This is a genomic window from Mesorhizobium sp. M0621 (assembly GCF_040320745.1).
In the GTDB taxonomy this organism is placed as follows: Bacteria; Pseudomonadota; Alphaproteobacteria; order Rhizobiales; family Rhizobiaceae; genus Mesorhizobium.
This window is the reverse complement of the sequence record NZ_JAMYQF010000003.1, coordinates 112,985-170,655: the sequence shown is the minus strand read 5'-3', so window position 1 is coordinate 170,655 and position 57,671 is coordinate 112,985. Positions and strand designations below refer to the sequence as shown.

Annotated in this window: 46 protein-coding genes and 1 tRNA gene (2 of these 47 running past the window's edge); 23 read left to right on the top strand and 24 right to left on the bottom strand. The window is 62.8% G+C overall.

Annotated elements, in window-relative coordinates:
• Together NKI38_RS03515 and NKI38_RS03510 are read left to right on the top strand one after the other, a co-directional pair.
• Positions 1-437: the 3' portion of a ChbG/HpnK family deacetylase gene (locus NKI38_RS03515; protein ID WP_352654810.1), read on the top strand. 373 nt of this gene lie to the left of the window's left edge; only the last 437 of its 810 coding nucleotides appear in the window; the start codon falls outside the window, past its left edge; the stop codon is at positions 435-437.
• Positions 434-844 (top strand): GtrA family protein, encoded by a 411-nt coding sequence (locus NKI38_RS03510; RefSeq protein WP_352654808.1) that lies wholly within the window; start codon positions 434-436, stop codon positions 842-844. The genes NKI38_RS03515 and NKI38_RS03510 overlap by 4 nt, the downstream gene beginning before the upstream one ends.
• Before the next feature lie 35 nt (positions 845-879).
• Here NKI38_RS03510 and NKI38_RS03505 read toward each other — a convergent pair whose 3' ends face one another.
• The 3 genes from NKI38_RS03505 to NKI38_RS03495 form a co-directional block, all read right to left on the bottom strand.
• Positions 880-4,011, bottom strand: a complete 3,132-nt coding sequence (locus NKI38_RS03505) for an efflux RND transporter permease subunit (RefSeq protein ID WP_352654806.1) — start codon at positions 4,009-4,011, stop codon at positions 880-882.
• Positions 4,008-5,171 (bottom strand): efflux RND transporter periplasmic adaptor subunit, encoded by a 1,164-nt coding sequence (locus NKI38_RS03500; protein ID WP_352654804.1) that lies wholly within the window; start codon positions 5,169-5,171, stop codon positions 4,008-4,010. The genes NKI38_RS03505 and NKI38_RS03500 overlap by 4 nt, the downstream gene beginning before the upstream one ends.
• 157 nt (positions 5,172-5,328) lie before the next feature.
• Positions 5,329-6,156: a MurR/RpiR family transcriptional regulator gene (locus NKI38_RS03495; RefSeq protein WP_352654802.1), complete on the bottom strand. Its 828-nt coding sequence runs from the start codon at positions 6,154-6,156 to the stop codon at positions 5,329-5,331.
• A 235-nt stretch (positions 6,157-6,391) separates the two neighbouring features.
• Here NKI38_RS03495 and NKI38_RS03490 point away from each other — a divergent pair, with 235 nt between their 5' ends.
• The 12 genes from NKI38_RS03490 (at position 6,392) to NKI38_RS03435 (ending at position 20,923) form a co-directional block, all read left to right on the top strand.
• Complete coding sequence (locus NKI38_RS03490; protein ID WP_352654800.1) at positions 6,392-7,231, top strand: N-formylglutamate amidohydrolase; 840 nt, start codon at positions 6,392-6,394, stop codon at positions 7,229-7,231.
• A 53-nt stretch (positions 7,232-7,284) separates the two neighbouring features.
• Positions 7,285-8,847, top strand: a complete 1,563-nt coding sequence (locus tag NKI38_RS03485) for an amino acid permease (protein ID WP_352654799.1) — start codon at positions 7,285-7,287, stop codon at positions 8,845-8,847.
• A gap of 88 nt (positions 8,848-8,935) precedes the next feature.
• Positions 8,936-10,306 (top strand): glutamine synthetase family protein, encoded by a 1,371-nt coding sequence (locus NKI38_RS03480; RefSeq protein ID WP_352654797.1) that lies wholly within the window; start codon positions 8,936-8,938, stop codon positions 10,304-10,306.
• A 174-nt stretch (positions 10,307-10,480) separates the two neighbouring features.
• On the top strand, positions 10,481-11,869 hold the full coding sequence (locus tag NKI38_RS03475; RefSeq protein ID WP_352654795.1) for an aldehyde dehydrogenase family protein: 1,389 nt from the start codon (positions 10,481-10,483) through the stop codon (positions 11,867-11,869).
• 17 nt (positions 11,870-11,886) lie between these two features.
• Positions 11,887-13,059 (top strand): iron-containing alcohol dehydrogenase, encoded by a 1,173-nt coding sequence (locus NKI38_RS03470; protein WP_352654793.1) that lies wholly within the window; start codon positions 11,887-11,889, stop codon positions 13,057-13,059.
• A gap of 242 nt (positions 13,060-13,301) precedes the next feature.
• Positions 13,302-14,408, top strand: coding sequence for an ABC transporter substrate-binding protein (locus tag NKI38_RS03465; protein ID WP_352599577.1), 1,107 nt, complete (start codon positions 13,302-13,304; stop codon positions 14,406-14,408).
• A gap of 66 nt (positions 14,409-14,474) precedes the next feature.
• Positions 14,475-15,389, top strand: coding sequence for an ABC transporter permease (locus NKI38_RS03460; protein WP_502899243.1), 915 nt, complete (start codon positions 14,475-14,477; stop codon positions 15,387-15,389).
• Positions 15,386-16,177 carry an ABC transporter permease gene (locus NKI38_RS03455; protein ID WP_352654791.1) on the top strand — a complete coding sequence of 264 codons (792 nt, stop codon included), beginning with the start codon at positions 15,386-15,388 and terminating at the stop codon, positions 16,175-16,177. The genes NKI38_RS03460 and NKI38_RS03455 overlap by 4 nt, the downstream gene beginning before the upstream one ends.
• A gap of 11 nt (positions 16,178-16,188) precedes the next feature.
• On the top strand, positions 16,189-17,253 hold the full coding sequence (locus tag NKI38_RS03450) for an ABC transporter ATP-binding protein (RefSeq protein WP_352632744.1): 1,065 nt from the start codon (positions 16,189-16,191) through the stop codon (positions 17,251-17,253).
• Between the two features lie 282 nt (positions 17,254-17,535).
• Positions 17,536-19,089 carry a cation:proton antiporter gene (locus NKI38_RS03445; protein WP_352654789.1) on the top strand — a complete coding sequence of 518 codons (1,554 nt, stop codon included), beginning with the start codon at positions 17,536-17,538 and terminating at the stop codon, positions 19,087-19,089.
• A gap of 89 nt (positions 19,090-19,178) precedes the next feature.
• Positions 19,179-20,081, top strand: a complete 903-nt coding sequence (locus tag NKI38_RS03440) for an endonuclease/exonuclease/phosphatase family protein (protein ID WP_352654787.1) — start codon at positions 19,179-19,181, stop codon at positions 20,079-20,081.
• Positions 20,078-20,923 carry an EamA family transporter gene (locus tag NKI38_RS03435; protein WP_352654785.1) on the top strand — a complete coding sequence of 282 codons (846 nt, stop codon included), beginning with the start codon at positions 20,078-20,080 and terminating at the stop codon, positions 20,921-20,923. Before NKI38_RS03440 ends, NKI38_RS03435 begins: the two co-directional genes overlap by 4 nt.
• A gap of 103 nt (positions 20,924-21,026) precedes the next feature.
• Here NKI38_RS03435 and NKI38_RS03430 read toward each other — a convergent pair whose 3' ends face one another.
• The 13 genes from NKI38_RS03430 to NKI38_RS03370 all read right to left on the bottom strand — a co-directional run bounded on the left by NKI38_RS03430 (position 21,027) and on the right by NKI38_RS03370 (position 35,635).
• Positions 21,027-21,341, bottom strand: coding sequence for a Dabb family protein (locus NKI38_RS03430; RefSeq protein ID WP_352654783.1), 315 nt, complete (start codon positions 21,339-21,341; stop codon positions 21,027-21,029).
• A gap of 10 nt (positions 21,342-21,351) precedes the next feature.
• Positions 21,352-22,980 (bottom strand): GMC family oxidoreductase, encoded by a 1,629-nt coding sequence (locus NKI38_RS03425; RefSeq protein ID WP_352654781.1) that lies wholly within the window; start codon positions 22,978-22,980, stop codon positions 21,352-21,354.
• 12 nt (positions 22,981-22,992) lie between these two features.
• Positions 22,993-23,754, bottom strand: coding sequence for a 3-ketoacyl-ACP reductase (locus NKI38_RS03420; RefSeq protein WP_352654779.1), 762 nt, complete (start codon positions 23,752-23,754; stop codon positions 22,993-22,995).
• Positions 23,751-25,253, bottom strand: coding sequence for an FAD-dependent oxidoreductase (locus tag NKI38_RS03415; RefSeq protein WP_352654777.1), 1,503 nt, complete (start codon positions 25,251-25,253; stop codon positions 23,751-23,753). The genes NKI38_RS03420 and NKI38_RS03415 overlap by 4 nt, the downstream gene beginning before the upstream one ends.
• 5 nt (positions 25,254-25,258) lie before the next feature.
• Entirely contained in the window at positions 25,259-26,374 is a 1,116-nt protein-coding gene (locus tag NKI38_RS03410; RefSeq protein ID WP_352654775.1) for an ABC transporter ATP-binding protein, read from the bottom strand.
• 4 nt (positions 26,375-26,378) lie between these two features.
• Complete coding sequence (locus tag NKI38_RS03405) at positions 26,379-27,320, bottom strand: carbohydrate ABC transporter permease (protein WP_352654773.1); 942 nt, start codon at positions 27,318-27,320, stop codon at positions 26,379-26,381.
• On the bottom strand, positions 27,317-28,273 hold the full coding sequence (locus tag NKI38_RS03400) for a carbohydrate ABC transporter permease (RefSeq protein ID WP_352654771.1): 957 nt from the start codon (positions 28,271-28,273) through the stop codon (positions 27,317-27,319). Before NKI38_RS03400 ends, NKI38_RS03405 begins: the two co-directional genes overlap by 4 nt.
• Before the next feature lie 90 nt (positions 28,274-28,363).
• Entirely contained in the window at positions 28,364-29,617 is a 1,254-nt protein-coding gene (locus tag NKI38_RS03395) for an ABC transporter substrate-binding protein (RefSeq protein ID WP_352632755.1), read from the bottom strand.
• A gap of 58 nt (positions 29,618-29,675) precedes the next feature.
• A complete protein-coding gene (locus NKI38_RS03390; protein ID WP_352654769.1) occupies positions 29,676-31,187 on the bottom strand; it encodes an aldehyde dehydrogenase family protein in 1,512 nt (503 codons plus the stop codon).
• A 9-nt stretch (positions 31,188-31,196) separates the two neighbouring features.
• Positions 31,197-31,973 (bottom strand): enoyl-CoA hydratase/isomerase family protein, encoded by a 777-nt coding sequence (locus NKI38_RS03385; protein ID WP_352654767.1) that lies wholly within the window; start codon positions 31,971-31,973, stop codon positions 31,197-31,199.
• Complete coding sequence (locus NKI38_RS03380; protein WP_352654949.1) at positions 31,966-33,558, bottom strand: acyl CoA:acetate/3-ketoacid CoA transferase; 1,593 nt, start codon at positions 33,556-33,558, stop codon at positions 31,966-31,968. The genes NKI38_RS03385 and NKI38_RS03380 overlap by 8 nt, the downstream gene beginning before the upstream one ends.
• Before the next feature lie 5 nt (positions 33,559-33,563).
• A complete protein-coding gene (locus NKI38_RS03375; protein WP_352654765.1) occupies positions 33,564-34,580 on the bottom strand; it encodes a Gfo/Idh/MocA family protein in 1,017 nt (338 codons plus the stop codon).
• Positions 34,577-35,635 carry a LacI family DNA-binding transcriptional regulator gene (locus NKI38_RS03370; protein WP_352654763.1) on the bottom strand — a complete coding sequence of 353 codons (1,059 nt, stop codon included), beginning with the start codon at positions 35,633-35,635 and terminating at the stop codon, positions 34,577-34,579. The genes NKI38_RS03375 and NKI38_RS03370 overlap by 4 nt, the downstream gene beginning before the upstream one ends.
• Positions 35,636-35,874: 239 nt before the next feature.
• Here NKI38_RS03370 and NKI38_RS03365 point away from each other — a divergent pair, with 239 nt between their 5' ends.
• Positions 35,875-37,029 (top strand): dihydrodipicolinate synthase family protein, encoded by a 1,155-nt coding sequence (locus NKI38_RS03365; protein ID WP_352654761.1) that lies wholly within the window; start codon positions 35,875-35,877, stop codon positions 37,027-37,029.
• A gap of 235 nt (positions 37,030-37,264) precedes the next feature.
• On the top strand, positions 37,265-37,474 hold the full coding sequence (locus NKI38_RS03360) for a hypothetical protein (RefSeq protein WP_352654760.1): 210 nt from the start codon (positions 37,265-37,267) through the stop codon (positions 37,472-37,474).
• A 162-nt stretch (positions 37,475-37,636) separates the two neighbouring features.
• Here NKI38_RS03360 and NKI38_RS03355 read toward each other — a convergent pair.
• Both NKI38_RS03355 and cpdR read right to left on the bottom strand, forming a co-directional pair.
• A tRNA-Val gene (locus NKI38_RS03355) sits at positions 37,637-37,711 on the bottom strand.
• A 116-nt stretch (positions 37,712-37,827) separates the two neighbouring features.
• Complete coding sequence (gene cpdR, locus NKI38_RS03350) at positions 37,828-38,190, bottom strand: cell cycle two-component system response regulator CpdR (RefSeq protein ID WP_006199474.1); 363 nt, start codon at positions 38,188-38,190, stop codon at positions 37,828-37,830.
• Between the two features lie 164 nt (positions 38,191-38,354).
• On the opposite strand from cpdR, the gene NKI38_RS03345 reads away from it, so the two are divergent.
• Entirely contained in the window at positions 38,355-39,296 is a 942-nt protein-coding gene (locus NKI38_RS03345) for an N-formylglutamate amidohydrolase (RefSeq protein WP_352654758.1), read from the top strand.
• 392 nt (positions 39,297-39,688) lie between these two features.
• Positions 39,689-40,462 carry a histidinol-phosphatase gene (hisN, locus tag NKI38_RS03340; RefSeq protein ID WP_352654757.1) on the top strand — a complete coding sequence of 258 codons (774 nt, stop codon included), beginning with the start codon at positions 39,689-39,691 and terminating at the stop codon, positions 40,460-40,462.
• 57 nt (positions 40,463-40,519) lie between these two features.
• Here the strand turns inward: hisN and NKI38_RS03335 are convergent, their stop codons facing one another.
• On the bottom strand, positions 40,520-41,497 hold the full coding sequence (locus tag NKI38_RS03335; protein WP_352654755.1) for an alpha/beta fold hydrolase: 978 nt from the start codon (positions 41,495-41,497) through the stop codon (positions 40,520-40,522).
• A 479-nt stretch (positions 41,498-41,976) separates the two neighbouring features.
• Between NKI38_RS03335 and NKI38_RS03330 the strand changes: the two genes are divergently transcribed.
• The gene (locus tag NKI38_RS03330; protein ID WP_109659260.1) at positions 41,977-42,444 is read left to right on the top strand and encodes an Hsp20 family protein; all 468 of its coding nucleotides are present in this window, start codon (positions 41,977-41,979) and stop codon (positions 42,442-42,444) included.
• A 70-nt stretch (positions 42,445-42,514) separates the two neighbouring features.
• Here the strand turns inward: NKI38_RS03330 and NKI38_RS03325 are convergent, their stop codons facing one another.
• Positions 42,515-43,564, bottom strand: coding sequence for a threonine aldolase family protein (locus tag NKI38_RS03325; RefSeq protein ID WP_352654753.1), 1,050 nt, complete (start codon positions 43,562-43,564; stop codon positions 42,515-42,517).
• Positions 43,565-44,064: 500 nt separating this feature from the next.
• Here NKI38_RS03325 and gltB point away from each other — a divergent pair, with 500 nt between their 5' ends.
• Positions 44,065-48,801, top strand: coding sequence for a glutamate synthase large subunit (gltB, locus tag NKI38_RS03320; protein WP_352654947.1), 4,737 nt, complete (start codon positions 44,065-44,067; stop codon positions 48,799-48,801).
• A 140-nt stretch (positions 48,802-48,941) separates the two neighbouring features.
• A complete protein-coding gene (locus NKI38_RS03315; RefSeq protein WP_352654751.1) occupies positions 48,942-50,396 on the top strand; it encodes a glutamate synthase subunit beta in 1,455 nt (484 codons plus the stop codon).
• Between the two features lie 107 nt (positions 50,397-50,503).
• On the opposite strand, the gene NKI38_RS03310 is transcribed toward NKI38_RS03315, so the two are convergent.
• Entirely contained in the window at positions 50,504-51,718 is a 1,215-nt protein-coding gene (locus tag NKI38_RS03310; RefSeq protein ID WP_352654749.1) for an SGNH/GDSL hydrolase family protein, read from the bottom strand.
• 77 nt (positions 51,719-51,795) lie between these two features.
• Positions 51,796-53,016 carry a lytic murein transglycosylase gene (locus NKI38_RS03305; RefSeq protein ID WP_352654747.1) on the bottom strand — a complete coding sequence of 407 codons (1,221 nt, stop codon included), beginning with the start codon at positions 53,014-53,016 and terminating at the stop codon, positions 51,796-51,798.
• Positions 53,017-53,224: 208 nt separating this feature from the next.
• On the opposite strand from NKI38_RS03305, the gene galU reads away from it, so the two are divergent.
• Entirely contained in the window at positions 53,225-54,127 is a 903-nt protein-coding gene (galU, locus tag NKI38_RS03300) for a UTP--glucose-1-phosphate uridylyltransferase GalU (RefSeq protein ID WP_502899241.1), read from the top strand.
• 53 nt (positions 54,128-54,180) lie between these two features.
• Here the strand turns inward: galU and NKI38_RS03295 are convergent, their stop codons facing one another.
• A complete protein-coding gene (locus tag NKI38_RS03295; protein ID WP_352654745.1) occupies positions 54,181-55,971 on the bottom strand; it encodes an outer membrane beta-barrel protein in 1,791 nt (596 codons plus the stop codon).
• Between the two features lie 249 nt (positions 55,972-56,220).
• On the opposite strand from NKI38_RS03295, the gene NKI38_RS03290 reads away from it, so the two are divergent.
• Positions 56,221-57,222, top strand: a complete 1,002-nt coding sequence (locus tag NKI38_RS03290; protein ID WP_352654743.1) for a KpsF/GutQ family sugar-phosphate isomerase — start codon at positions 56,221-56,223, stop codon at positions 57,220-57,222.
• A 65-nt stretch (positions 57,223-57,287) separates the two neighbouring features.
• Here NKI38_RS03290 and NKI38_RS03285 read toward each other — a convergent pair whose 3' ends face one another.
• On the bottom strand, positions 57,288-57,671 hold the 3' portion of the coding sequence (locus NKI38_RS03285) for an NfeD family protein (RefSeq protein WP_352654741.1). It continues 81 nt past the right edge of the window; 384 of the gene's 465 nt are visible here — the last part of the coding sequence; the start codon falls outside the window, past its right edge; it ends in the stop codon at positions 57,288-57,290.

The following is a 57,671-nucleotide window of genomic DNA, read 5'->3' as shown; positions in this document are numbered from 1 at the left end:
TCGATGGGCATCAGCATGTGCATTTCCTTCCCGTCGTGCGCACATGGCTGCGCTCGCGCTTTGGCGAAGGAAGCGAGAAGCCGGCGCTGCGCGGCGCCCCGGCACTGGCTGCGACGCCGAAAGTCGCGGCGATCGCCGCGCTCGCTGCCGGATTCAACCGGTCGATGCAGAGCGCCGGCTTCATCCTTTTCGAACCGCTCACCGGCATCTATGACTGGCGGCAACCCGAAAAGTTCGCTTCCGTGCTGCAGGCCGCCGTCGAAGCGTTGCCGGAACATGGGCTGTTCATGTGCCATCCGGGCCATGTCGACGCGACACTGCGCGCGCGCGACCAGATGCAAGGCGTGCGCGAGGTCGAATTCGCGGCCCTGGCATCGGATGCATTCGGCGCCAGCCTGGCCCGTGCCGGTGTCGCAATCATGGATGGCAAGGGATGAGCGACGCCGAGCGGCCCCCGCGTTCGACCGGCAACAAGATCGTCCGCTTTGCCATTGTCGGACTTGCCAACACAGCCATCGACCTTGCCAGCTTCTTCCTGCTGCTCAAACTCGGGGTTTCGCCGCTGCCGGCCAACATCGCCGCCTGGTTCATCGCCGTCACCTTTTCTTTCGCGGCGAACGGCTTCTGGTCGTTCGAGCGCAATCGAGCCATCCGGCTGCATGACGCGTTCCTTCGCTTCGCCTCGCTCGGTGGGCTGATTTCGCTCGGCGTCTCCAGCCTTTCGATCGCGCTGTTCGCAACGACAGTCGGAGTTTGGCCGGCGAAGATTTGCGGTGTCGTGGTGGCGGCGGTGCTGAATTTCCTCGCCGCACGCTGGTCGATCGAAGGCCGGTTGCTGAAATAGCGGTGGAAACCGCCCTCACTTTTCCTGGAACGTCTCTACTCGGCCGGTTTCACATTGGTGTATGCGGCTTCCTCGAGTTCGCGCTTCAGCCGGGCTTCCTCATGCGTTTTCGGCGTGACGAAACGGCCAAGCAGGAGATAGGCGACCGGCGTCAGGAACAGCGTCGAGACGGTGGCGAGACCAAGCCCGCCGACGATGACCCAGCCAAGTGCCACGCGTGCCTCGGCACCCGCACCGCTCGCCAGCACCAGCGGCAAGCCGCCGAGCACTGTGCAGATCATCGTCATCATCACTGGCCGCACGCGGATGATCGAGGCCTGCTCGATCGCCTCGCGCACGCCAAGCCCGCGGTCGCGCAGCTGGTTGGCGAATTCGACGATCAGAATACCGTTCTTGGCCATGACGCCGACCAGCAGCACCAGGCCGATCTGGCTGTAGGCGTTGAGACTCGTGCCCGAGAGGAGCAGTGCGAAGATGGCGCAGGCGAGACCGAGTGGAACCGTCGCCATGATGATGACGGCGCTGACGAAGCTCTCGAACTGGGCGGCCAGCACCAAAAGGATGATCACCAGGGCGAAGCCGAAGATGGTGACCATGGCGCTGTTGGTCTCGCCCAGCGTCGCGGCCTCGGCCAGCGGCAGGATGCGGCTGCCCGCAGGCAGCAGCGGCGTGGCGATTTCCTCGGCGCGGGTGAGCGCATCGCCGAGCGCGAAATCGCCGCTAAGGTTGGATGTGATGGCCACCGAAGGCTGCTGCTGTTCGCGCGACAGCGATGGCGGCACGGCACGCTCGGTCAGCGCGGCGATTGTCGACATCGGCACGAAACGTCCGTCGGCCGTTTTCAGGAAGATGTTTTCCAGGTCGGTCGGATCGTTGATCGGATTGGTGGTCGAGACCAGCTTCACGCCATAGCTGCGATCGGCGATATACACATCGACGACGTCGTTGCCGTCGAGCATGGCCTGCAAGGTGTTGGCCAGCCCGGTGATGTCGATGCCGAGGTCGGAGGCGCGTTCGCGATCGATGGCCGCGGCAAGCTGCGGCTGCGTCGGGTCGATGGACAGGCGTGGCGTCTGGAAGCGCGGGTCCTTCTGCATCTCGGCGATGATCTTCACCGCCGCGTCACTGAGCGCCTTGCGGTCGTTGCCGACCAGCGCGAACTGTAGGCCGTTGCCGGCGCCGCGGATACCGAGGCTGTTTGGCTGTACCGGGAAGATGCGCACGCTCGGCACCTGTTTGGTCAGTTGGCTGATCTCGGCCATGATCTCTTGCTGGCTGCGGCTGCGCTCGTTCCACGGCGCCAGCGTCATCACCATGAAGCCGGAATTGTAGGAGCCGTTCTGGCCGGCATTCTCGAAGGTGCTGCGGATCTCGCCGGAATCGCGCATTGGCTGGATCAGTTTCTCGATCTTCTGCATTTGCTGGGTGGTGTAGTCGAGGCTGACGCCTTGCGGGGCGCTGATGCGCAGCAGCACGGCGGCGCGGTCCTCGGTCGGCGTTAGTTCCTGGCGAATGGTGCCGAACAGGGTGAAGGCGATGCCGGCAAACAGCACCGCGACCAGAAGCACGATCCATGGCGCATCGAGGCAAGCGTGCAGGCCGCGCTTGTAGGCTGTATTCAGCGCGCCGCCGATGCGGGCGCCGATGCCGTGACCGCCCTCGTGGTGGAGCGATGCGCTCGACAGCATGCGCGAGGCGAGCATCGGGCACAGCGTCAGCGCCACCACGCAGGACAAAAGCACCGACATGGCAAGCACGAAGCCAAACTCGCGGAACAGGCCGCCGGTCTGGCCGGGCAGGAACGAGATCGGCACGAAGACGGCGACCAGCGTCAAAGTGGTGGCAATGACGGCGAAAAACACCTCCTGTGCGCCGAGCACGGCGGCGGCGCGCGGCCCCATGCCTTCGTTGCGTCGTCGCACGATGTTTTCGAGCACGACGATGGCGTCGTCGACGACCAGTCCGGTCGCCAGCACCAGGGCGAGCAGGGTCAGGATGTTGACCGAGAAGCCGGCCAGGTAGATGGCGGCGATGGTGCCGATCATGGCGACCGGCATCGACAGGCCCGGGATCAGCGTGGCGCGCCAGTCGAGCAGGAAGACATAGATGACGAGCAGCACAATGGTCACCGACAGGCCAAGCGCGATCTCGACCTCGTGCACCGCGCCCTTGACGAAGACCGCGTCGTCGCTGGTGACCTTGATCGACATGCCCTTGGGCAGGTTTTGCTGCAATTTGGCGACAGCCGCCTGGACACCGGTCGAGATGTCCAAGGTGTTCGATTCCGCCTGGCGGATGATGCCGACGCCAATGCCGGTCTTGCCATCCGAACGCAGCGTGGTTTGGCCGACATCGGGGCCGAGAGTGACGGTGGCGACGTCGCGGATGCGTGTCGTGCCGCCGATGATGATGTTTTCGAACTCTTCCGGCGTGGTCACGTCGGCCGTCGTGCGGACGATCAGGTCCTGGTTGGTCGTGGTGATCGAACCGGCCGGTGAATCGAAGGCGACCGAGGCAAGTGCCGTCCTGAGGTCGGCAACCGTGAAGCCGAGGCTGGCCAGCTTGTTCTGATTGACGTCGATGCGGAAGATCTTGTCGCGGTCGCCATAGACCTGGACATCGGCAACGCCGGGCACGGCGGCCAGTTCGTCCTCGATCTGGTCCTGGACCACCACCGTCATGTCCTGGATCGACATGTTGTCCGAGGTCACCGCCAATCGCATCACCGGTTCGGAATTGGCGTCGGCCTTGACGATGCGCGGCGGATCGGCGGTGTCCGGCATCTGGTTGGCGACGCGGCCGACGGCATCACGCACGTCTGAGGCGGCAACGTCGAGATCGACACCGTCGTTGAACTCGATGGTGACGCGGCTCGAACCGAACGAGGAAGAAGACGAGATCGACTTGACGCCGGAGACGCGGGCGACGGCGCCCTCGATCGTGTCGGTCAATTCGCGGTCGACGGTTTCTGCCGCCGCCCCTTCGAAGGCGGTGGAAACAGTAACGACCGCGCGATCGACGTCAGGCAGTTCACGGATCTCAACGCCGTAGAAGGCCGCGAGGCCGGCAACGGCAATGAGGGTGTTCAACACGAAAGCCATGACCGGCCTGCGAATGAACAGAGCGGTGAAGCCGGTATCGCTGGTGGCGTTGCCGGTTCCGGTCATGAGCCCTCGGCCGCCTCCACAGCACGCTGCTCTTCGCCGGCAAGGCGGACTGTGCCGCCCTCGCTGATGCTCTGGGTGCCTTCGGTGACCACCATGTCGCCGCTGTCGATCTCTGCGTCGATCAGCACGGTTTCGGTGTTGCGCTGGATGATGCGCACCGGGACACGCTTGGCCTTGCCGTCCTCGATCTGCCAGACATAGGCGCCGTCCGAACCCCACAGGATCGCCAGCGGGCTGACGGCCGGATAGGTCTGTCCCGGGAATTTCATGGTGATGCCGAACGACATGCCGGCACGCAGCGAATCGGCCGGATTGGCGATCTTGGCCTTGACCAGAAGGGTGCGGCTCTTCTCATCAATGTGATTGTCTATGGCCGAAACCGTTCCGGTATAGGCATTGCTGGGATTGGCGATCGGCGTCGCCGTCAACTGCGCGCCGACCTTGACGGCGGCGGCGAAACGCTCCGGCACCAGGAAATCGACCAGGATCGAGGACCGGTCATCGAGTGTGGCGATTGCCGACTGGTTGGTCACATAATTGCCGGCGGAGATCGGCAGGATACCGACGGTGCCGGCGATCGGCGCCAGAATCGACCGACGCTGCAGCGCAAGTTCCGCGTCCTGGAGCGCCAGCTTGGCGCCGGCCAACACGACCTCTGCGTCGGCCACGGCGACCGGTGTCGCGGCGTTGGAGGCACGAAGCGACTTGACGCGGTCGAGCTTGGCCTGCGCGTCCTGCAATGCAAGCTTGGCCCGGTCCTGAGAGATCACCTCGGTCTCGGAATCAAGGGTCGCGATGATCTGTCCCTTGTCGACATGGCTGCCGGATTCGACCAGCAACTCCGCGAGACGACCGGAACTGTAGGGATTGACGGTCACCGAGGCATTGGCACGGCCGGTACCGATCGCCTGCAAGCGGTCGTTGATGACAGCCGAAGTGGCCGCCAGGCCAACCACGTTCACCTGCTGGTTGCCACCACCGCGGCCGATTGCCTGCTTTGCATTGGCGGCGCTGCTTTCAGCGGGGGACGTTGCGGCATAAGCCCAGTCAATACCCCAGCTTGCCAGCACGTCGTGAGCGCCCGGATTAAAGCGCAGCCAGGCGGCCGCCGCCACTACCAGCACCACAAGCGCGAAAAGTATCTGTTTCCAGGCGGCCATCGGCACTCCGGTTGGCAAGACAATCCTTCCGTCTACCGGTTTCCCGAAATGAAGCAGACGCAGCGAGGCTATTGTAAGGCAAGAAGCCACCCCGATATCGCGTCTTTATGACAACTCTCCGCTGTCTGCGCACATTAAATATGCGTAACGTTGACGCCTAACGCAGACCTTCCATCTCGCGAATGCGTTTGGCGCCTTCTGCTTCCAGTTGACGGGTGACGGCGCCGATCAGCGTTTCCGCAACGACGAAAAGGGCAGCCGAGGAATCCCACGCCGACGGCACGGCGGTGCGTCCGGCGATGACATGGCGGGCGAAGCGGGCGATCGGCGACAGCCACTGGTCGGTGAACAGAACGATCTGCACGCCACGCTGATGCGCCTTCTCGGCGAAGCGGGCGAGACTGTCCTGGTAGCGTCTGATGTCGAAGATCACCAGCACGTCGCGTTTGCCCATGTCGATCAGCCTGTCGCGCCACATGCTTTCCTGGCCGGCAAGGTGAAAGACATCAGGCTGGATGACGGCGAGGTGGGCGGCCATGTAACGGGCCAGCGGATCGGTGAAGCGGCCGCCGATCAGGAATGTCTTGCCTCGCCGGTCGACGAGCCGGGTGGCGATGTCGGCAAGCTGCTTGTCGGACAGGTGCCTGAACGTCTCGCGCATGTTGTCGAGCGTCGCTTCCAGCATTGGTGACACCGTGCCGCCGCCAGGCGAGGGCGGATTGAGCGTCCTTGTCGCCGGCGATTGCAATTGCGCCGCCAGTTCGTCCTGCAGGCTGGACTGGAATTCCGGATAGTTCTGGAAGCCGAGACGGGCAACGAAACGCAGGATCGTCGGCGAAGAGACGCCGGCCGTGGCCGAGAATTCGGCAACCGTCTTCAAGCCGATCATCGGGTAACTGGCGATCAGCGTCTGGGCCGCGCGCCGTTCTCCGGCCGGCATCGTGCCGATGCGGTCGGCAATCAGTTCGGCAATATTGGAAATCATCTTTTCCCCACCCTTGGAGCGGGATGGTAAACCATTCCGCTCCGTCTGTTTGTCTTGGCCCCATTTCTGCGATGCCAAGTGATTCTACCTGGCTGCAGAACGCTTCGGCCCGGTCGAAGGTTCTTTTCCAAAATCGCGTTTGACAAAGCCGGCCAAACTGTATGAAATCATCCACAGGGACGCAATGACACAAAATACGTAACATACGATACAGCGTCCCCGGGGACAGTAGACTATGGAGAAAGCACGGCCCGCCAGCCTTGCAGCGTCTGATACCGTGAGGGTGACGAATCCCGGCGGATCGAGCCCTTTCGTGCTGACCTGCGATCACGCCTCGAACTTCCTTCCCGCCGAATTCGGCACGCTCGGCCTTGCCACCGAGGACCTGTCGCGCCACATCGCCTGGGATCCCGGCGCGCTGCCGGTTGCCCGCCGCATGGCGCAGGCGCTCGACGCGACGCTGGTCGAAACCTGCATTTCTCGTCTCGTCATCGACTGCAACCGGCCGCTCGACGCGCCCGACCTCATAATGAGTGTCAGTGTCAGCGAGAAAACCGTCGTTCCAGCGAACCAGGGACTCTCCGCTGACGAGCGGGAGGCGCGTGTATCGCTCGCATGGCGCCCGTTCCATGACACTATCGAGAAGACCATTGAGGATCGGTTGGCGTCGGGCCGAGAGACGCGACTGGTGTCGATCCATTCTTTCACCCCGGTCTTCAAGGGCAAGAATCGGCCCTGGCACATCGGCATCATCCATGACGAGGACCGCCGGCTGGCATCACCGTTGATATCAGCGCTGAAACGGCTTGCCGGCGTCACCGTCGGCGTCAACGAGCCCTATTCGCCGGCCGACCGCGTCTATTTCACGCTGGAACGCCATGCGCGCTCGCGCGGCTTGCCTTGCGCGATGATCGAAATCCGCAATGATGAAATTTCCGGCGAGACCGGGCAGCGGAAATGGGCGGATCTGCTCACGGGCATTTTTTCGGATCTGGAGCCGGAGGAGGCAGGACAGACCAGATCGCATTCAGTCGGCCAGATCGCATTCAGTCGGAAAGTCAGTTCAATCGGCTAGCCAGAACGAGATGAGGCTGACTCAGCTCGTTCGGAAACAACAGGGGACTTCCAATGATAGCACCGGGTTACACAGACATTGACAAGAAGGAGGACCTCAAGGTTCTCCACGGTATGGGCTATGCCCAGGAATTGTCGCGAAGCATGAGCCGCTTCTCGAATTTCGCGATCTCGTTCTCGATCATCTGCATCCTTTCGGGTGGCATCAATTCCTTTGCACAAGCCACCGGGTCGATCGGCGGCGCCGCGGCGGGCATCGGCTGGATCGTCGGCTGTTGTCTTTCGGCCTGCTTTGCCCTTGCGATGGCGCAGATTGCCTCGGCATTTCCGACCGCTGGCGGCCTCTATCACTGGTCTTCGATTCTCGGAAACCGCTTCACCGGCTGGCTGACCGCCTGGCTCAATTTGCTCGGCCTGATCACCGTGCTGGGCGCGATCAATATCGGCACCGCATTCTTCTTTGTCGGAACGTTCGGAAGCTGGTTTGGCATCACCGGAACGCCGGGCGAGATCGTCGGGTTCGTTACCTTCATCACGGTGCTGCAGGCGCTGTTCAACCATTTTGGCATCAAACTCACGGCCATGCTGACGGATGCTTCGGGCTTCCTCATCCTGGGCGCGACGGCAGTACTGATTGTGGCTTGCCTGGTGTTTGCGCCCGCGATCGATATCACGCGGTTGTGGACATTCACCAACTATTCGGGCGACGCCGGTGGCGGTGTCTTCCCGCAGTCCGACTCCATGAGCTACCTGTTCCTGCTCTGCCTGCTTCTGCCGGTCTACACCATTACCGGCTACGACGCGTCGGCGCATACCTCCGAAGAAACAGAGAAAGCAGCACACTCGGTGCCGCAGGCGATCGTTTCGTCCGTGCTCTGGTCTTCGCTAATCGGTTGGGTGATGCTGTGCGCAATCGTTCTGGCAATCCCCGACCTGGCCGCCGGCGCCAAGCAGGGCTGGAACGTGTTCTTCGCCACCATGGACGCGATCATGCCAGTCTGGCTGAAGACGTTGCTGTATCTCGCAATCCTGATCTCGCAGTTCCTGTGCGGTCTCGCCACGGTGACCTCGGCCTCGCGCATGTTGTTTGCCTTCTCGCGTGACGGTGGCATGCCGTTCGGTTCCGCATCGCTTGCCAAAGTCAACCCGACCTGGCGCACGCCGGTCAACGCGATCTGGACCGCTGCGGTGCTCGAGATCATCTATGTCTTTCTTGCGCAGTTCATTTCGATCGGCGGCACCAACATCTACACCATCGTCGTCAATTCGACGCTGGTGTTTCTGTTCCTGTCGTTCATCATTCCGATCGTGCTCGGCATGATGACTTTCGGAACGGCGAAATGGCCGAATCCAGGCCCGTGGAATCTCGGCGCCGGCCTGTTCAAGCTGTTTTGCGGCCTGTCGGTCGTCGGCATGGCGATCATCTTCTACATCGCCATCCAGCCGCCGAACGACAAAGTGCTTTACATCACCATTGGCTTCATTGTGCTGACCGCCGTGCTTTGGTTCGGGTTCGAGAACCGCCGTTTCCAGGGTCCGCCGATCGGCGACCAGATTGCCAAGCGCAAGGCTGCCATCGCGGCCGCCGAACTGGCCGTCGGCGAAACCGGCTACTGACATCAATCATCATGGCCATGGCCGGCGTTTTTGCCGGCCATGGTTTCGTTTGCCCCTCTCAATCGTCAAGCGCTGGAGTGCCAAAGGAATGGCCGGAAATTTCTCGTTCGATCAATTGAAGAAAGCGGTCTCCAGCGGCGAGATCGACACGGTGCTGGCCTGCATCGTCGACATGCAGGGCCGGCTGGCGGGCAAACGGTTCCTGGCGCAATACTTCGTCGATTCCGCGCATGACGAAACGCATGGCTGCAACTATCTCCTGGCCGCCGACATCGATATGGAGCCGGTGCCCGGTTACAAGGCAGCGAGTTGGTCGAAGGGCTATGGCGACTTCGTCATGAAGCCGGATCTGGCCACGCTGCGGCGCATTCCGTGGCTGGAAAAGACCGCACTCGTGATCTGCGACGTGCTCGACCACCACACGCATGACGACCTGCCGCACTCGCCGCGCGCCATCCTCAAGAAACAGGTCAAGCGGCTGACGGAGCGCGGCTATATCGGCTATTTCGCTTCAGAGTTGGAATTCTACCTGTTCAACGAGACCTACGATTCCGCCCGCAAGAAGCATTGGCAGGGCCTCGACACGGCATCGCCCTATATCGGCGACTACCAGATCGGCATCACCACCAAGGAAGAAGGCGTCATGCGCCGGCTTCGCAACGAAATGGAAGCGGCGGGCATTCCGATCGAGAATTCCAAGGGCGAGTGGGGTCCGGGCCAGGAAGAGATCAATGTGCGCTATGCCGAGGCGCTCGACATGGCCGACCGCCACGTCATCCTGAAGAACGGCGCCAAGGAAATCGCCGAGTCCGAGGGGAAGGCGATTTCGTTCATGTCCAAATACAATTACGGGCTCGCCGGCAATTCCAGCCACATCCACAATTCGCTGTGGAGCGCCGACGGCAAGACGCCGTTGTTCTTCGACAAAAATGCGGAGTGGACGCTGTCGACGCTCGGCCAGCAATGGGCGGCGGGCCAACTCAAATACGCCAACGAATTCACCTGGTTCCTGGCGCCTTACGTCAATTCCTACAAGCGCTTCCAAGCCGGCACCTTCGCGCCGACCAAGATCATGTGGAGCGAGGACAACCGCACCGCCGGTTTCCGGCTGTGCGGCGAGGGCACCAAGGGCATCCGCATGGAGTGCCGCATCGGCGGCGCCGACCTCAACCCCTATCTCGCCTTCGCGGCGCTGATCGCGGCCGGTCTTGCCGGCATCGACGAGAAGCTGGAACTGCAAAAGCCGTTTGTCGGTGATGCCTATCAGGCATCTCGCCTGCCGGAGATCCCGAAGACGCTGCGCGATGCCACCGAGACGCTGACGGACTCGATGATGCTGAAGCAGGCGTTCGGCGAGGACGTGCTTGAACACTATGTCCACACCGCCAAGTGGGAGCAGTTCGAATACGACCGCCGGATTACGGATTGGGAACTGCATAGAGGGTTCGAGCGGTACTAAGTCCGTTTGTCGGCGCCACCCTCACTCTATCCTCTCCCCGTGTAGAGCGGGGAGAGGGGCCGCAAGCGCTGGGCCACGTCCCTTCTTCCCGTCATAATCGGGGAAAAGGGGCCGGCAGGAGGATGGCAACGCCAGACCACAAGATTTTCGTTACAGAATGCGAGGACTAACAAAATGACCGAAACGGTCAAACTCATATCCCCAGTCGATGGCTCGATCTATGCCGAGCGGCCGATCGCGACAGACCAGGCGGTCAGCGCCGCGGTCGAGCGCGCCAAGGCTGCGCAAGAGAAATGGGCGCTGACGCCGATCGTCGAGCGCGGCAAGTACATGCTGGCGATGCTGGAAGCGCTGGTTGCGATGACCGACGAGATCGTGCCGGAGATCGCCTGGCAGATGGGGCGGCCTGTTCGTTATGGCGGTGAGTTCGGCGGCGTCAAGGAACGCACCAACTACATGGTCGAGATCGCCGAGGCGGCGCTCAAGTCGGTGCCGGCCTCCAACCCGAAGGATGGCTTCCGCCGCTATGTGAAGAAGGATCCGCTCGGCGTGGTCATGGTGATCGCGCCGTGGAATTATCCTTACCTCACCGCGGTCAACACCATCGTGCCGGCGCTGATGGCCGGCAACACCGTCATCCTCAAGCATGCGGCGCAGACGCTGCTGGTCGGCGAGCGCTTTCAGCAGGCCCTCGACAAGGCCGGTCTGCCGAAGGGTGTGTTCCAGAATATCGTGCTCAACCACGCCCAGACCGAGAAGCTGCTCGGCTCGGGCAAGATCGACCATGTCAATTTCACCGGTTCGGTCGCCGGCGGCCGCGCCATCGAAAGAGCGGCGGCGGGCACTTTCATGACGCTCGGCCTGGAGCTTGGCGGCAAGGATCCGGCCTATGTGCTGCCCGACGCCAAGATGGACCATGCGGTCGCCAATCTGGTCGACGGCGCCTTCTACAATTCCGGACAGTGCTGCTGCGGCATCGAACGCGTCTATGTGCACGAAAAGGTCTATGACGAATTCGTCGAAGGCTTCATCGCCGAGACGAAGAACTATGTCGTCGGCAATCCGCTCGACCAGGCGACGACGATGGGGCCGATGGCGCAGGCGCGCTTCGCCGACCTGATCCGCGAACAGAAGGCCGAGGCACTGCGCAAAGGCGCGGCGGCGCACATCAACATGAAGGTGACCAACGACAAGGCCGGTTCGCCCTATCTGGCGCCGGAAGTGCTGACCAATGTCGATCATCAGATGAGCGTCATGCGCGAGGAGAGCTTTGGGCCGATCGTCGGCATCATGAAGGTGCGCAACGACGAAGAGGCGATCGCGCTGATGAACGACAGCCCCTACGGACTGACTGCTTCGATCTGGACGCGCGATACCGAGCATGCGGTGGCGATCGGCAACCGCGTCGAAACCGGCACGGTGTTCATGAACCGCTGCGACTACCTCGACCCGGCGCTGGTCTGGACCGGCGTCAAGGACACCGGCAAGGGTGCGGGGCTGTCGGCCATCGGCTACGACAATCTGACCAGGCCAAAATCATTCCATCTGCGCGAAGCCATCTGATTTATTGAAAGACAAAAATGTCCAAGCTGATCTCCAAATGGAACTACCCCACCACCGTCCGCTTCGGCGCCGGGCGCATCAAGGAATTGCCTGAGGTGCTGTCGGCCACCGGCATCAAGCGGCCGCTGTTCGTCACCGATCCAGGCCTGGCGAAACTGCCGGTCGTCGCCTCGACGCTGAAAATCCTTGACGACGCCAAGGTTCCCTATGGCGTCTTCTCGGAGGTCAGGCCGAACCCGGTCGAATCCAATCTGACCGCCGGCATCGCCGTGTTCAAGAAGGGCAAGCATGACGGCGTCATCGCCTTCGGTGGCGGCTCGGCGCTCGATCTCGGCAAGCTGATTGCCTTCCAGGCCGGGCAGACCAGGCCGGTGTGGGACTTCGAGGATGTCGACGACTGGTGGACGCGCGCCAATTCGGATGCCATCGCGCCGATCATCGCCGTGCCGACCACCGCCGGTACGGGATCGGAGGTCGGCCGCGCCGGTGTCATCACCAATGAGGCGACGCACACCAAGAAGGTCATCTTTCATCCGAAACTTTTGCCGGCAATCGTCATCGCCGATCCGGAACTGTCGGTCGGCATGCCCGGCTTCATCACCGCCGGTACCGGCATGGACGCGCTTGCCCACTGCCTCGAAGCCTATTGCGCGCCGGGCTACCATCCGATGGCCGACGGCATTGCCGTTGAAGGTGTGAGGCTGGTCTTCGAGAACCTGCCGAAGGCTTTTGCCAACGGCAAGGATCTCGTCGCGCGCGCCCATATGATGAGTGCTGCCGCGATGGGCGCCACCGCGTTCCAGAAGGGGCTCGGCGCCATCCATTCGCTGTCGCATCCGATCGGCGCGCTCTACGATACCCATCACGGCATGACCAATGCGGTGTTCATGCCCTATGTGCTGGCCTTCAACCGGGAATCGATCGAGGAGCGTATTGGCCGGCTCGCCGCCTATTGCGGCATCAAGGGCGGCTTCGACGGCTTCGCCAAGGCGATCATCAAGCTGCGCAAGGAATTGAAGGTACCGCACGCGCTGCCGGGCCTGATCAAGGGGCTCGACATGGACAAGAAGCGCAAGGGGCTGATCGCCGACATGGCGGTGGTCGATCCCACCGCCGGCGGCAACCCGGTCAAGCTGACCAAGAAGGCGGCGCTGACCTTGCTCGAAAACGCCATCGCCGGCACGGTCTGAGGCGTTTTCCGCATCGCAAAGTGATCTGAAAAGGGGCTACAAAAACAAGGGGGAGGATGACGGGCAAGGCAGAAATTAGTTAGCCGGAAAAAGAATCGCGAAGCGATTGCTACAACCGGTTAAAAAGAGTTTACTTTTTCGCACTGCGAGCAGCCGGTTTCATAAAGCTTTCATCTGGCTGTCACATGAAAACGATACCGCATCGCAGGCGTCCAACGGCGTCAGTTCAACGGAGAGAACACATGTTCAAATTCACGGGGAAAGTGCTTTCCCTTTCGGCCGCGGCGCTTTTCGCGTCGACGGTGATTTCGTCCGCGGATTCGATGGACGATCTCGTCAAGGCCGCCAAGGCCGAAGGCCAGCTTACCACAATCGCGCTGCCGCATGACTGGTGCGGTTACGGCGACGTCATCGCCGGTTTCAAGGCGAAGTATCCGGAAATCACCGTCAACGAACTCAACCCCGATGCCGGTTCCGGTGACGAGGTCGAGGCGATCAAGGCCAACAAGGACAACAAGGGCCCGCAGGCGCCCGACGTCATCGACGTCGGCTTGTCGTTCGGCCCGTCGGCCAAGAAGGATGGCCTGATCCAGGCTTACAAGGTGTCGACCTGGGACTCGATCCCAGAGAGCGCCAAGGACGCCGAAGGGTTCTGGACCGGCGACTACTACGGCGTGCTGTCCTTCCAGGTGAACAAGGATCTGGTCAAGGAATCGCCGAAGGATTGGGCCGACCTGCTGAAGCCGGAATTCGCCAACTCGGTCGCTTTGGCCGGTGATCCGCGCGCGTCGAACCAGGCTATCCAGGCGGTATATGCCGCTGGCCTGTCGTCGGGTGCGGCTGCTGGCGAGGCAGCCGGCACCGCAGGCCTCGACTTCTTCAAGAAGCTCAACGCCGCCGGCAATTTCGTGCCGGTCATCGGCAAGGCCGCCACGCTCGCCCAGGGGCAGACTCCGATCCTCGTCACCTGGGACTACAACGCGCTCGCCGGCCGTGACACGCTGAAGGGCAATCCGCCCGTCGACGTCGTCGTGCCGAAGACCGGTGTCGTCGCCGGCGTCTACGTGCAGGCGATCAGCGCCTACGCGCCGCACCCGAACGCAGCCAAGCTCTGGCTGGAATACCTCTATTCCGACGAAGGCCAGATCGCTTGGCTGAAGGGCTATTGCCACCCGATCCGCTTCAACGATCTTGCCAAGAACAACAAGATCCCGGCGGACGTGCTGGCCAAGCTGCCGCCGGCTGAGTCCTATGCGGCCGCGGCGTTCCCGACGCTCGACGAGCAGGGCAAGGCGAAGGAAGCCATCACCAAGAACTGGGATGCCGTTGTCGGCGCCAACGTCAAGTAACAGCTGAAATCCACCGGGCGGCTTCGCGGCCGCCCGGTTCTTTCTCTCGAAGACGGTAGCCGGCGCATGACCGATATCTCAATGTCCGATCACGCTGTTGCCGGCAAGACCGCGCCTCCCGCCGAGGCGCGCGGCTTCAGGTTGCCGACGCAATGGCTCGGCGTTGCGCCGTTCTTCATCTTTGCCATCATGTTCCTGGTCCTGCCCACGCTCTATCTGATGCTGGGCGCATTCCAGAACGATGCCGGCGAATTCACCCTCGAAAACATCGCGGCGCTGGCGCAACCGTCGATCGTTGCCGCGTACTGGATTTCGATCAAGGTCAGTCTTGCTTCATCGCTGATTGGCGCCTTTGCGGGTCTGGCGATTGCCATTGCCATCGTGCGCGGCGGCCTGCCGGACTGGATACGTTCAGCGACACTGACCTTTTCCGGCGTTGCTTCCAATTTCGCCGGCGTGCCGCTGGCCTTCGCCTTCCTCGCCACGCTCGGCCGGCTCGGCCTTGCGACGGTGATCCTGAACACCCTGTTTGGCCTTAACATCTATGCGCATGGTTTCAACATACTGTCATTCTGGGGCCTGACGCTGACCTATGTCTATTTCCAGATACCGCTGATGGTGGTCATCATCGTGCCAGCCATCGACGGGCTGAAGAAGGAATGGGGCGAGGCCGCCGCGACGCTGGGCGCGACCATGTCGCAGTACTGGCGCATGGTGGTCATTCCGGTGATCTGGCCGAGTTTCCTCGGCACCGTGATCCTGTTGTTCGCCAACGCCTTCGGCGCCATCGCCACCGCCTATGCATTGACCGGCTCGTCGCTCAACATCGTGCCGATCCTGCTCTATGCCCAGATCCGTGGAGACGTGCTGCACAATGCCCATCTCGGCTACGCCATAGCCTTCGGCATGATCGTCATTACCGGTCTTGCCAATGTTTTCTACATCTGGTTCCGCACCCGTTCCGAGAGGTGGCTCAAATGAAGGCTGGCAGGTTCTGGGCCTGGGTCGTCTTCGCGCTGGGCGCGGCCTATTTCTTCATTCCGCTGATTGCGACGGTGGAGTTCTCCATGCGCATGCGGCGTGGCGAGTACTCCTTCGACGCCTACAAGGTCGTGCTCGGCGATGCCCGCTTCCAGGCGACCTTCGGCTATTCGGTGCTCGCCGCCGTCTTCACCATCATTCTCGGCGTGCTTATCGTCGTGCCGGCTGCATACTGGATCCGGCTACGCCTGCCGCAGTTGCGGCCGATCGTCGAGTTCATCACGCTGCTGCCGCTGGTCATCCCGGCCATCGTCATCGTCTTCGGCTACATCAGAATGTACGGGTCGAATTCGCCGCTGCCGTTCCTGGCGACCGATACAGGCACCAATGCCTTGCTGGTCATCGGCTATGCGACACTGGCGTTGCCTTATATGTATCGCGCCGTTGACACAGGGCTTCGCACCATCGACGTGCGTACCCTTACGGAAGCGGCACAGATCCTTGGTGCTGGTTGGGGGACGATCATCACCCGCGTCATCCTGCCCAATGTGCTGATCGCGGTGCTGTCGGGCGCCTTCCTCACCTTCGCCATCGTCATTGGCGAGTTCACCATGGCGAGCCTGCTCAATCGGCCGGCTTTCGGCCCTTATCTGCAGAATATCGGCGCCAATCGCGCCTATGAGCCGGCAGCGCTCGCCATTATCGCCTTCGCTATTACCTGGGGCTGCATGTCGCTGATCCAAATCCTGTCCCGCTTCGCGCCGAGATCGGCGAACCGCCCGAACTGAAAGTCAAAGCCATGGCCGATCCGTTCCTGTCCATCCAGCACGTTCGAAAATCCTTCGGTGCCACCACCGTGGTGGAGGACTTCAATCTTGACGTCGAGCGCGGCGAATTCGTCTCTTTCCTCGGCCCGTCCGGCTGCGGCAAGACCACGGTGCTGCGGATGGTCGCGGGCTTCGAGGAGCCGAGCGCCGGCAAGATCGTCGTCGGTGGCAAGGACATTACGAGGCTGAAGCCCAACCAGCGCAATGTCGGCATGGTGTTCCAGGCCTATGCGCTGTTTCCGAACCTGACCGTGGCGCAGAATATCGGCTTCGGCCTCAAGGTCGCGGGCATGCCCAGGGCGGACATCGATGCCCGTGTTGCCGAGATGCTCGACATCATCAAGCTGCCGCAGATGGCGGATCGCTATCCCTACCAGCTCTCGGGTGGCCAGCAGCAGCGCATCGCGCTGGCCCGCGCCATCGCGCCGAAGCCGAAGCTGCTGCTGCTCGACGAACCGCTGTCGGCGCTCGATGCCAAGGTGCGTGTGTCGCTGCGCGAGGAAATCCGCTCGATCCAGAAGAAGCTCGGCATCACCACCATCTTCGTGACGCACGACCAGGAAGAGGCGTTGTCGATCTCGGACCGCATCGCCGTCATGCATGGCGGCAAGGCCGAGCAGGTTGGCACGCCGTTCGAGATCTACAACCGCCCGGCAACCAAGTTCGTCGCCAACTTCGTCGGCACGCTGAACGTGCTGGAAGGCACCGTCACCGATGCCTCGGCAGGCACGGTGCGGGTCAACAGCGAAGAGGTCTCGCTCAAGGGCAAGCTCAACGGTTCAAAATCCGGTGACACGCTGTCGCTGGCGCTGCGCCCGGAAGCGATCTCGCTGGGCCGCCAGCCCGGCCGTGACTCCAGCCTTTCGGGAGAAATTTCCGAGGTGCATTTCCTCGGATCGGTCATCCGGGTTCGCGTCGGCATCGGCGGTAGCACGGTCTCGCTCGACACGTTCAACAGCCCGGCAACGCCGCCCCCTGCGGTCGGTGAAAAGGCGGAGATCTCGTTTTCGTCGAGCGATATGCTGGTGCTGCACTAGGCTGTGCCGATATTCAGGTGAGGCCGGCCGCAAATGCCGGTTTCTTGGGCTTCCGGTGCCACCCGTATCTCAAATTACGCTCCGGTTCCAGGAATCATCATTTTCGACCCGGCGTGACCGCAATCTCGACACAACCTGGGCCCCTCCAAATAGAATGTTCTCGAGCCGGCGCGCTATCCATAGCTGCGACTCGCCTGAAGGCCGGCCGGCTCGCCGATCGAACATCCTGCGCTTGGCCGCTTTGCCACTGCCGCCAATTCCGCTTCACGGATATAACAAGCCATGGCTCTTTTCGAACTCACGCTTGTCCTGCTTTTGATCGCCGTTGCGCTGACGGCGCTGTCGCGACGGCTGGAGGTTCCTTATCCGTCCCTGCTGGCTTTGGCCGGGGTGGGCATCGCCTTCGTGCCAGGTGCGCCAATGATCGAGATCGATCCGGAACTGGCGCTTGCCCTGTTCATCGCTCCGGTGCTTCTCGACGCCGCCTATGACACTTCGTTGCGCGACCTCAAGCGCTACCGGCTGTCGCTGGCACTGCTGGCGCTTGGCGCCGTTGTCTTCACCACTGTGGTGGTTGCGTTCGTCGGCTGGAAGATGGCCGGTCTGCCGATAGCGGCGGCGATCGCGCTCGGCGCTATCGTAGCACCTCCGGATGCGGTGGCGGCATCTGCTGTGCTCGGACAATTCAAGGTGCCGCACCGCATCACCGCCATCCTGCAGGGCGAGAGCCTGCTCAACGATGCCACGGCACTGCTGATCTATCGGCTGGCGGTTTCGGCAGCGCTCGGCTCGATCATGCTGAGCAACGCCATTCCGACGATCTTGTTGTCAACGATAGGCAGCCTGGTTGCGGGTTATCTGCTTGGCCGCCTCTCGCTTATGACGCTCACTCGGATCGAGGATGCGGCGAGCAGCACGGTGGTGCAATTCGCCGGAACTTTCGGGGTCTGGATCCTCGCTGACAGGCTCGGCCTTTCGGCCATCATCACCATCGTGATCTATGCCATGACCATCGCCCGCACCGCGCCGCGCCGCATGCCGGCCAGAAACCGCATCAGCTCCTATTCGGTGTGGGAGTCGGCGGTGTTCGTTCTCAACGTGCTGGCTTTCGTGCTGATGGGCCTGCAGGCACGGTCGATCGTCGGCCGGCTTTCCGGAGAAGGGCAGGGCGAAGCCTTTCTCTTCGCCGCAACAGTGCTGGCCGTCGTCATCCTTGCACGCCTCGTCTGGGTGGCGAGTTACGTTGCGATCATACGGTGGTTCGCCCGCTTCGGCAGCGAAGACAGAAGGCGAGATATACCGACGTTTGGCGGAGCCGTACTGGTCGGTTGGTGCGGCATGCGGGGGCTGGTGACGCTTGTGGTGGCCATTGCCCTGCCGGCCAATTTTCCCGGCCGCGATCCGATTGTGCTTGCCGCCTTCGCAGTGGTTCTGGGCACGCTGGTACTGCAAGGCATGACGCTGAAGCCGCTGCTGCGGATACTCAACTTCGACCCGGACCGAACAGTCGACAACGAGGTGGCGCAGGCGCGCGTTGCCATCATGCAGGCCGCGCTCGACGTGCTGAGCCGCAAGACGTCGGCCGCGGCTGCCGTCGTGCGCGAGCAGTATGAGGCTCAGCGCCTGATCGCGGAAAACCCGGAGGACGCACAGGCGGCGACCGAATATGACCGGCTGCGCCTTTATGCCATCAACCGCCAACGCGACACGCTGGAGGAATTGCGCAGCAACGGGACGATCGGCGACGAAGCCTATCATCGCCTGGAAGAAGAAATCGACTGGTCGGAACTGGCGGCATCGCCTGCCGGCAGGTTCCAGCCGCTGACGACTGACTAGAACGCTGGCCCAGCCCCGTAGCTCGCTCGGCACATTGCAACGCTACCGCCGAACGGCTACTGCCATCACAACATTGAGCCGGATAAGCAATGAAGCTGGTCAGCTACAACATCCAGTACGGGTTCGGCGGCGACGGGCGCTACGATCTTTCGCGCGCAGCGCGCATCGTTGCCGGCGCCGACATCATTGCGCTGCAAGAGGTGGAGCGGCACTGGCAACGCAGCAATTTCGACGACCAGCCGGAGCTGCTTTCGCGCCTGCTGCCCGACTATCACTGGGTCTACGGCCCAGCTTTCGACATGGATGCCAGCGAGCAGCGCGACGGCCGTCTTGTCAGCCGGCGCCGGCAGTTCGGCACCATGGTGCTGTCGAAGCTGCCGATCGTCTGGTCGCGGCTGCATGCACTGCCGATGCGCCGCACGCTGCGGCCGCTCAACACGCGCAATGCGGCACTCGAATGCATGATCCGCACGCCTGCCGGCCCGGTGCGGGTGTTGTCGCTGCATCTCGCCCATATCGCGGTCGAGGAGCGGCTGGAGCAGATCGATTACCTCATGGCCGCGCACCGCCGGGCGTCGTCCGATGGCGGACCGTGGAGCGGCGTCGACGACGAGCCCACGCGCAACTGGACCAGCGGCGAAGCGGAGCCGGAGAACCCGCTGGCGGCGATCTGGATGGGCGATTTCAACATGGAACCGGGCAGCGCCGAATACCATCGCATCGTCGGCAGCACGCCCTACCATCGTGGTGCTGCTTATCTCGACAGCTTCGTCGATGCCGCCACCATTGCCAGCGAGCCGGCCGCGGATTTCCACACCCATGTGAAGACCATCGACGGCAAGGTGGCAAAGCGGCGGCTCGACCATTGCTTCGTCGGCGGCATGTTCGCCGGGCGCGTGCGTTCGATCAGTGCCGACATCGGCGAGGTTGCGTCGGACCATTTCCCGCTGCGGGTCGATATCGACCTGGAAACGCCCGGCATCGCCACATGACACTTTTCGTCTTCTTCGCGGTGCTTGCCGCCGCCGCCATGCATGCGAGCTGGAACGCGCTGGTCAAGGTCCATCTCGACCGCTTCCTGTCGATCACGCTGATGACGCTCGGCATGGGCGCCGCGGCCCTGCTGGTGCTGCCCTTCGTCGAAGTGCCTAAGGCGGATGTGTGGCCCTACATCATCGCCTCGGTGTTTTTCCACATGGGTTACCGGAGCTTCCTGATCGGCGCCTACAAGGCCGGCGACTTCGCCCAGACCTATCCACTGGCGCGCGGCACCGCACCGCTGCTGGCGGCGCTTGGCGGCATGTTCGTCGTCGCCGAGGTTCCGGCCCCGCTTGCCATTCTGGGTATCTTTCTGTTGTCGACCGGCACGCTGGTGATGTCGTTTCGCGGCGGCGCCCATCTGGAGAGGCTCAACTTGCGCGCGGTCGGCTTTGCGCTGGCCACCTCGATCTTCATCGCCAGCTACACGCTGTCGGACGGCAGCGGCGCGCGGCTGGCCGCCACGGCGCAGAGCTATGCCGCCTGGCTGTTCATCTGCGATGCTTTTGGCGCCTTGGCTCTGTGCCTCATCTTCCGCGGGCCGAAGGCGCTGCCGGTGCTGGCGCGCGACTGGAAAGCAGGACTGTTCACCGGCGTGCTCAGTGGCGCGGCGTACTGGATCGTCATGTGGGCGATGACCAAGGCGCCGATCGCCTCGGTGGCGTCGCTGCGCGAAACCTCGATCCTGTTTGCCATGATGATCTCGGTCTTCGCGCTCGGCGAGAAGATGACGGGCTGGCGCGGTGCCGCCGCGCTCAGCATCGTCGCCGGTGTCGTTGCGCTCAGGCTCGGTTAGTCCAGGTGTCGTCTCGCGATCACCCATTTCACCAATGGGGCGACGAAACCAAGCACATCTGCAAATGTGCCCCAATTTTTCGATTGAACGTGAGCATCTTGTCTTAAGGAGCAATCCTCAGATCGAAGACCATCAGTCCGTCGGTGCCGCCTTCAAGTGCGGCGACCAGCCGGGCGCCGGCGCGCTGATGGGCCTCGTGCACCAAATAGGCGTCGCGCGCGGCGGCATCGCGGAAGTCGATGGTGAAGCCGTGGGTGAAGCCGCGCGCGAACGGCTCCGGGCTGACATTGGCGCTGAAATTTACCGCGTCCATGCCGTCGATAGCCTGTCGTAGTGCCTCGAGGTCGGCATGGATCGCCATGCGCTCGGCGGCGGGTACATCGTTGCGGAATCTAGCGAACACACAGTGCCTGATCATTTCTTTGACCCTAAGCCGCCCGGTTTCCAGAGAACACGGCCGGCGGCAGCGGCTCGCGGCCGAGGATCAGGTCGGCGCCCTTTTCGCCGACCATGATGGTCGGCGCATTGGTGTTGGAGGAGGGCACGCGCGGCATCACCGAGGCGTCGCAGATGCGCAGGCCCTCAATGCCGCGCAGCCGCAGATCCGGTGTCACCACAGCCATGTCGTCGTGGCCCATACGGCAGGTGCCGACAGGATGGTGGTCGGTCTTGGAACTGCGGCAAGCATAATCGAACAGCTCGTCGTCGCTGGCGAGAGACGGGCCGGGGAGCACTTCGCGCATCACATAAGGGGCAAGCGCCTTCTGCCGCATGATCTCGCGCGCCAGTCTCAGCCCCTTGATCGACATGGCGCGGTCATAGGGGTCGGACCAGTAGTTCGGGTCGATCAACGGGTGGTCGGCGGGATCGGCACTTTTCAGCCGCACCGTGCCGCGCGAGCGCGGCCGCAGGAAGGCCGAGTTCAAGGTGACACCCGGGTTTTTCAGCTTCTCGACGCCGGCCTCGATGCCGGAGCCCAAGCCGAGATGGAACTGGATGTCGGGCGAGGCGGCAGTCGGGTCGGCATACCAGAAGCCGCCGGTCTCGAACAGGCTGGAGGCCACCGGCCCCTTCTTCAGGAGCAGATATTGCAGGCCCGCCCAAGCCGTCCGGTGCAGCTTCGCGTAGTTGTCATAGGTGTGGTCGCCGGTGCATTCGGCGATGACGAACAGATCGAGATGATCCTGCATGTTGGAGCCGACGCCGGGCAGGTCATGAACCGGCGTCACGCCGACCGCCTTCAGATGGTCAGCCGGACCGATGCCCGATTGCATCAAGAGCTTCGGCGAGCCAATGGCGCCGGACGAGACGATCACCTCGCGCTCGGCGCGCAGGATTTTCTTCTCGCCGCCCGGTCTGTCGACAATTTCGACGCCGATGGCACGGCCCTTTTCGACGACAATGCGGGTCACCAGCACATCGGTCCTGACGGTCAGGTTCTTGCGCGCGCGGATCGGTCTGAGATAGGCCACCGAGGCGGAGGAGCGCCTCGCGTCCTTCTGGGTCAACTGGTAATAGCCGACCCCTTCCTGGCTGGCGCCGTTGAAATCCGGATTGAAGGGGATGCCCATCTCCTGGCCGGCTCGAAAATAGGCCTCACAGATCGGCAGCGGCGAAATCGGGTTCGACACGCCGAGCGGGCCCTGGTCGCCGTGAAAGTCGTTGGCGTATCGCTGGTTGTTCTCGGCGCGTTTGAAATAAGGCAGCACATCGCGATAGCCCCAGCCGGCGAGACCCTCTTCCTTCTCCCAGGCATCATAGTCGCGGGCGTTGCCGCGCGTGTAGATCTGAGCGTTGATGGACGAGCCGCCGCCGATCACCTTGGCCTGCGTGTACCAGAAGACACGATCCTTCATGTGCCTCTGCGGCACGGTCGACCAGCCCCAGGAGGCAATGCCCTTGGTCATCTTGGCAAAGCCCGCCGGCATGTGGATATAGGGATGCCAGTCCTTGCCGCCGGCTTCCAGCAGCAGGACCGAATTTGCCGGATCCTCGCTCAATCGGTTGGCCAGAACGCAGCCGGCCGGACCGGCGCCCACGATGATGTAGTCGGTCATGACACTGTCCACTTACAGTCGCGGCACGGAGAGGGCGCCATCGACACTGATGATCGAGCCGGTCGAAAAGCCGAATTTGCCGCCGGCGAGCGCCGCCACCACTGCACCGATATCCGACGCTTCGCCCCAGCGTTTAGCCGGCACCAGTCCGCCGCCGATGAGCGCATCGTATTTAGCGGCCACGCCGGATGTCATGTCGGTGCGGATGATGCCCGGCCGCACCTCGAACACGCCGATGTTTTCGGGCGCAAGCCGCAACGCAAGGTTCTTCACCCACATCGAAAGCCCGGCTTTCGAAATGCAGTAGTCCGGACGTTCGGGCGACGCCATTTCAGCGCTGACCGACGTGATGGTGATAATCGATTTTGTGTGGTCGCCCGGTGTGGCCACCATTGCCTTGGCGACAGCCTGGCTGAGGAACACGGTGCCGCGCAGATTGATGCCCAGCGTGCGGTCGAAATTCTCCGGTTTGAGGTCGAGCAAATCACCGCGCGCGACCGCGCCGACGCCGGCATTGTTGACTAGGCAGTCGATGCGGCCGAAGGCGCGCATCGCGGCATCGACAAGCGTGGTGTGGCTGGCGAGACCGGCGATGTCGCAAGGGGCATAAGCGAATTTCGCGCCGCGCCCGGCGATGCCGGTGGCAAGTCCGTCAGCGGCTGTTTCGGTAAGGTCGGCAACCAGGATGTCGAAGCCGGCATCGGCGAGCGCCTCGGCGCAGGCAAGGCCGATGCCGCGCGCGCCGCCGGTGACGATGGCTGCCGGGCGGGTCATGCGGTCAACTCCATCTTGCGGATATGATCAGCCACCCGCAGCGCTTGTGCCGCGATCGACAGGGCCGGGTTCACGGCGGCCGAGTTCGGCAGGAAGCTGCCATCGACGACGAACAGGTTCCGGTGGTCGAACGACCGGCAGAAGGGGTCGAGCGGCGCGGTCGCCGGATCGTCGCCCATCTTCACCGTGCCGCACTGGTGCGACGGCGTGCGCTTGTCGAAAGGCCGCGACAGAACAATCGGATAGCCGCAAGCGCGAAAATTTTCGCGCATCACCTTGGTCAGTCCGTCGAGTGACTGCATGTTGGAGCGCCGCCATTGCATGACGATGTCCTTGCCGTCGACCATGATGCGGCTTTCCGGATCGGGCAGATCCTCGCACATCAGGTACCAGTCGACAGCGTGGCCGGCCATGAAATCGAGCGCGAATTTTGGTGCGAACTTTACATTGGCCCTCAGCATGTTGCCGTCGATCTTGCCGAGAAGCTGGACATTGCCGAGTGGCTTGCCGCCCTTGCCGTCGGACAGATAGTAGTCGTTCAGCATCAGCGTTTTCTGGTAGACGGCATCGTTGCGGCGGCGCGGGTCGATCGCCAGCATGGCGCTCGAATTGTGGTTCATGAAATTGCGGCCGACCTGGTCGGAGCGGTTGGCGAGGCCTTTGCCGTCTGGCGAGGGCGAGCGCAGCAGGATGACGGCGGAATTGACCGCGCCGGCAGAGAGAATGACCAGCTTCGGCGATACTTTCTTCGCCTCGCCGTCCTGCCGATAGTGGATAGTGGCGATGCTTTTGCCGTCGGGCGACGCTTCCAGGTACTCGACATAGCAGTTGGTCTCGAGCCGGATGTTGCTGTCATTGAGTGCCGCCGCCAGCGGTCCCGTTTGCGCGTCGACCTTGCCCTGGCCGGTGTTGGGAAACGCGTCCCAGCCGGTCTTGCCGTCCTTCAGCCAGGTGTCGATATCGACGCCGAGCGGCAGCGAGGCCGGATGTAGGCCTAGATTCTTGAGTTCGGCGCGGGCGCGGGCGATCGGCGCCTCGTCGGGCACTGGCTTGTAGGCATAGGGGATCGAGTGGAACGGCTCGGTCGGGTCCTCGCCCAGTGCACCGCGCACGCGAAACAGCTGTTCGGCTTTCGAATACCAGGGCTCGAACTCCTCATAGGAAAACGGCCAGGCCGGCGAGACGCCGCCGAAATGCTCCATCGCGGCAAAGTCTTCCCTGCGGTAGCGGATCAGCACAGCGCCATAGAATTTCGAATTGCCGCCGACATAATAGTAGTTGCCGGGGTTGAAGGCAGCGCCTCCGGCCTCGCGCCACATCTCCTTCGGCCGGTAGTGGCCGTTGACGAAAATCGAACGCGTGTCACGCGCGTGCGGCGTCGCCGGCAACGGCACACCGCGTTCCAGCATCAGGATGTTCGCGCCGCTGCCGGCAAGGCCGGAGGCGATCGTTGCGCCGCCTATGCCGGAGCCGATGATGACGATGTCCGGATTTGTCATGGCCGTCAGCGAATGCGGCTCTCGGTCGCCGGATCGAAGAACACCGCCTTTGTCAGGTTGAAGGCGAGCGGCGTGTTGGTGCCCGGCTGGATGTTGGCGTCGGCACGCAGCCGCGCCACCACGCCCTTGCCGCCGAGATTGGTGACGGCGAAGGTGTCGGAGCCTGCCGGTTCGACGACCTCGATGTGGCAGTCGGCGGTGGCGATGTTCGAGGCGTTGCGTTCGGCGCCTTCCGGGTCGGTCAGCGCCTCAGGGCGGACGCCGAAGATGATCGGCTTGCCCTGGAATGCCGACAGGCCGGCCGGTGCATTGGCCATCGGCAGGTTGATCGGCTCGCGCGCCTCGCGCTGGAGCACGACAGACAGCGCATTGCCGTTGGTGCCGATCGTTGCCGGGATCAGGTTCATCGCCGGCGAGCCCATGAAATCGGCGACGAAGAGATTGGTCGGGTTGTTGTAGATTTCGGCCGGAGTGCCGAACTGCTGTACCTCGCCGTCGCGCATGACAGCAATCTTGGTCGCCAGCGTCATCGCCTCGATCTGGTCGTGGGTGACGTAGACGATGGTGGTGCCGGTGGTGGCGTGCAGGCGCTTGATCTCGATGCGCATGTCGACGCGCAGCTTGGCGTCGAGGTTGGAGAGCGGCTCGTCGAACAGGAACAGTTTGGGGTCGCGCACCAGAGCCCGGCCCATGGCGACTCGCTGGCGCTGGCCGCCGGAAAGCTGGCTCGGCTTGCGCTGCAGCAGGTGGCCGATCTGCAAGACCTTCGCCACCTTGTCGATCGCCTTCTGGCGCTCCGCCGCCGGCACGCCGCGCATCTCCATGCCGAAGGAGATGTTTCCGGCCACCGTCATGTTCGGGTAGAGCGCATAGCTCTGGAACACCATGGCGATGTCGCGCTTCGAGGGATGCAGATCGTTGATCTGGCGGCCGTCGACGCGGATTTCGCCCGAGGTGATCGTCTCCAGACCAGCAATGGTATTGAGAAGCGTGGACTTGCCGCAGCCGGACGGGCCGACCAGCACCAGGAAGCCGCCTTTCTCGAGCTCGACATCGATCCCCTTGAGGATCTCCACCTGGCCGAAGCGCTTTCTCAGACCATCAATTTCCAGAAAAGCCATCAGATTATCCTTTGACGGCGCCAGCCATGAGACCGCGCACGAAGTAGCGGCCGGCGAGCACATAGACGAGAAGGGTGGGCAGCGCGGCGATCATCGCGGCCGCCATGTTGACGTTGTATTCGACGACGCCGGTCGACGTGTTGACGACGTTGTTGAGCGCCACCGTCATCGGCATCACGTCGCCGGAGCCGGCATAGGCGGAGGCGAATAGGAAGTCGTTCCAGATGTTGGTGAACTGGTAGATCACCGTCACCACGATGATCGGCAGTGAGTTGGGCAGCATGATGCGCCGGAAGATCTGGAAGAAGCTTGCCCCGTCGACCTGCGCCGCCTTGACAAGTTCGGTTGGGAACGCCTCGTAGTAGTTGCGGAAGAACAGCGTGGTGAAGCCGATGCCGTAGACGACGTGGACGAAGACCAGGTTGACTGTCGAATTACCAAGGCCGAAGCTCGTTCCGGTCGCATTCTGCAAAGTCACGCCGAAACGGCCGATGCTGCCAAGGATGGTCGCCATCGGCAACAGCACCGATTGGAATGGGATGAAGCAGGCAAACAGCATCAGCCCGAACACCAGCGTCGCCCCGCGAAAGCGCCATTTTGTCAGCACATAGCCGTTGAGCGCGCCGAGCAGGGTCGAGATGATGACTGCTGGAACCACCATCTTGATCGAGTTCCAGAAATAGCCCTTCATGCCGACGCAGGTCAGGCCCGAGCAAACTTCGCTCCACGCCTTTATCCATGGGTCGAAGGTCGGCGCTTGCGGCAGCGCCAGCATGTTGCCGTTCTGGATCTCTTCCATGGTCTTGAACGAGGTCACCAGCATGACGAACAGCGGCATCAGGTAGAACAGCGCAAACAGCGCCAAGAGGCCGTAGATGACGATGCGGTTGATGAGCTTGACGTTGACGCCACCGGACTGGCGGGCGGGAGTGGTGACGGCGCTCATCGCGGCTTCTCCCGCAGTTCCGAATAGAGATAGGGCACGATGATGGCGACGATGGTCATCAGCATGATCACAGCGCTGGCCGAGCCGACGGCCATCTCGTTGCGCTTGAAGGTGTACTCATACATGAAGTTGGACGGCAGCCAGGCCGACCCGCCGGGGCCGCCGCTGGTCAACGCCACGACAAGGTCATACGACTTGATGGCGAGGTGCGCGAGCACGATGAAGGCCGATAGGAAGATCGGCCGCAGCAGCGGGATGACGATGCGGCGGTAGAGCTGGAAGGTGGTGGCGCCATCGATCTGCGCCGCCTTCATGATCTCGCCGTCGATGCCGCGCAGACCGGCCAGGAACATCGCCATGATGAAGCCCGAAGCCTGCCAGACGCCGGCGATGACCACCGTGTAGATGACGAAATCCTTATTCTTGATCCAGTCGAAATGGAAGCTCGTCCAGCCCCATTGATGCAAGGTCTGCTCGAGGCCGAGGCCAGGATCGAGGAACCATTTCCAGGCGACGCCGGTGACGATGAAGGACAGCGCCATCGGGTAGAGATAGATCGGCCTCAACACGCCTTCGCCGCGGATCTTCTGGTCGAGCAGGATGGCCAGGAACAGGCCGAGCGCCAGGCAGATGAAGATGTAGAGAAAACCGAAAATGCCCATGTTGGTGATCGACGTGTACCAGCTCGATGGCGGGTCGGTGTCGAAGGTCCAGCCCCACAGCCGCTGATAAGCACGCGAGCCGGTGATGGCATAGGACGGGAAGGTCTTGGAATTGGTGAAGGACAGATAGATCGTCCACAGGATGAAGCCGTAGACGAAGACGATTGTGATGGCGAAGCTCGGTGCCAGCACGATCTTAGGCAGCGCATCCTGCAGGCGCGAGCGCACCGAGTTGCGCGGGCGTGCGTGCTCCGGCGTCAGCTTGATCTGGCTTGTCGCTACTGTGCTCATGAGGCTCCTCCCGTCGACACGCGGCCAACCAGCTTCGCGGATCGGAGCCTTCCCCGCCGGAGCGGGGAAGGCGTTTTTGGTGTGTGGCGCTTACTTGGCGTCGTCGATGGCCTTGACCAGCTCGGTCACGGCCTCGTCAGAGGTCTTGATCTGGCCATGGACGAACTTGGAGACGACATCCTTGTAGGCGTTGGCGACCGCCGGAGGCGCGCCATAGCCCTGGGCCAGCGAGCCGAACAGCGTGCCGCCTTCGTTGGCTGCCTTCAGGTCGGCGATGCCCTTCTTGCCGCAAGCGTCGAAGTCAGTGTCCGGAACGTCGGTACGGGCGGGAACCGAACCCTTGACGACGTTGAAAGCCGACTGGAAGCTCTTCGACAGGGTGGCGGTGGCCAATGCGACCTGGGCGGCCTTGCGGTCGTCCGGAACGTTGAACATGCCGAACATGTCGGAGTTGTAGACCACTGAGCCTTCGGTGCCCGGGAAGCGATAGCACAGGAAGTCCGTGCCCGGCGTTTTCTTAGCGGCGTTAAACTCGCCCTTGGCCCAGTCGCCCATGACCTGCACAAGGGCATCGCCCTTGATGACCATGGCGGTGGCAAGGTTCCAGTCGCGGCCCGAGAAGTTCGGGTCGACATAGGTGACGAGCTTGGCGAGGTTGTCGAACGACTTCTTCATCGTGTCGGACTTGAGAGACTCGTCGTCGAGGTCGTTGAAGGCCTTCTTGTAGAACTCAGGTCCGCCGGTCGACAGCACGACCGAGTCGAACATGGTGGCTTCCTGCCAGTTCTGGCCGCCGAGAGCGAGCGGGATCACGCCTGCCGCCTTGGCTTTGTCGAGCAGGGCAACGAAGTCGTCGAAGGTTTTCGGCTCGGTGCCGCCGATCTTGTCCATGACGGCCTTGTTGATCCACAGCCAGTTGACCGAGTGGACGTTGACCGGAGCCGCAACCCACTTGCCTTCATAGACCGAGAACTTCTGCAGGGCGGCCGGAACGGACTTGTCCCAGCCTTCCTTCTTCGCCGTCTCGGTCAGGTCGCCCATGACGCCGGCAGCGGCATAGTCGAGCACGGTGTAGCCGAGCATCTGCGAGGCGGTCGGGTAATTGCCGGCCGCGACCATTGCCTTCAGCGCGGTCATGGCAGCGTCGCCGCCACCGCCGGCCACCGGCACGTCTTTCCAGGCGTAACCTTCCTTGGCCAGGTCACCCTTGAGGACGTTGAGAGCAGCCGCTTCGCCGCCTGATGTCCACCAATGCAGCATCTGGACTTCCTTGACGTCCTCGGCATGAGCCGCGAAAGCCAGACCGGATGCGAGAGCCGTTCCGATAAGCAGTTTGCGCAACATGTACTTCCTCCCTTGTTGCATTACACGACCGGTGGAAGCCCACCGGGTTCTTCTCAACTCAGCCGACCCACCATCCGGTGCGTTGGCCGCGGTGAAACTGGATTGTCTTTTCTTCGGTATAGTCCTCGACGGCGCGTTTGCCGAGTTCGCGTCCGATACCGGACTGCTTGTAACCCCCAAAGGGGAGCTCGGGATAACCTTCCATGAATGTGTTCACCCAGACGGTCCCCGAACGCACGCCACGCGCCACCGACATGCAAGTGTCGATGCTGGCGCTCCACACGCCCGCCGACAAACCATAGGGCGTGTTGTTGGCGATGTGCAACGCCCTTTCAATCGATTCAAAGGTCAGCACCGAGAGCACCGGGCCGAAAACTTCCTCGCGCGCTATGGCCATCTCCTCGGTGACGCCGCGGATGATGGTGGGATCGAGGTATTGGCCGGCATTGGAGGCCAGCTGCTTGCCGCCGCTGTAGACGCTGCTGCCTTCGGTTGCGGCTGCGGCAACGTAACCGGCCACCTTGGCCAAATGGTCCGATGAGATCATCGCGCCGACCTTGGTACGGTCATCGAGCGGATCGCCGACCGCCACCATGGCGGTGAGCGCCTTGACGGCGGCAAGAAAATCGTCGGCGATCGCCTCGTGCACGATCAACCTGCTGCCGGCATTGCAGCATTCGCCGGCGTTGAAGAAGCCGCCGAACACCGCCGCGTCGGCGGCCGCCTCGAGGTCGGCGTCGGGGAAGACGATCTGGCCGTTCTTGCCACCGAGCTCCATCGAGACTTTCTTCAGCGACTTCGCTGCCGAGGCCATCGTCATCTTGCCGACGCTGGTGGAGCCGGTGAACGACACCATCTCGACCAGGGGATGACTGACCATCGGGGCGCCGACATCGGCGCCGAGACCTGCAAGGATGTTGACGACACCGGCGGGCAGGCCGGCCTGCATCAGGATATCGCCGAGCACGAAGGTCGAGGCGGAGGTCATCTCGCTCGGCTTGACCACCGCTGTGCAGCCGGCTGCAAGCGCGAAGGGCAGCTTCTGGCTGACGATCAGGAAGGGGAAATTCCACGGCGTGATGATCGAGACGACACCGATCGGTTCGCGCAGCACGACGCCCAGCATGTCATCGCCGAGATTGGCGTAGGATTCGCCGTGCAGCGTGCGGGCGAGCGAGGCGGCATAGCGCCAGATGTCGACGGCACCGCCAATCTCGCCGCGCGCCTGGGCGATCGGCTTGCCTGATTCCAGCGCGTCGAGCCGGGCGATCTCTTCCAGCCGTGCCTCGATCAAGTCGGCCGCCCTGAGCAGGATCGCGGCACGCTCGGCCGCCTTCATGCGTGGCCATGGGCCGGTTTCGAACGCCTTGTGCGCGGCCTGGACCGCGGCTTTCACTTCGGCCTCGCCGGCCTGCGCATAGTGCGAGACGGTGAAGCCGTGGCCGGGGCTCTGGCGCGTAATCGTGCGGCCGTCGCGGGCATCGACATGCTTGCCGTCGATCAGCAGCTTGTACGCCTTTGGCGCCGCGGACGCCTCGGCCGGCATGGAAATCTTGAGGGGTGCGTTCATAGTTTTCCTCTAGGATCTCGAAAAGGCCGGCTTCTGCTTGGTCTTGAAAGCGCCGACACCGGCCTTGAGGTCGCTCGTCAAGGCGATGAAGCCGCTGGCCAGCGCTTCCGTGGCGGCGGCACTTTCCTCGCCTTCAGCGACCGCGATCATCAATTTGGCGGCTTCCGTCGCCAGTGGTCCGCGCTCGGCGATCTTTTCGCCCCATGCCCTGGCTTCGTCGTGTGCCTTGCCGGTTTCGACCACCCGGTCGACCAAACCCAGGGCCAGCGCTTCGGGCGCGAGCAAGATCTCGCCGCCCAGCGCCATGCGACGCACCGTCTGCGCGCCGAAACGGCGCACGGCGCGCTGTGTGCCGGACCAGCCCGGCACGACGCCGATCGAGGTTTCGGGGAAGCCCAATTTCACCTGTGTTTCCGCGACGCGGAAATCGCAAGCCACGGCCAATTCCAGCCCGCCGCCCAGCGCATGGCCGGACAGTACGGCGATGGTCGGCTGCCGCAGCCGCGCTAGCCGGTCGAACACGCGGTGGCCGTAACGCACCCATTGCACCTGGAAATCGGCCGCACTCATTTGCGCCCAGGCCTCGACATCGCCGCCCGCGCAAAAGCCCTTGCCCTCGCCGGAAAGCAGCACGACACGCACGCCTTGCGCCATCTCGGCCGCGTCGAGCGTCGTCTCCAGCGCCCGCAGCATCGGGATGTCGAGCGCGTTGAATTTCTCCGGCCGGCGCAGCGTGACGATGCCGATGCCGCCATCCTGCTCGAAGGTGACGAGACGCTCAGCCATGCGCGCCTCCAAGCGAGGCGCCGCCATCCAGCGACAGGCCGATCGGCTGGTCGCGATAGAGCGCTTCCGGGGTCGTCTTGAGATCCTTGGCGATGCCCAACGGAATTTCCGATTGCGCCAGCACATCGCGCTGCAGGTCGATGCCCGGGGCGAGTTCGGTGACGACCAGACCTTCCGGTGTCAGCTTCATCACGCAGCGCTCGGTGACGTAAGTGATGTCTTGGCCCTGCGCGACCGCGCGCTTGCCCGAGAACGAGATGTGCTCGACCTCGTTGACCACCTTCTTGATCTTGCCTTCCTGATCAATGCGGATGCCGCCATCGGCCAGCGACAGCTTGGCGCCGGCATTGAAAAAGCCGGAGAAGACAATCTTCTTCGCCCGTGCGGTGATGTCGACAAAGCCGCCGGCGCCGGCCGTCACATGCGGGCGCGCTGAAAGCTTCGACACGTTGACAGAGCCGTGACGGTCGATCTGCAGGAAGGACAGCAGCGACGCATCGAAACCGCCGGCCTGGAAATAGATGAACTGGTGCGGCGAGGGCATGAAGGCGTCGGCGTTCGACGAGCAGCCGAACTTGAAATCGAGTAGCGGTACGCCGCCGACCGCGCCCTGTTCGATGACCCAGGTGACCTTGCCGTGCTGGCCTTCCTCGAGAAGGATACGCGGCACATTGGCGGAAATGCCGAAGCCGATGTTGACGGCCATGCCGTCGCGCAGTTCCATGGCGACGCGGCGCGCGATCACCTTCTGGACATTCATCTCCGCGTTGCGGAAACTCGACAGCGGCCGGAAGATCTCGCCCGAGATTGCCGGATCGTAAGGCGTCAGCGTCGTCTGCAACTGATCGGGCGCAACGACGATATGGTCGACCAGCACGCCGGGAACGCGTACATCATGCGGTTTCAGTGTGCCGTTTTCGACGACGCGCTTGACCTGCGCGATGACGACACCGCCATTGTTGCGGGCGGCCAGCGCCTGTTCCAGCCCGCCGAGATAGGCGCCCTCATGCTCGTAAGTGAGGTTGCCGCGCTCGTCGGCCGTGGTGGCGCGGATGATCGAAACATCAGGCACGATCGAGCGGAAATAGAGCCATTCCTCGCCGTCGAACTGCTGCACCGATACGATCGGCTCGCTGGCGGCGGCGTTCATGGCGCAGCCCTGGTGGCGGGGGTCGGCGAAGGTGTCGAGACCGACCTTGGTCAGCACGCCCGGCCGCTTTGCGGCAGCCTCGCGGTGCATGTCGAACAGGATGCCGGATGGCACGTTGTAGGCGGCGACCGAATTGTCGCCGATCATTTTCCAGATATGCGGTGGTTCGGAAGAGGAGGGGCCGGACGGATAGGAGCCGCACAAAGTGCGCTTCAGCAGGCCGGGCTTGGCCAGATGGTCAATGCCCTTGATGCCGTACATGTCGCCGGCGGCGATCGGGTGGAGCGTGGTGATGTTCTTCGGATGACCTTCGCTATCGAAGCGTTCGCCGATCGCGGCCAGAACGGCGTCGGGGCAGCCGAGGCCGCTCGATGAGGACACCGACACGACCATGCCGTCCTTGATCAGGCCCGCTGCCTGCGCTACCGAAACCATCTTGCTCAATTCATGCTCCCGAGTTTCGGGTCGATTTTGACGGCCTTGCCGGAACTGGCCGATTGCAGCGCTGCTTCGGCAGCGGTCAGCGACCAGATACCGTCCTCGCCGGTGGCGGCTGGCTGGCCCTCGCCATGGATCGCAGCATGGAATTGGCGCACGGAGCGTGAATAAAGGTCTTCGCGGGCGAAGCTCAATTCCTCTTCGCCTGCTGCCGTGCGCAGCAGCACCGAGCCGATCGGCTTCTGGGTCATCACATTGCTGGCGATCAGCGACCCTTCCGAACCGTGCACCTCGAAGCCGGTGCCGGCGAATTTGGTGGTGAAGCCCTCATGCGACTGGGCGATGACGCCCGATTTGAAGCGCCAGATGCACATGGCGCCATCTTCCAATCCCGCGCCGGCCATGCCGGCCGACTGCGTGAAGGCAGACACCTCGACCGGGTCGTCGCCGAGCACGAAACGCAGCGTGTCAGCGTCATGCACGGTGATGTCGAGTACCACGCCGCCGCCTGCCTCGGGTTTGGCGATGCGCCAGCCCTGCAGATTCTCCGGCAGATAGACCGAATGGAAGACGCGCGCGGCAATCGGCTTGCCGATGCGGCCGGCGGCGATCGCCTCGCGCATGGTGCGGTGCGCGCCGGCATTGCGCAGATGATGGTTGGTGCCGAGCACGATGCCGGCAGCCTTGGCGGCAGTGACCATTGTGCGCGCATCGGCGCTGCTCAGCGCCAGCGGCTTTTCGCACAGCACGTGCTTTCCCGCCTTGATGGCCGCGAGCGCCTGTTCGAGATGCAATTCGTTGGTGGTCGAGATGTAGACGGCGTCGATGTCGGCGCCGAGCAGGCCATCAAGCGTCGAGACGGCAAGCGGAATGTTGTTTTCCCCGGCATAGGCCGTGGCGCGCTCAGGACTGGAACTCATCACCGCCACGATCTCGCCATCGCCTTGCGCACGGATGGCGTCGATCATGAACTGCCTGGCGATCGTGCTGGCGCCGATCAAGCCCCATTTGACGCTCATGCCGCGTCCCCCGAACCCGCGGGCCTGTTTCGGGCGCGACGATCCGGGCCGCAGCTTTCCCTGACCACGAGATTGACCGCGCCGATATGGTCTTCGGCGCGGGTAGTGCGCGACTGGATCATTTTCAGCATGACATGGGCGGCGCGTTCGCCGAGGCCCGCCGAGTCCACCGCAACGCTGGTCAGAGCCGGCATATAGTGCTCGGCCTCGGCCACGTCGTCGAAGCCGACGACGGCGAAATCCGCGCCCGGCTCAAGCCCGCGCTTGCGCAGCGCCAGCATGGCGCCAAAGGCGACGGCGTCGTTGAAGCAGAGTGCCGCAGTCGGCGGTTCAGCCATCGCGAGAGCGGTCTCCAGGCATGCGATACCACCTCTGCGGCTGGTCTCGCCTTCGACGACAAGTGCGTCGCGGGCGGCGATGCCCTGCGTCTCACAGGCTTCGCGAAATCCGCCAAGCCGCTCGTGATAGACCACCAGATCGGACGAGCCGCCGAAGAAGACCAGCCGGCGATGTCCCTTGCCAATCAGATGAGCGGTGGCGAGATAGGCCCCGCGATGATTGTCGGGCGCGATCACGGGGATGCGGCTTTCCGGTAGCCGGCGCATGGCGAAGACCACCGGCAGGCCCGCCGTCTCGATCTTGCGGAAGGCGCCCGGTGTCGTGCCGCGGGCCGGCGACACGATGAGGCCAGCGACGCCTTGCTCCATCAGCGATTTCAGCACTTCTTCCTGGCGCACCGGATTTTCCGCCGTGTTGGCGATGAACGGCACGATGCCGGCCGACTGGAAGACGCGCTCCATGCCGACCGCCAGTTCGGCGAAGAATGGATTGGTGAGGTCGTTGATGACCATGCCGATGACGTTGGAGTGAGCCTTGCGCAGATTGGCGGCGCCGCGGTTGTAGACGTAACCGACATCCTCGATCGCCTTGCGCACCTTGCTTGCGGTCTCAGGCCGGATCAGCCCGCTGCCCTGGAGCACGAGCGATACCGTCGATTTGGACACGCCCGCTTCGCGGGCGATGTCGAATATCGTCGCCTTGGCCCGGCTGGCCATCGAGATGCACCCTCCCAACATTGTGATCGAGTTTTATTGGAACGTTCTAATCATCGGTTCGATCCCGAGTCAATCCAGATTTCTTCTCAGCCGGAAAATCAATTGTGCGTACTCAAATGGCCTAGTCTGTAAGGCTTTCCGCGCTGCGATGCAGCATTTGCCTGTGAATGAACTCTGAATCCTAAAGGTTCTTGATTTATTGGAACGTTCCATTTATAGGCGCGGCAAGGGAGAGCTCGATGGACATTTCCTTGCCTGGTGAGAATGGCCGCAGCGCCCGCTATGCGCTTGCCGGCCAGCCGGTTCAGCCGGTGATCGGCGCGCGGTTTTCGCGCATCGCCTATGCCGCCGCGCACGTCGTTGCCGATCCGCTTGCGATGACCGATCCTTGGTCCAGGCCGGTGGTCGACTGGGACGGGACGATGGCGTTCCGGCACCATCTGTGGCGGCTCGGCTTCCGCATCGCGGAGGCGATGGATACGTCGCAGCGCGGCATGGGTTTCGACTGGACAAATGCGCAGGAATTGATCCGCCGCTCGATCGCCGAGGCGCGCACCGTCGACGGCGCCGATCTGGCCTCGGGCGCTGGGACCGATCATCTGACGCCGGCCGCTGCCAGGACGCTTGATGACGTGATCACCGCCTATGAGCAGCAGTTCGCCTTCATCGAAGGGCTGGGCGGCAAGGCGATCATGATGGCCAGCCGCGCGCTGGCGAAAGTGGCCAACGGTCCCGACGATTATGTCAGCGTCTACGACCGCATCCTGTCCCAGGCTTCCGGCAAGGTCATCCTGCACTGGCTGGGCGACATGTTCGATCCGGCGCTCAGGGGCTATTGGGGCAGCAGCGATTTCGAAGCGGCGCTCGACACCGTCGTCGCCATCATCGAACGCCACGCTGGCAAGGTGGAAGGGATAAAAATCTCGCTGCTCGATGCCGGCAAGGAGGTCGCGCTCAGAAACCGCCTGCCGGACGGTGTCGTCATGTTCACCGGTGACGACTTCAACTATCCCGAACTGATCGCCGGCAACGAGCAAAGGCATTCGCATGCGCTGCTCGGCATTTTCGACGCCATCGCGCCGGTCGCCAATGCAGCACTGGCGAAACTGGCGGATGGGGACCGCGCCGGCTATGACGCCTTGATGGCGCCGACCGTGCCGCTATCGCGAAAAATCTTCGAGGCGCCGACCGAATATTACAAGGCCGGCATCGTCTTCATGGCATGGCTGAACGGCCATCAGGATCATTTTGCTATGGTTGGCGGCATGCAGTCGGCGCGCGGCATCCGTCACTATGCGGATATTTTCCGCCTTGCCGACCAGGCTGGGTTGCTGGCCGATCCGGACTTGGCGGTTGCCAGGATGAAGGATCTTTGCGCCGTGGCGGGCGTCTAGGTCCGCGACGAGGCTGGCCCTCGAAGCAGCCGGTCGTGCGGGACTTGCTGTCACGCGAACGCCGCGCCTGCTTCAAACAATAGCTCCGGGGCATGGAGGTCTCGTGAGGTCCCCCTCCATCGCCGTGCGGCACAAAATGATCTTCGCCGGCATGCGCAATTTCTTTTGAACCAATTTCTCCCGAGGCGCGACCAAGCGGTGTGTCCAAAGCACGGTCCATCAAGGAGAGCGTCTCATGTTTACTGTTTCAAGAAACGTCCTTTTGGCCGCCATCGCCGTTTCGGTGCTGGCCGGCTGCAAGACAACCAGTCCCAGGGAATGCGACAGGCTGAAGCCCGGCGTAACCTACAACGGCAAATGCTGCGGCATCGGCGAGCCTTGTCGCGAAGGCAAGGGCGGCACCTCGGACAGGCCGGGAAATACGCCCGATCCAGAGCCGCAATGATCTGATCGCCAATGATCTGATCGCCGCGGCCCGTTTCGGTCAACGCCGAGACGGGCGCGTTGCGTGATCGAAAACGTCCGCCGCGCCATCTACCCTTGCGAAGACGTCAACCGGCTCTGGCGAGCCAGGATGCCGACATAACATCTAATTGTCTGAATTGGATGGTGGGCGTGACAGGGATTGAACCTGTGACCCCTGCAATGTCAATGCAGTGCTCTCCCGCTGAGCTACACGCCCATCCGAAGCCGCGCATACACCATTTTTGATCCAGCGCGTCAATAGCAGGAAAAAGGAAAGAAGGCGTCGTCTCGCCGCAGCGGCGAAGAGGTGCGGCGCCTCGCTTGGAAAGCGGCTCAGGCCGCCTGAAGCATCTTCTCGACTTCGTTGACGAGATCGCGCAGATGGAACGGCTTCGACAGCACCTTGGCGTCTTTCGGAGCCTTGGAATCCGGGTTCAGCGCAACGGCGGCGAAACCGGTGATGAACATGACTTTCAAATCAGGATCGATCTCGGTGGCGCGGCGTGCCAGCTCAATGCCGTCCATCTCCGGCATGACGATGTCGGTCAACAGCAGCGAGAATGGCTCTTCGCGCAGACGCTCATAGGCGCTGGCGCCATTGTCGAAATCGCTGACCTGGTAACCGGCGCGCTCAAGCGCCTTGACGAGGAACCGACGCATATCGTCGTCGTCTTCCGCCAGAAGAATGCGTGCCATGATATCCCGTCCGAATCACCCGCTCGAGATTGCCGTTGGGCAAGCCCGTTAACCATCCTGTATATGAGGAGGTGAGGGTAAACATCAAGTGAACGAGGTGGGCGATGATCCATATTTGCCCGGCGGCGCGCGGCCGCTGAAATGCTGGACACGCGGCCAGCAAGGTGGCACCTTCACATCATGATGCACTGGTGTTTTCGGGTTCGTTCAAATTGAAGACGGCAGCCGAGGATTTTTCGGTCTTTCCACCCTTCGAAATCCGGTCGGGCGCCGAGCAGCGCGTTCCCTTCCTCTTCAACTCACCGCATAGCGGCCGCTACTATCCCGAACGCTTCCTTGCCATGGCAAGGCTGGACCGCAACGCCATCCGTCGGTCGGAAGACTGTTACGTCGATGAGCTGTTCGGCGGCGCCGTAGCGCTCGGCGCACCGATGCTGGCTGCGAATTTTCCGCGCGCCTATCTCGACGTCAACCGCGAGCCGTGGGAGCTCGATCCACGCATGTTCGCCGAGCCGGTGCCGTCTTTCTGCAACATCCGCTCGGCGCGGGTGGCCGGCGGACTTGGCACGGTGCCGAAGCTGGTCGGCGAGGGGCTCGACATCTATCCCGGCCGCTTGCCGCTGGCCGAAGCCGTCGCCCGCATCGAAGCCGTCTACAAGCCCTATCATGAGACGCTGAAGCGGCTTTTGACCAGAACCCATGCGCGCTTCGGCTTCGCCGTGCTGATCGATTGCCATTCGATGCCGGCGAGCATCCGTGTCGGCGACAACGGCCTGCGGCCCGACTTCATCATCGGCGATCGTTTCGGCATCTCGACCACCGCGGCCTTGACCGAGACCGCGATCGGCCTGCTCACCGCCATGGGCTATACGGTCGCCCACAACAAACCCTACGCCGGCGGCTTCATCACCGAACACTACGGCCGCCCGGCGCGTCATCTGCATGCGCTGCAGATCGAGGTCAATCGCGGGCTCTACATGAACGAGCGGACATTCGAGAAGGCAGCCGGCTTCGATGCGCTGGCCGACGATTTGACGCGATTTTCAGCCGACCTGATGTCGATGCCCGACCATCATTTCGTCGACCTGCCACTGGCCGCGGAGTGAAATCCGCCTTGTTTTCATGCGTGTCGTTGCACCAAACCGCTGCGCACCCTCGGGCAGGCCGTGGGCATGCTTTTGGGCGACATGCATTGGAAATCGCGGCGTAAAAAAAGACCGCATCGTTTGCACGATACGGTCGAAGTCTAGGGAGGAAACGCCCAAGGAGGGCATGGACAGGAGAACCTGTCCGAGGCTAAGGTTATTGTGCGCTGCACAAATGTCAAGCGACCTTCAGGCTTTTTTAATTCACTCTGATGTGGAAATTGCGTTTCGACGACGCTTGTGTGACATCCGGGCAACAGATGTCGTCACGGAAAAATCGTTGAATACCCTTGTTTTGGCATAAAATCGGCGGCAGAGCACGGCTCGGGCATGCTGCAATGCGGGAGAATCAGTTGGACATCAGCATCGATTTCATGCGCCGCATCGCCCAGGCGGCGGCGGCGGAGACCTTGCCGCGCTTTCGCAGCCAGGGTGTTGTGGCCAACAAGGAAAAGGGCAGTTTCGACCCGGTCACCGAAGCCGATCGCGAGGCCGAGCGCGCCATCCGCGCGCTGATCTCAGCGCAGTATCCCGACCACGGTATTCTGGGCGAGGAGCATGGCAGCGAGAACATTTCGAGCCGGCATGTCTGGGTGATCGACCCGATCGACGGCACGCGCGCCTTCATTTCCGGCCTTCCGGTGTGGGGGACGCTGGTCGGGTTGACGGTCGACGGCGACGCCGTTGCCGGCATGATGTCTCAACCCTTCACCGGCGAACTGTTCTACGCCAACGCCTCGGGCTCCCACTATGAGGGGCCGGGTGGGCCGCGAAAACTGACAACCCGCAAGACAACGAAGCTGGCCGAGGCGACGCTGTTCACCACCACGCCGGCATTGTTCAAAGGCGAGGCGCGCAATCGCTACGACCAGTTCGAAAAGCAGATCCAGCTCGCCCGCTACGGCGCCGATTGCTATGCCTTTGCCATGATCGCTTCGGGAAGTGTCGACATTGTCGCCGATCCCGGATTGAAGCCCTACGACATCGTGGCGCTGATCCCAATCATCGAGAAGGCCGGCGGCGTCGTCACCACATTCGATGGCGGGCCAGCGGAACAGGGCGGCGATGTGCTGGCAGCGGCGACGCCGGAGCTTCATGCCGCTGCCATGGCCGCCCTGCGCGGCTGACCGCTTCACACTTCTCTCGGAATTGCGTCAGCGCGACCTGAACCAGCGATCGGCGCTTCAGGCCGTCGGATCATCGCTGCCGGGAATGAAGGCGTCGAAAGCGGCGAGTAACTGCTCGCGGTAGATGTCGGCTTCCTGCAGGATTTCGTGACGGGAGCCGTCGATCATCAGCAGCGAACCGAGTCGCAAACGCCTGGCGTAGGCCTCGACGGCCTTGGTCGAGACGACCTGGTCGGCGCCGGCAGCGATGATCAGCATGGGAACCTGAATTCTTGCCATGAAGTCGGGATCGCTGACGGCTTCGGAGGCTTTCGCGGCTGCCCGCAGCCAGCGGATCGTCGGACCCCCAAGCGCCAGTTGCGGATGTTCTTCGTAGAGCCGCGTGTTGCGTTGATAGCGTACCGGGTCAGACGTCAGCTTGTTGGTCTCGAAAGGGGCCGTCACCTTCGGCCGCGGACCCCAGGCGGCATAGAGCCGGCCGAGGCCGAGAACGCAGAACAACGAGCAGACGCGGCGAACCGTCGATATCGAGACCGGCAGATCGGGCAGCGTCAGGAAGGGCGCGATCAGCACCATGCGCCGCACACGGTTCACCATCGACGGTATGGCAAGGAGGGTTATCAATGCGCCCGCCGAATGCGCCAGGATGTAGTACGGCCCACGGCAATCGGGCAGCACGATCTCCTCGAAGAACTGTTCGAGGTCCGCCGTATAGTCGCGGAAGCTCCGGACATAGCCGCGCTGGCGATCACGGATCAGCCGGTCGGAATCGCCCTGGCCGCGCCAGTCGAGGGTAGCGACGCCAAAGCCGCGATCGGCAAGGTTGCGGATGGTTTCGAAATATTTCTCGATGCACTCGTTGCGGCCGGTGAGGAGGACCACGGTGCCCCTCATCGGGCGAGCGACCGCGCCGAACAGGCCGTAGCGGATATTCTTGCGGTCACGCGTGGTGAAGAAGCCACCGGTGACGTTTTCCGGCCGCGGATTGCCCTCAATTTCGTGAAAAAGGGAGTTCTCGGTGAAAAGATCCGTCATTCGGCGCTTCGTGCTCGGCGTCTCGCATGCCCGCCTGCGCTGGCCGGCTCCGCCAAGGTGATAGACGCCCAAGCGCCAAAAGCCAAGGAATTCCCGGTGACGGGAGGCTGCAACGGGGAAGGCCGGAAGCCGCTTGAAAGCGTGCTTCCGGCCTCTGTCGATCCGGGAGGAAGGGACGTTAACACCCGGTCGGCCTCGTTGCGGTGCCTGTTGTACAATCGGCGCCGCCGGTCCTTGATCCTGGAATGCACTTTAGCGCCGGCTGTCTGAACGCGCGCCGAAGCGTCGGTTCATCTGCTGTTCATCAAGGCACCAGCCGCACGGCTTTTGCCTCTGGGTGAAATCTTGAAATGCTTTCGAGCGCTCCCCAAATGTCTGTTGCGGTCGCCAATGTTGGGGCCGCTGGCCCATCCGAAACGCCGCTCAAGGGTTTCGCACCGGCCATACGCAAACCATGTTGCTCAACAGGAGAACACCTCATGCGTCACGTTGATTTTTCCCCGCTCTATCGTTCGACCGTCGGCTTCGACCGTCTGTTCACCATGCTCGATTCGCTTGCGCAGCCGGATGGCGCACAGACCTATCCGCCCTACAACATCGAGCGCACCGGCGAGGATTCCTATCGCATCTCGATGGCGGTTGCCGGCTTCTCGGACGAGGAAATCTCGATCGAAGCCCATCGCAATGTGTTGACCGTGAAAGGTGAGCGCAAGGACGAAGGCACCGGCGAAGGCTCCGAACTGCTTTACCGTGGCATTGCCTCGAGGGCTTTCGAGCGCCGCTTCCAGCTTGCCGACCACGTCGAAGTCGTCGGTGCTTCGCTGAAGAACGGCCTGCTCTTCGTCGACCTCAAGCGCAACATCCCCGAGGAGCTGAAGCCGCGCAAGATCGCCATTACGGCGTCTTCGGCCAAGGCCAAGCAGATCGAGGCCAAGACCGCCAACTAAACCAATAGCCTCCCAAGGCAAAGGCGGCGCTGAAAGGCGCCGCCTTTTTTGTTGTCCGGGATACCGGTTATCAAGCGATCAACTGGCCGAACCGATCGACCTCGTCGGCTGTTGTCGCGAAGCTGGTGACGAAGCGATAGAGCAACTCGTCCTCACCGATGTGGCCGTCAAAGCCATGCGGCTTGTGCCAGTCGTAGAAGGCAGCCCCCGCCGCCTGCAGCTTTTCGGCTTCATCCTTCTTCATCACCGCGAATACCTCATTCGCCTGCGGCAGCCATGCCAGCTTGGCCGTGGCCGAATCCTCGATCGCCGCGGCAAGGCGCGCGGCCATGGCGTTGGCGTGGCGGGCGGTGTCCAGCCACAAGCCGTCCCTGAAATAGGCCTCGAACTGCGCCGCGACGAAGCGCGATTTCGAAAACAGCTGGGCGGCACGCTTGCGCAGGAAGGCCAGTTCCCTGGCGCGGTCGAGGTCGAACAGCACGATCGCCTCGGCGCACCAGCAGCCATTCTTGGTGCCGCCGAAGGAGAGGATGTCGACGCCGCGTTTCCAGGTCATTTCGGCTGGCGTCGTCTCGAGCGCGACCAGCGCGTTGGCGAAGCGGGCGCCATCCATGTGCAGGGGCACCGAATGTCGTTTGGCGATCGCGGAGATCGTCTCGATCTCATTCAGCCCGTAGATGGTGCCGACCTCGGTCGACTGGGTGATCGAAACAGCCATTGGCCGTCCCCAATGGACGATTTCGGGTGCGAAACGGCCGATGGTCCTTTCCAGATTGTGCGGATCGATCTTGCCCAGCGCGCCATCGATCGCATGCAGGCGCGAGCCGCCGGAAAAATATACCGGAGCGCCACATTCGTCCTCGATGACATGCGATTCGCGGTGGGCGAAGGAAATGCCGCCAGGCTTGTTATAGGCGGTCAGCGCCAGCGAGTTGGCGGCAGTGCCGGTGGCGACGAAGAACACCGCGACCTCGCGTTCGAAAATCTCGCTGAAGCGCTGATAGACCACCTGGTCGAGCGCACCGTCGCCATAGGCGGTGGAAAAGCCGCCGGCCGCGGCCGACAGGCCGGCAACGATATTGGGATGGGCGCCTGCCCAATTGTCGGAAGCGAAGAACATGCGTCTGCCTATGTCTTGGGAATCGGGTTTTGGGGAAATCGGGTTTTGGGGAAATCAGCCTGAAGTTGACCGGTTTCGCGCGCTGATCGCAAGAGGCCAGACGTCGGAAAATCGGTAAAGCCAGTCGGCTGGCAAGGCAGCAGCCCGCGACTGAACCTTACGTTTTTCCTCAACTTCACGTAATTTTCTGTCGCGAACGGTCCAAGTTTTTTGTGAATCGGTCTTGTGTGCGTTCGGGAATTCTGTCATAAAAATTTAGGACAGTAGTGCTGTCTTATTTTGTCGCACAAAACGAGCTGGATTGGCGTATCATTTGGGCCTCTCCGGCTGTTGCTGCGAGCGACAGGTGGACGGCCTCAATCTGGCCTGTACGAATACGAACCATGTGGAAAGCCGCCTGGTTCGGCAAGGATTTCGCAAGACGTGCCACAAGGATCAGGGTGAGCCAAGCGCTTGCCGAGGCAAACCAGCGCCCGAAGGGCTGGAATGGAGGACAGGAGATGACGGACATGACGCACTCTGCGACGAACGGCCAGGCCGCGCAGACGAAAGCGGCAACCGTCAAAAACACCTTGCGATCCAATATTGGCCGAACTGCCAACGGCTTTTCCGCCCAAGGCCTCTACGATCCGCGCAACGAGCATGACGCCTGCGGCGTCGGTTTCATCGTCAACATGAAGGGCGTGAAGTCGCATCAGATCGTCAAGGACGGGCTGGCCGTGCTCGAAAACCTGACGCATCGCGGCGCCGTCGGCGCCGATCCGCTGGTCGGCGATGGCGCCGGCGTGCTGGTGCAGCTTCCCGACCGGTTCTTCCGCGAGGAGATGGCGGCCCAGGGCATCGACCTGCCGCCGGCGGGTCAATACGGCGTCGGACACTGGTTCATGCCGCAGGACGCGGGCCTCCGCGCCCATATCGAGGACATCATTGCCGAATCGGCGCAATCCGAGGGGCTTCCGCTCATCGGTTTCCGTGACGTGCCCGTCGACAATTCGTCGCTGTCGAAGGCGCCCGAGATAGTGGCGTCCGAGCCGTTCCATCGGCAGATCTTCATCGGCCGCACGCCAGACATTACCGACGACGAGGAGTACGAGGCCAGGCTCTATCTGCTGCGCAAGGTCATATCGGGCCGCATCTACGCCGAGAACGACAACAAGGACATCGGCGCCTATTGCGTGTCGCTGTCGGCGCGCACCGTCGTCTACAAGGGCATGTTCCTGGCCTATCAGGTCGGTGCCTATTACAAGGACCTGATCGATCCGCGCTTCGAAACCGCGCTGATCCTCGTCCACCAGCGCTTCTCGACCAACACCTTCCCATCGTGGAAGCTGGCGCATCCCTATCGCATGGTCGCCCACAATGGCGAGATCAACACCGTGCGCGGCAACAACAACTGGATGGCGGCGCGGCAGGCGTCGGTCGATTCAGAACTGTTCGGCAACAACATCTCGAAGCTTTGGCCGATCTCCTATGACGGTCAGTCCGACACCGCCTGCTTCGACAATGCGCTCGAGTTCCTATTCCAAGGCGGGTACAGCCTCAGCCACGCCATGATGATGCTGATCCCGGAAGCCTGGGCCGGCAACAAGCTGATGGATGCCGACCGCAAGGCCTTCTACGAATACCATGCGGCACTTATGGAGCCGTGGGACGGACCGGCGGCGGTCGTCTTCACCGATGGCCGCCAGATCGGCGCCACGCTCGACCGCAACGGACTGCGCCCGGCACGCTACATCGTCACCGACGACGACCGCGTCATCATGGCCTCGGAAGCCGGTGTGCTGCCGGTGCCGGAGGAGAAGATCGTCAAGAAGTGGCGTCTGCAACCCGGCCGCATGCTTCTGATCGACCTGGAGAAGGGGCGCATCGTCTCCGACGAGGAGCTCAAGTCGGAGATCGCGGCCAAGCATCCCTACAAGACCTGGCTCGCCAACACACAGCTCATCCTGGAAGATCTGAAGCCGGTCGAGCCGCGCGAACTGCGTAGGGACGTCAGCCTGCTCGATCGCCAGCAGGCGTTCGGCTACAGCCAGGAAGATACCAAGCTGTTGATGTCGCCGATGGCGACGACAGGCCAGGAAGCGGTGGGCTCGATGGGTACCGACACGCCGATCTCGGCGATGTCGGACAAGTCGAAGCTGCTCTACACCTATTTCAAGCAGAATTTCGCCCAGGTCACCAACCCGCCGATCGATCCGATCCGCGAGGAACTGGTGATGAGCCTGGTGTCCTTCATCGGGCCGCGGCCCAACATCTTCGACCTGGTCGGCAATTCGCGCCGCAAGCGGCTCGAGGTGCGCCAGCCGATCCTGACCAATGGCGATCTCGAAAAGATCCGCTCCATCGGCCACACCGAGGACCGCTTCGACACCAAGACGATCGACATCACCTATGGCTCCGCCGAAGGGGCCGCGGGCATGCAGGGCGCCATCGACCGCTTGTGCGAGCGGGCGGAGGCGGCGGTCGCCGGCGGCTACAACATCATCATCCTGTCCGACCGCCAGGTCGGGCCGGACCGCATCGCCATACCGGCGCTTCTGGCGACGGCCGCGGTCCATCATCACCTGATCCGCAAGGGGCTGCGCACCTCGGTCGGCCTCGTCGTCGAATCCGGCGAGCCGCGCGAGGTGCATCATTTCTGCTGCCTTGCCGGCTATGGCGCCGAGGCGATCAACCCGTACCTCGCCTTCGATACGCTGCTCGACATGCACAAGCGTGGCGAGCTGCCGAAGGAAGTGGACGCCTACGAAGTCGTCTCGCGCTACATCAAGTCGATCGGCAAGGGCATTCTCAAGGTGATGTCCAAGATGGGCATCTCGACCTACCAGTCCTACTGCGGCGCGCAGATTTTCGACGCGATCGGGCTGAAGACCGATTTCGTGCAGCAATATTTCACCGGCACCGCCACGCTGATCGAAGGCGTCGGTCTGGACGAGATCGCGACGGAGACGCTCAGCCGGCACAATGACGGTTTCGGCAACGACCCGGTGCTGCGCAACAGCCTCGAGGTCGGCGGCGAATACATGTTCCGCATGCGCGGCGAGGCGCATATGTGGTCGCCCGACGCGGTCGCCACCTTGCAGCACGCCGTGCGCCAGGGATCGTGGGAGACGTTCAAGGACTATTCCGCCCAGATCGACAGCGAGACGGCCCGCGCCCAGACCATTCGTGGCCTGTTCAGGCTCAAGCTGGCGCAGGAGAACGGCCGCAAGAAGGTCGCGCTCGACGACGTCATGCCGGCGGCCGACATCGTCAAGCGCTTCTCGACCGGAGCGATGTCGTTCGGCTCGATCTCGCGCGAGGCGCACACCACGCTGGCGCGCGCCATGAACCAGATTGGCGGCAAGTCGAACACCGGCGAGGGCGGCGAAGAGGCCGATCGCTATCTGCCGCTGCCTGGCGGAGGCAAGAATCCGGAACGCTCGGCGATCAAGCAGATCGCCTCGGGTCGTTTCGGTGTCACAGCCGAATACCTCGTCAATTCCGACATGATGCAGATCAAGGTGGCGCAGGGTGCCAAGCCCGGCGAGGGCGGCCAGCTGCCCGGCCACAAGGTCGACGCCACCATCGCCAAGGTCAGGCATTCGACGCCGGGCGTCGGGCTGATCTCGCCGCCGCCGCATCACGACATCTATTCGATCGAGGATTTGGCGCAGCTGATCTACGATCTGAAGAACGTCAATCCGGCGGCCGACGTGTCGGTCAAGCTGGTCTCGGAAGTCGGCGTCGGCACGGTTGCGGCAGGCGTCGCCAAGGCGCGCGCCGACCACATCACCATCTCCGGCTATGATGGCGGTACCGGCGCCTCGCCGCTGACTTCGCTCAAGCATGCCGGCAGTCCGTGGGAAATGGGCCTTGCCGAGACGCATCAGACGCTGGTGCTGAACGGCTTGCGGTCGCGCGTGGCGCTGCAAGTCGACGGCGGCCTGCGCACCGGCCGCGACGTCATCATCGGCGCGCTGCTCGGCGCCGACGAGTTCGGCTTCTCGACCGCGCCGCTTATCGCGGCCGGCTGCATCATGATGCGCAAGTGCCATCTCAACACCTGTCCGGTCGGCGTCGCGACGCAGGATCCGGTGCTGCGCAAGCGCTTCAAGGGTACGCCCGAGCACGTCATCAACTTCTTCTTCTACGTGGCGGAAGAGGTTCGCGGTCTGCTCGCCGAGATGGGCTACACCCATATCGACCAGATCATCGGTGACACCGACCTTCTGGAAAAGCGCGACCTGATCGTGCATTGGAAGGCACGCGGGCTCGATTTCTCGAAGATGTTCTTCAAACCGGATGCGCCGCATGAGGCAGCGCACTGGACCGAGCGGCAGAAGCACCCGATCGACGACGTGCTCGACCGCAAGCTGATCGAACTGGCCAAGCCCGCGCTCGAAAGCAAGCAGCCGGTCAAGATCGAGGTCGATATCCGCAATGTCGATCGCTCGACCGGCGCCATGCTGTCGGGCGAAGTGGCCAAGCGCTTCAAGCACAAGGGCCTGCGCGAGGACACGATTTCGGTGAAGCTGACCGGCACCGCCGGCCAGTCCTTCGGCGCCTTCCTGGCGCGCGGCATCTCGTTCGAGCTTGTCGGCGCCGGCAACGACTATGTCGGCAAGGGCCTGTCGGGCGGGCGCATCGTCATCCGGCCGCCGGAAGAGGCCAAGATCGTCGCGGCGGACTCCATCATCGTCGGCAACACGGTGCTCTATGGCGCGACCGAGGGCGAGGCCTATTTCGCCGGTGTCGCCGGCGAGCGTTTCGCGGTGCGCAATTCGGGCGTGGCGGCTGTCGTTGAAGGCGTCGGCGACCATGGTTGCGAGTACATGACCGGCGGCATCGTCGTCGTCATTGGCCAGACCGGCCGCAACTTCGCCGCCGGCATGTCGGGCGGCGTCGCCTATGTGCTCGACGAGGCGGGCGATTTCGCCGAGCGTTGCAACATGGCGATGGTCGAGCTGGAGCCGGTTCCGGAAGAAGACGACCTGATGGAAAGGTTGCTGCACCATGGCGGCGACCTCGACCACAAGGGTCGCGTCGACGTGTCCGGCGACATGACCAGCCATGACGAGGAACGGCTCTACCAGCTGATCTCGAACCATGTGCACTACACCGGTTCGGTGCGCGGTCGCGAGATACTCGACGACTGGACGACATTCCGGCCGAAATTCCGCAAGATCATGCCGGTCGAATACCGCCGCGCGCTGATCGAGATGGAACGCATGCGCATGGGCGTGGCGGCGGAATAGATTTGGAATTGCCGGGAGGCCCAGGTTTCCCGGCCCGTCTTCATCGATAGTTTGACCTCGTGCGAAAGGTTGCCATGGCTGCCTCAAGAGGTTAACGGGTGCGGCGAAAACCGCACCATCTGGACAGCAGGAACTGGACTATGGGCAAGGTAACAGGCTTTCTCGAAATCGACCGGCAGGTACACAAGTACCAGCCGGCCTCCGACCGCATCCGGCACTTCCGTGAATTCACGCTGCCGATGTCGGACAAGGAGGTCGAGAAACAGGCGGCGCGCTGCATGGATTGCGGCATTCCGTTCTGCCACGGACCGACGGGCTGCCCGATCCACAACCAGATCCCCGACTGGAACGACCTCGTCTACAATGGCGACTGGGACAACGCGATCCGCAACCTGCATTCGACCAACAATTTCCCGGAGTTCACCGGCCGCATCTGCCCCGCGCCCTGCGAGGAAGCCTGCACGCTGAACCTCGAGGACATTCCCGTCGCCATCAAGACGGTCGAGCAGGCGATCGCCGACAAGGCTTATGAAACCGGCCACATCAGGCCCTATCCGCCGGAGAAGAAGACCGGCAAGCGTGTCGCCGTCATCGGCTCCGGCCCGGCCGGCATGGCGGCTGCCCAGCAGCTCGGCCGCGCCGGCCACGACGTCCATGTCTATGAGCGCGAAAGCCGGCCCGGCGGGCTGATGCGCTACGGCATTCCCGATTTCAAGATCGAGAAGCACTATATCGACCGGCGCATCGAGCAGATGCAGGGCGAGGGCGTCACCTTCCATTGCGGCGTCAATGTCGGTGTCGACAAGCCGGTCGCCGAGCTGCTCGCCGAATATGATGCCGTGCTCTATTGCGGCGGGTCCGAAACGCCGCGCGCGGCCGGCATTCCCGGCGACGATCTGGGCGGCGTGCATGACGCGATGCCGTATCTGGTGCAACAGAACAGGCGGGTCGGCGGCGAGCCGATCCAGTCGGTGGCATGGCCGTCGCATCCGATCATCGCCGGCGGCCAGCATGTGGTCGTCGTCGGCGGCGGCGATACCGCGTCCGACTGCGTCGGCACTGCTTTCCGCCAGGGCGCGGTGCGCGTCACCCAGCTCGATATCCGTCCGCAGCCGCCGGAGAAGGAAGACAAGCTTTCTGTCTGGCCCTACTGGGCGACCAAGATGCGCACCTCGTCCTCGCAGGCCGAAGGCGCGGAGCGTGAATTCCAGGTGGCGACACTCGAATTCATCGGCGAGGAAGGCCAGCTGACCGGCGTCAAGTGCTGCGAGGTCGACGACAAGCGCAAGCCGATCGCCGGCAGCGAATTCGTCATCCGCGCCGATCTCGCCTTCATCGCCATCGGTTTTGCCGGACCGGCGAAGGCCGGTGTGGCAACGGAGCTGGACGGTGAGATGAAGATCGTCACCGACAACCGCCGCTCGAGGAATGTCGAGGCCAATGACCGTGACTATAGGACCAGCGTCGACAGGCTCTATGCGGCCGGCGACGTGCGCCGTGGCCAGTCGCTGGTCGTCTGGGCGATCCGTGAAGGCCGCCAGGCGGCACGCTCGATCGACGAGGCATTGATGGGATCTAGCGTTCTGCCGTGGTGAATAGTGAAAATAGTGAATAGTGAATAGTGAATAGTGAATAGTGAATAGTGAAGATATCCTCCCATTCACCATTCACCATTCACCATTCACCATTCACCATTCACCATTCACCGATTGATCGCGGTCGTGGTGCCGGTCGCGGCTGCAGCCTTCGGCGGCCAGGAGAAATCGTCGGCGCGGCCGGGGGAAGCCGCCGGGGCCTTGCCTTCGACCACGAGCTTTTCACCCGGCAGGTCAGGGTTGGCCTTAGGCGGCGGTGCCGCGCCGAGCAGCTCGGAGCCGCCATCGAGTGCCGGATCGCTGAGCAGCATCGGCGCGGTTCGGTCGATGACGATGGGGGCCGCGGCCGGCGCCGGCGCCTCGACAGGAGCGCCCGCCGGAGCGGAAGCCGTGACCACGCTTCCCGGTGCGGTCAGGCCGAGGATCTTCAACAATGGTTTTTCGGTATAGAAGGCGAGCTTGCGCTTGCCTGCCTTCGAGACGTTGATGCCGTCATCGGCGCGCAGTCGCACCGGCTGGCCGTTGATGTCGGGACCGCTGGTGACGAAGGCACCGTTCTCGTCGACGAAGCCGTCCCAGATATCGACGAATTCGCCGCCGTGGCTATCGGCGGCCTGGTGGTAGATGTCGTTGAAGGCAAGCATGTCGGAGGTCATCTTCGGTACCCGGAACGCCGGCATGCCGACCCACAGGAAAGGCACCTTGGTCGCGGCGATGGCTTTGCCGAACGCGTCGGTGCGACGCTCATATTCCTTGGTCCAGGTCTCGGAACGTGGTTGTTCGCGCACGTCGCCGACTTTCATCTGTTGGCGGTCGTTGGAGCCCAGCATGACGATCACGGCGGCGGGTTTTTCGGTCTCGATCAGCGACTTGATCTGTTCGGGCCAGTTGTAGAAGTCGTCGCGCACGAAGCCGGACGAACCATTGCTGCGAACGACGATCCTGACGCCCGCATTCCCGGCAAAGGCGGTGTCGAGGCCTTCGGCAAGGCCCGCCGCCATGAAGTCACCGACCACAAGGACGGTTCGGGCGTCCGGCGCCTTCTCGACCACCGGGGTTTCCGGTTCCGCGGGTGGGCGCGGCGCCCGGGGTTTTTTCGCCTTTGGCCTGGGCCTTGCCTTCTGGATATCCAGCGGCGGCTCGAACCGCTCGCTGCGGCGCGGAAACAGAAGGTCGCGCAACGACCAGCTGCGGTTTTGCTGCTCCTGCGCCATGGCCGGCGCATGAAAGGCCCCAGCGACGCCGACGGCGAGCACGACGATGGCCAGAATGAGCACCGGCATGCGACGAACAAGCCCTGCGATGCGCGCAGCCGAAGCCAATCGTTTCCTCCATCCCTTGGCAGATTGCTACAGTGTCCTTTGCGCGCCCGAAAGGCCGCGCGGCACCACAGGTGGCTCTATTTCTGCCGGAGCCACTTCAGCACTTCCATGCTCGGATAGCCATCCTGGGCCAGGCCGGCGCTGGCCTGGAAGGCCATGATGGCTGACTTCGAGCCGTCGCCGATCTTGCCGTCGAACTTGCCGTCGTAAAGGCCATGCTGGGAAAGCCGCTTCTGCAGCTCCTGCCTTTCCTCGAAAGTGAGCTTGGTGAAAGGCCGCTTCCAGTCCTGCACGAGACCGCTGGAGCCGGCGATCTCGTCGGCAAGAAGACCGACGGCAAGCGCATATTTGTCGGCATTGTTGTAGGCTTTGATGACCGAGAAATTCTTGATCATCAGGAAAGCTGGCCCGCTGCGGCCGTCCGGCACCTTCAGCGTCGCCTTGTCGGAGCCGTTCTTGAACGGCTTGCCGTTGGCCCTGACCACGCCGAGAGCCTGCCATTGCGACAGCGTCTTGGAGCCGCCCGGAAGTTTGCCGGCAGGCAAGGCAACCTCGTAGCCCCAGGTCTTGCCGGCCTGCCAGCCATTCTTCTTCAAAAGGTTGGCGGCCGTCGCCAGCGCATCGGGGATAGAATTCCAGATGTCGCGCTTGCCGTTGCCGTCCATGTCGACGGCATAGTGCAGATAGCTGGTCGGGATGAACTGGGTGTGGCCCATGGCGCCGGCCCAGGATCCGCTCAGATGGCTTTCGTCGATATCGCCGGTCTGCAGGATTTTAAGCGCGGCGATCAGCTGGGTGCGGGCGAATTTCGCCCGCTTCGGATCGGCATAGGCCAAGGTCGCCAGCGAGCGCACGACATTGCGCATGATGTCGTCGCGCTTGAGGATTTCGCCATAGTTCGATTCCATCGACCAGATGGCCAGCAGGATGTAGCGGTCGACGCCGAACCTTGACTCGATCCTGTCCAGCCACGGCTTCCATTTCCTGGCCATCTGCTGGCCGACGGCTACCGATTGGTCGTGGACGCGGTTGTCGAAATAGTCCCAGGCAGGGGCCGTGAATTCAGGCTGCGTGCGCGCCTTTTCCAGCACCACCGGGTCAATATCCCTGATGTCCCTGAAGGCTTGGTCGTAGAGAGCACCGGAAACGCCGCTCTGCACGGCGGTGGCGCGGAAGCCGGCAACCCACTGCCGGAAGCCGGCATCCGCGAAAGCGGGGCCGGGCATCAGCAGGGCGAGCGAGAGGCTGGCTGCCGCCATGACGCTGGTAAAACGTTTTGCGGCATTGCGAACGGACATCTTTTCCTCCTTCTCTGTCTCAGGAAAGACCATTCATCGCCGAACCAGGTTAGGAATTAGTTTACCATAGGTGCCGCCGGGAAGGAAAAGACGCCTCGAAGCTTTACTGGTAACGTTCCCCCCTATCACCCAGTAATCCTCAATTCCGGCGTGAAAATGTCTTGAAACGGGGATTGCGGAGCTGGCCATCAAGCGGATAATTGACAGCATGAAGAGAGTTCGCAAGGCAGTGTTCCCGGTCGCCGGTCTCGGCACACGGTTTCTCCCGGCCACCAAGGCTGTCCCCAAGGAAATGCTGACCGTCGTCGACCGACCAGTCATCCAGTATGTGGTGGATGAAGCGCGCGAGGCCGGCATCGAGCATTTTATCTTCGTAACCGGCCGCAACAAGGCGGTCATCGAGGATCATTTCGACATCCAGTTCGAGCTCTATGACACGCTGGCCCAGCGCGGCAAGGACGATCAGCTCGCCCGCTTGCAACGGCTGCAGCCGGCACCGGGGCAGACCAGCTTCACACGCCAGCAGGTGCCGATGGGGCTCGGCCACGCCGTCTGGTGCGCCCGCGAGCTCGTCGGCGACGAGCCCTTCGCGCTTTTGTTGCCCGACATGATCATGCAGTCGGAGAAGAGCTGCATGAAGGCAATGGTCGAGCTCTACGAGGAAACCGGCAACAACATCATCGCCGTGCAGGAATGCGATCCCGCCGAAGCCCACAAATACGGCATCGTCGGCCGTGGCGAGGACACGCATCACGGCTTCCGCATCACCGAGATGGTGGAAAAGCCGAAAACCGGCACCGCGCCGTCCAATCTCTACATCAACGGCCGCTACATCCTGCAGCCCGAGATCTTCAAGATACTCGAAGGCCAGGAAAAGGGTGCCGGCAACGAGATCCAGCTCACCGACGCGATGCTGAAGCTGGAAAAGCAGCAAGCCTTCTATGGCTATCACTATCAAGGCCGCACGTTCGATTGTGGATCGCCGGAAGGCTTTGTCGAGGCCAATGTCGCCTTCGCGCTGTGGCGCAGCGACATGAACGGGAACATGGCCGGCGTGATTCGCACGCTTCTCGATGAGATAAGACCGTCGGAGAGGCGCGGCGCCGCCTAGGGCAGTCGAACTGGCGACGTATCGCTTTGCCAGACTGCGCCTGGCGAGCTTTCTTATCTCTGCACTTTTACACCGAGGAAGATGCTGTTGGCGGTGTAGTCGCGGCCCGGCAAATTGCTGGTCAGCTTCTCGGTCCTCACTCTGGTGGTGAGGCCGGCGTAGCGGTTCAGCCACCAGGTCAGGCCCGCCTCGGCGCTCCAGATCCTGTCGTGGCCATCGATGCCGACATAGTCACGCCAGTCGAGGCCCAGAGCCGCATTGCCGGTGAGGTTGGCGCGAATCTGGCGTTCGCCCGTCAGGCGGCCGGAATAGAGGATGTCGCCGCTTTCGCCTGATGTGGTCGTGGGCTCGACAGTGGTCTTACCGGTCAGGCCGATGATGGTGCCGCGCTCCGGCGACCATTTGAGGTCGGCATTCACGGTGGCACCCGAAATCGCGTCCAGGTTCTTGTCGTCGATCGCTTCCCTGAGCCAGCCGGCCGAGAACTCACCCGACAGCTTCTCACCCATGTCTAGCTCAAGGCCGGCGCGGGCGCCGAGCCGGGTTGACGAGCGCTCGAAACCTTCATTGTCGATGCGTTGATCATAGGCCCGGCGACCGACCTCGATTTCGGTGAAAGGGGTGAGGGCGGGGGAGATCTCGTAGCCGGTGCGCAAGGTCGCGGTGTAGAGCGTGGAGTCTTGATCCTTCTGCGACAGCGAGGTGCCGTTCGAAAGCTTGGCGTCGCCATAGAAGTCATGCGAGACCGCACCGGTCAACGTGTACTGCATCTTGCCGACGTCCTTTTCGACGGCGAGGCTGCCGTTGACGGTCTGCCGCAGCGGCTGCTTGCTGACGCCTGCAATGGCGTCCGGTGATGACGCTGATTCCGGCACGGCTTCGTAGCCGAGCTTGGCGATGGCGCGCAGTTCATTGTCGAGGTCGACATTGAGCTGGCCTTCGATGCGCCCTTGCTCGTTGTGAACCGGGTAACCAGACACGGTTTCGCGGAACAGGCCATAGCCGTCGATCGTGGCGGAGTTCTCGCGCCAGTCGGAGGCGGCGGAAAAGCGCAGCGCCGTCTCGGACAGTAGTGCCGACTTGCCGGCATTGCTGGAATCGCCGTTCGACGTGGCGGTCAGGCCCTGTTCGATCGTCGGCCGGATGACGAAGGATCCCCATTTGACGCCGGTGGCGGCAAACGGATCATCTTCCGGCTTCTTTTTCTGACCTTCGATGGCGTCCGTGCGCTCTGCGCCTGGGTCGAGCTTCTGCTTGTCGGCGCTGTCGATGGTGAGGGCGCGGCGGTTGGCCGTCTCCTCATCTGTGTCTGCATCATCGGTGGCGTTCGTTGTGGAGGCGGTCGTTGAAGCGGTGGTGTCGGTGTCTGCTGCCGTCGACTTCTTCTTCTTTTTCGACTTGTCCGCAGCCTTGTCCTTCGCCTGGTCAGCCGCATTCTGCCCGGCGGTCGATGGGCGGCGGCGAGGCTTGGGCAGCGCCGGAGTGTCGGCGGAGTTGTCGTCGTCGGCTGCCGGCGGGTCAAAAACGCTGCCGGTCGCGGTTGCGTCGCCGGTGTCCACGTCATCAGGCACGGCGCCGGCGCTGGCCGGCAGATAGGTACGGGCCGGTGCATTGTCCTGCGTCGCATTGGTCGGCACCTGACCCTGTGCTGCCAAAGCAAGTTGTCTCGCCTTGCGCTGCTGGTCGGACAGGATCGCCGATTCCGAAACTTCGCCGCGCAGTTCCGTTTCCTGCGCATGCAGGGTCGTTGGGCGCAGCAGGGCAAACATGCTGGTCGCCAGCAGCAAAGCGCAGACCGCCTTGCCCTTTCGTCCACTCGATTTTTCTGGCTGGACCCCGGACATCGCCACCACTGCTTGCGCGACGCACGCGCGCCATACTTACCGAACCGTAAATGGGGATGGTTAACGGAGGGTTGAGGAGGCGGGCCGTTGGCCGCCTGAAGCGCTGATTTCCAAGGGGTTTCATCCGCGCGCGTTAAGCTTTTGTTTTCACGCCCGTCGTTGTCGCAAACCGCCGCACACATTCGGGCGACATGCCTGGGGGCCATTTCCGTTGGACAGCGCGCCGGCAAAGCGCTAATCGCATCAGCCATGCATGCGGGATCCCTGGATAACAAGCCTTTGGGCAGGCAAGCGTCGATCGCTTCGGCGCTGAGGACGGTGGCGACAGAACAGGCTGGGGTCGCAGCCCTTGCCGAGGCCCTCGAGAACGGATTGGCAGCGCCTTTCGCCCAGGCCGTCGAGATGATCTCTGGAATTGAAGGCCGGCTCATCGTCACCGGTGTCGGCAAAAGCGGTCATATCGGGTCGAAGATCGCGGCGACGCTGGCCTCGACCGGCACGCCGGCTTTCTTTGTCCATCCCGCTGAAGCCAATCATGGCGATCTTGGCATGATCGCCAGGGACGATGCCATCATCGCCATGTCGTGGTCGGGCGAGAGCAAGGAACTGATGGGTATCGTCGCCTATTCCAGGCGCTTTTCCATTCCGCTGATCGCCATAACCGCCGGAGAGACATCGGCGCTGGCGCGCGCCGCCGACGTCGTGCTGCTGCTGCCGCGCACGCCGGAGGCCTGTCCGCATGGCCTGGCGCCGACGACATCGACGCTGCTGCAGCTGGTGATGGGCGATGCGCTGGCGATCGCCCTGCTCGAAGCGCGCGGCTTCACGCCGGACCATTTCCGCACCTTTCACCCGGGCGGCCAGCTTGGCGCCAACCTGACGCAGATCCGCGAGATCATGCATGTCGGCGACAGGTTGCCGCTGGTGGTCACGGGCACCGGCATGCAGGACGCGATCCTGGAACTGTCGCGAAAGGGATTTGGCTGCGTGGCGATCACCGACGCAGACGGCGCGCTGGTCGGCATCATCACCGATGGTGACATTCGCCGTCACATCGGCAGCGATCTGCTGGCGATGACGGTGGATCAGGTGATGACAAAAGGGCCGAAGACGGCGGCGCCGGACACGCTGGTGGCAACGGCGCTGCAGACGATCAACAATTCAGCCATCACCAGCCTGATGGTGGTGGAGGGCCGGAAACCAGTCGGCCTCATCCACCTGCACGACCTCTTGCGCATCGGCGCGGCCTAGGATGCATCGATATTCAGGTGATGCCGGCCTGACCTGAATCTCAACACATCCTCAACGGCGTACGTTCAGACCGCCTCTACGGTCAGTTCCAGATCCGTGTCGGCAGCACCCGTCACGCGCACCTGCGTGCCGGCCGGAAGGTCCGGGCCAGAGACACGCCACAGCGTGTCGCCCAGCTTGATGCGGCCACGTCCATCCCGGATCGGTTCGGCAAGTGTCGCCATCCTGCCAACCATTTGCGCGCCGCGGCGATTGAGCAGCGGCTGGTCGGTCGGGTCATTGCGACCACCAACCAGCTTCTTGCCGACATAGGCCGAGACCAGTGACAGCACCAGGAAGGCGAGGACCTGAACCTGCCAGGTCCAGAAGCCGGCATCCCAGATCAGCAGCGACACCGCGCCGATGATCAGGGCGGCGATGCCGATCCATAGCATGAAGATACCGGGCGC

Excerpts from the sequence above, each read along its gene's own strand:
- NKI38_RS03445 (WP_352654789.1), top strand. The coding sequence starts at position 17,536 with ATGGCTCTTTTCGAACTCACGCTTGTCCTGCTTTTGATCGCCGTTGCG.
- NKI38_RS03315 (WP_352654751.1), top strand. The coding sequence starts at position 48,942 with ATGGGCAAGGTAACAGGCTTTCTCGAAATCGACCGGCAGGTACACAAG.
- NKI38_RS03415 (WP_352654777.1), bottom strand. The coding sequence starts at position 25,253 with ATGACAAATCCGGACATCGTCATCATCGGCTCCGGCATAGGCGGCGCA.
- NKI38_RS03475 (WP_352654795.1), top strand. The coding sequence starts at position 10,481 with ATGACCGAAACGGTCAAACTCATATCCCCAGTCGATGGCTCGATCTAT.
- NKI38_RS03390 (WP_352654769.1), bottom strand. The coding sequence starts at position 31,187 with ATGAACGCACCCCTCAAGATTTCCATGCCGGCCGAGGCGTCCGCGGCG.
- NKI38_RS03295 (WP_352654745.1), bottom strand. The coding sequence starts at position 55,971 with ATGTCCGGGGTCCAGCCAGAAAAATCGAGTGGACGAAAGGGCAAGGCG.
- NKI38_RS03405 (WP_352654773.1), bottom strand. The coding sequence starts at position 27,320 with ATGAGCGCCGTCACCACTCCCGCCCGCCAGTCCGGTGGCGTCAACGTC.
- NKI38_RS03370 (WP_352654763.1), bottom strand. The coding sequence starts at position 35,635 with ATGGCCAGCCGGGCCAAGGCGACGATATTCGACATCGCCCGCGAAGCG.
- NKI38_RS03465 (WP_352599577.1), top strand. The coding sequence starts at position 13,302 with ATGTTCAAATTCACGGGGAAAGTGCTTTCCCTTTCGGCCGCGGCGCTT.
- gltB (WP_352654947.1), top strand. The coding sequence starts at position 44,065 with ATGACGGACATGACGCACTCTGCGACGAACGGCCAGGCCGCGCAGACG.
- NKI38_RS03325 (WP_352654753.1), bottom strand. The coding sequence starts at position 43,564 with ATGTTCTTCGCTTCCGACAATTGGGCAGGCGCCCATCCCAATATCGTT.
- NKI38_RS03490 (WP_352654800.1), top strand. The coding sequence starts at position 6,392 with ATGGAGAAAGCACGGCCCGCCAGCCTTGCAGCGTCTGATACCGTGAGG.
- NKI38_RS03420 (WP_352654779.1), bottom strand. The coding sequence starts at position 23,754 with ATGACCCGCCCGGCAGCCATCGTCACCGGCGGCGCGCGCGGCATCGGC.
- NKI38_RS03290 (WP_352654743.1), top strand. The coding sequence starts at position 56,221 with ATGCATGCGGGATCCCTGGATAACAAGCCTTTGGGCAGGCAAGCGTCG.
- NKI38_RS03360 (WP_352654760.1), top strand. The coding sequence starts at position 37,265 with ATGTTTACTGTTTCAAGAAACGTCCTTTTGGCCGCCATCGCCGTTTCG.
- galU (WP_502899241.1), top strand. The coding sequence starts at position 53,225 with ATGAAGAGAGTTCGCAAGGCAGTGTTCCCGGTCGCCGGTCTCGGCACA.
- NKI38_RS03510 (WP_352654808.1), top strand. The coding sequence starts at position 434 with ATGAGCGACGCCGAGCGGCCCCCGCGTTCGACCGGCAACAAGATCGTC.
- NKI38_RS03500 (WP_352654804.1), bottom strand. The coding sequence starts at position 5,171 with ATGGCCGCCTGGAAACAGATACTTTTCGCGCTTGTGGTGCTGGTAGTG.
- NKI38_RS03305 (WP_352654747.1), bottom strand. The coding sequence starts at position 53,016 with ATGTCCGTTCGCAATGCCGCAAAACGTTTTACCAGCGTCATGGCGGCA.
- NKI38_RS03430 (WP_352654783.1), bottom strand. The coding sequence starts at position 21,341 with ATGATCAGGCACTGTGTGTTCGCTAGATTCCGCAACGATGTACCCGCC.
- NKI38_RS03330 (WP_109659260.1), top strand. The coding sequence starts at position 41,977 with ATGCGTCACGTTGATTTTTCCCCGCTCTATCGTTCGACCGTCGGCTTC.
- NKI38_RS03495 (WP_352654802.1), bottom strand. The coding sequence starts at position 6,156 with ATGATTTCCAATATTGCCGAACTGATTGCCGACCGCATCGGCACGATG.
- NKI38_RS03480 (WP_352654797.1), top strand. The coding sequence starts at position 8,936 with ATGGCCGGAAATTTCTCGTTCGATCAATTGAAGAAAGCGGTCTCCAGC.
- NKI38_RS03505 (WP_352654806.1), bottom strand. The coding sequence starts at position 4,011 with ATGACCGGAACCGGCAACGCCACCAGCGATACCGGCTTCACCGCTCTG.
- NKI38_RS03365 (WP_352654761.1), top strand. The coding sequence starts at position 35,875 with ATGGACATTTCCTTGCCTGGTGAGAATGGCCGCAGCGCCCGCTATGCG.
- NKI38_RS03395 (WP_352632755.1), bottom strand. The coding sequence starts at position 29,617 with ATGTTGCGCAAACTGCTTATCGGAACGGCTCTCGCATCCGGTCTGGCT.
- NKI38_RS03450 (WP_352632744.1), top strand. The coding sequence starts at position 16,189 with ATGGCCGATCCGTTCCTGTCCATCCAGCACGTTCGAAAATCCTTCGGT.
- NKI38_RS03455 (WP_352654791.1), top strand. The coding sequence starts at position 15,386 with ATGAAGGCTGGCAGGTTCTGGGCCTGGGTCGTCTTCGCGCTGGGCGCG.
- NKI38_RS03380 (WP_352654949.1), bottom strand. The coding sequence starts at position 33,558 with ATGGTTTCGGTAGCGCAGGCAGCGGGCCTGATCAAGGACGGCATGGTC.
- NKI38_RS03440 (WP_352654787.1), top strand. The coding sequence starts at position 19,179 with ATGAAGCTGGTCAGCTACAACATCCAGTACGGGTTCGGCGGCGACGGG.
- NKI38_RS03400 (WP_352654771.1), bottom strand. The coding sequence starts at position 28,273 with ATGAGCACAGTAGCGACAAGCCAGATCAAGCTGACGCCGGAGCACGCA.
- NKI38_RS03385 (WP_352654767.1), bottom strand. The coding sequence starts at position 31,973 with ATGGCTGAGCGTCTCGTCACCTTCGAGCAGGATGGCGGCATCGGCATC.
- NKI38_RS03410 (WP_352654775.1), bottom strand. The coding sequence starts at position 26,374 with ATGGCTTTTCTGGAAATTGATGGTCTGAGAAAGCGCTTCGGCCAGGTG.
- NKI38_RS03470 (WP_352654793.1), top strand. The coding sequence starts at position 11,887 with ATGTCCAAGCTGATCTCCAAATGGAACTACCCCACCACCGTCCGCTTC.
- NKI38_RS03435 (WP_352654785.1), top strand. The coding sequence starts at position 20,078 with ATGACACTTTTCGTCTTCTTCGCGGTGCTTGCCGCCGCCGCCATGCAT.
- NKI38_RS03375 (WP_352654765.1), bottom strand. The coding sequence starts at position 34,580 with ATGAGCGTCAAATGGGGCTTGATCGGCGCCAGCACGATCGCCAGGCAG.
- NKI38_RS03335 (WP_352654755.1), bottom strand. The coding sequence starts at position 41,497 with ATGACGGATCTTTTCACCGAGAACTCCCTTTTTCACGAAATTGAGGGC.
- cpdR (WP_006199474.1), bottom strand. The coding sequence starts at position 38,190 with ATGGCACGCATTCTTCTGGCGGAAGACGACGACGATATGCGTCGGTTC.
- NKI38_RS03485 (WP_352654799.1), top strand. The coding sequence starts at position 7,285 with ATGATAGCACCGGGTTACACAGACATTGACAAGAAGGAGGACCTCAAG.
- NKI38_RS03425 (WP_352654781.1), bottom strand. The coding sequence starts at position 22,980 with ATGACCGACTACATCATCGTGGGCGCCGGTCCGGCCGGCTGCGTTCTG.
- NKI38_RS03460 (WP_502899243.1), top strand. The coding sequence starts at position 14,475 with ATGACCGATATCTCAATGTCCGATCACGCTGTTGCCGGCAAGACCGCG.